56 protein-coding genes and 1 tRNA gene (2 of these 57 only partly in view) are annotated in these 55,408 nt (G+C 65.9%); 29 read left to right on the forward strand and 28 right to left on the reverse strand.

All coding sequences use genetic code 11. The features are described 5' to 3' along the window. From LRX75_RS14235 to LRX75_RS14245, 3 genes are all read left to right on the forward strand, one after another. On the forward strand, positions 1-449 hold the final stretch of the coding sequence (locus LRX75_RS14235) for an adenosine deaminase (protein WP_231815377.1). The gene continues 520 nt to the left of window position 1, outside the view; the window shows 449 of its 969 coding nt (coding positions 521-969); its start codon lies beyond the left edge, outside the window; its stop codon occupies positions 447-449. 110 nt (positions 450-559) lie between these two features. After that, a complete protein-coding gene (gene upp, locus LRX75_RS14240; RefSeq protein ID WP_092931268.1) occupies positions 560-1,189 on the forward strand; it encodes a uracil phosphoribosyltransferase in 630 nt (209 codons plus the stop codon). A gap of 116 nt (positions 1,190-1,305) precedes the next feature. After that, a complete protein-coding gene (locus LRX75_RS14245) occupies positions 1,306-1,836 on the forward strand; it encodes a TIGR02281 family clan AA aspartic protease (protein ID WP_231815378.1) in 531 nt (176 codons plus the stop codon). A gap of 16 nt (positions 1,837-1,852) precedes the next feature. Here LRX75_RS14245 and deoA read toward each other — a convergent pair whose 3' ends face one another. From deoA to LRX75_RS14275, 6 genes are all read right to left on the reverse strand, one after another. Beyond that, positions 1,853-3,166, reverse strand: a complete 1,314-nt coding sequence (gene deoA / locus LRX75_RS14250; protein WP_231815379.1) for a thymidine phosphorylase — start codon at positions 3,164-3,166, stop codon at positions 1,853-1,855. A gap of 4 nt (positions 3,167-3,170) precedes the next feature. Then, a complete protein-coding gene (deoC, locus tag LRX75_RS14255; RefSeq protein WP_231815381.1) occupies positions 3,171-3,947 on the reverse strand; it encodes a deoxyribose-phosphate aldolase in 777 nt (258 codons plus the stop codon). Positions 3,948-4,062: 115 nt separating this feature from the next. Beyond that, positions 4,063-4,455 carry a cytidine deaminase gene (locus LRX75_RS14260; protein WP_231815383.1) on the reverse strand — a complete coding sequence of 131 codons (393 nt, stop codon included), beginning with the start codon at positions 4,453-4,455 and terminating at the stop codon, positions 4,063-4,065. Between the two features lie 4 nt (positions 4,456-4,459). Continuing rightward, a complete protein-coding gene (locus LRX75_RS14265; RefSeq protein WP_231815384.1) occupies positions 4,460-5,431 on the reverse strand; it encodes an ABC transporter permease in 972 nt (323 codons plus the stop codon). A 3-nt stretch (positions 5,432-5,434) separates the two neighbouring features. Then, positions 5,435-6,568: an ABC transporter permease gene (locus tag LRX75_RS14270; RefSeq protein ID WP_231815386.1), complete on the reverse strand. Its 1,134-nt coding sequence runs from the start codon at positions 6,566-6,568 to the stop codon at positions 5,435-5,437. After that, positions 6,565-8,112: an ABC transporter ATP-binding protein gene (locus tag LRX75_RS14275; protein ID WP_231815388.1), complete on the reverse strand. Its 1,548-nt coding sequence runs from the start codon at positions 8,110-8,112 to the stop codon at positions 6,565-6,567. The genes LRX75_RS14270 and LRX75_RS14275 overlap by 4 nt, the downstream gene beginning before the upstream one ends. Before the next feature lie 233 nt (positions 8,113-8,345). Between LRX75_RS14275 and LRX75_RS14280 the strand changes: the two genes are divergently transcribed. Continuing rightward, positions 8,346-8,555: a SlyX family protein gene (locus tag LRX75_RS14280; protein ID WP_231815390.1), complete on the forward strand. Its 210-nt coding sequence runs from the start codon at positions 8,346-8,348 to the stop codon at positions 8,553-8,555. Between the two features lie 68 nt (positions 8,556-8,623). On the opposite strand, the gene LRX75_RS14285 is transcribed toward LRX75_RS14280, so the two are convergent. The 5 genes from LRX75_RS14285 to LRX75_RS14305 all read right to left on the reverse strand — a co-directional run bounded on the left by LRX75_RS14285 (position 8,624) and on the right by LRX75_RS14305 (position 14,483). Next, positions 8,624-9,616, reverse strand: a complete 993-nt coding sequence (locus LRX75_RS14285) for a BMP family lipoprotein (RefSeq protein ID WP_231815391.1) — start codon at positions 9,614-9,616, stop codon at positions 8,624-8,626. A gap of 269 nt (positions 9,617-9,885) precedes the next feature. Continuing rightward, a complete protein-coding gene (locus LRX75_RS14290) occupies positions 9,886-12,084 on the reverse strand; it encodes a TonB-dependent siderophore receptor (RefSeq protein ID WP_231815393.1) in 2,199 nt (732 codons plus the stop codon). Positions 12,085-12,311: 227 nt separating this feature from the next. Continuing rightward, the gene (locus tag LRX75_RS14295) at positions 12,312-13,211 is read right to left on the reverse strand and encodes a helix-turn-helix domain-containing protein (RefSeq protein WP_231815395.1); all 900 of its coding nucleotides are present in this window, start codon (positions 13,209-13,211) and stop codon (positions 12,312-12,314) included. Positions 13,212-13,350: 139 nt separating this feature from the next. Then, positions 13,351-14,007, reverse strand: coding sequence for a peptide-methionine (S)-S-oxide reductase MsrA (gene msrA, locus LRX75_RS14300; RefSeq protein ID WP_231815397.1), 657 nt, complete (start codon positions 14,005-14,007; stop codon positions 13,351-13,353). Positions 14,008-14,153: 146 nt separating this feature from the next. Then, positions 14,154-14,483, reverse strand: coding sequence for a hypothetical protein (locus LRX75_RS14305; RefSeq protein WP_231815399.1), 330 nt, complete (start codon positions 14,481-14,483; stop codon positions 14,154-14,156). Between the two features lie 341 nt (positions 14,484-14,824). Between LRX75_RS14305 and LRX75_RS14310 the strand changes: the two genes are divergently transcribed. The 3 genes from LRX75_RS14310 (at position 14,825) to LRX75_RS14320 (ending at position 16,123) form a co-directional block, all read left to right on the forward strand. Then, positions 14,825-14,914: transfer RNA gene (locus LRX75_RS14310), tRNA-Ser, on the forward strand. A 314-nt stretch (positions 14,915-15,228) separates the two neighbouring features. Beyond that, on the forward strand, positions 15,229-15,828 hold the full coding sequence (locus LRX75_RS14315; protein WP_231815400.1) for a TetR/AcrR family transcriptional regulator: 600 nt from the start codon (positions 15,229-15,231) through the stop codon (positions 15,826-15,828). A 10-nt stretch (positions 15,829-15,838) separates the two neighbouring features. Then, positions 15,839-16,123 (forward strand): YciI family protein, encoded by a 285-nt coding sequence (locus LRX75_RS14320; RefSeq protein ID WP_231815402.1) that lies wholly within the window; start codon positions 15,839-15,841, stop codon positions 16,121-16,123. A 375-nt stretch (positions 16,124-16,498) separates the two neighbouring features. Here the strand turns inward: LRX75_RS14320 and LRX75_RS14325 are convergent, their stop codons facing one another. Continuing rightward, positions 16,499-17,425: a manganese catalase family protein gene (locus LRX75_RS14325; protein ID WP_113149584.1), complete on the reverse strand. Its 927-nt coding sequence runs from the start codon at positions 17,423-17,425 to the stop codon at positions 16,499-16,501. Positions 17,426-17,616: 191 nt separating this feature from the next. Between LRX75_RS14325 and LRX75_RS14330 the strand changes: the two genes are divergently transcribed. Next, positions 17,617-17,850: a hypothetical protein gene (locus LRX75_RS14330; protein ID WP_231815482.1), complete on the forward strand. Its 234-nt coding sequence runs from the start codon at positions 17,617-17,619 to the stop codon at positions 17,848-17,850. An 81-nt stretch (positions 17,851-17,931) separates the two neighbouring features. Here the strand turns inward: LRX75_RS14330 and LRX75_RS14335 are convergent, their stop codons facing one another. Beyond that, entirely contained in the window at positions 17,932-18,474 is a 543-nt protein-coding gene (locus LRX75_RS14335) for an NUDIX hydrolase (protein WP_231815404.1), read from the reverse strand. A 91-nt stretch (positions 18,475-18,565) separates the two neighbouring features. Here LRX75_RS14335 and LRX75_RS14340 point away from each other — a divergent pair, with 91 nt between their 5' ends. Together LRX75_RS14340 and LRX75_RS14345 are read left to right on the forward strand one after the other, a co-directional pair. Continuing rightward, on the forward strand, positions 18,566-19,210 hold the full coding sequence (locus tag LRX75_RS14340; protein ID WP_231815405.1) for a DUF47 domain-containing protein: 645 nt from the start codon (positions 18,566-18,568) through the stop codon (positions 19,208-19,210). Continuing rightward, positions 19,210-20,214, forward strand: a complete 1,005-nt coding sequence (locus LRX75_RS14345) for an inorganic phosphate transporter (RefSeq protein WP_113149587.1) — start codon at positions 19,210-19,212, stop codon at positions 20,212-20,214. The genes LRX75_RS14340 and LRX75_RS14345 overlap by 1 nt, the downstream gene beginning before the upstream one ends. Positions 20,215-20,238: 24 nt before the next feature. Here the strand turns inward: LRX75_RS14345 and LRX75_RS14350 are convergent, their stop codons facing one another. Continuing rightward, positions 20,239-21,165 carry a GGDEF domain-containing protein gene (locus tag LRX75_RS14350; RefSeq protein WP_231815484.1) on the reverse strand — a complete coding sequence of 309 codons (927 nt, stop codon included), beginning with the start codon at positions 21,163-21,165 and terminating at the stop codon, positions 20,239-20,241. A gap of 254 nt (positions 21,166-21,419) precedes the next feature. On the opposite strand from LRX75_RS14350, the gene LRX75_RS14355 reads away from it, so the two are divergent. Beyond that, complete coding sequence (locus tag LRX75_RS14355; protein ID WP_231815406.1) at positions 21,420-21,662, forward strand: DUF6894 family protein; 243 nt, start codon at positions 21,420-21,422, stop codon at positions 21,660-21,662. A 148-nt stretch (positions 21,663-21,810) separates the two neighbouring features. Further along, positions 21,811-22,494 carry a Crp/Fnr family transcriptional regulator gene (locus LRX75_RS14360; protein WP_231815408.1) on the forward strand — a complete coding sequence of 228 codons (684 nt, stop codon included), beginning with the start codon at positions 21,811-21,813 and terminating at the stop codon, positions 22,492-22,494. A 36-nt stretch (positions 22,495-22,530) separates the two neighbouring features. Here LRX75_RS14360 and LRX75_RS14365 read toward each other — a convergent pair whose 3' ends face one another. Then, entirely contained in the window at positions 22,531-23,292 is a 762-nt protein-coding gene (locus LRX75_RS14365; protein ID WP_231815410.1) for an EAL domain-containing protein, read from the reverse strand. Positions 23,293-23,488: 196 nt separating this feature from the next. Between LRX75_RS14365 and LRX75_RS14370 the strand changes: the two genes are divergently transcribed. Beyond that, positions 23,489-23,653, forward strand: coding sequence for a hypothetical protein (locus LRX75_RS14370; RefSeq protein WP_231815411.1), 165 nt, complete (start codon positions 23,489-23,491; stop codon positions 23,651-23,653). Positions 23,654-23,671: 18 nt separating this feature from the next. On the opposite strand, the gene rhaI is transcribed toward LRX75_RS14370, so the two are convergent. Together rhaI and LRX75_RS14380 are read right to left on the reverse strand one after the other, a co-directional pair. Continuing rightward, on the reverse strand, positions 23,672-24,964 hold the full coding sequence (rhaI, locus tag LRX75_RS14375) for an L-rhamnose catabolism isomerase (protein ID WP_231815412.1): 1,293 nt from the start codon (positions 24,962-24,964) through the stop codon (positions 23,672-23,674). A 23-nt stretch (positions 24,965-24,987) separates the two neighbouring features. Continuing rightward, positions 24,988-27,087, reverse strand: a complete 2,100-nt coding sequence (locus tag LRX75_RS14380) for a bifunctional rhamnulose-1-phosphate aldolase/short-chain dehydrogenase (RefSeq protein ID WP_231815413.1) — start codon at positions 27,085-27,087, stop codon at positions 24,988-24,990. A 200-nt stretch (positions 27,088-27,287) separates the two neighbouring features. Between LRX75_RS14380 and LRX75_RS14385 the strand changes: the two genes are divergently transcribed. From LRX75_RS14385 to LRX75_RS14415, 7 genes are all read left to right on the forward strand, one after another. Then, entirely contained in the window at positions 27,288-28,100 is an 813-nt protein-coding gene (locus LRX75_RS14385; RefSeq protein WP_231815414.1) for a DeoR/GlpR family DNA-binding transcription regulator, read from the forward strand. A 38-nt stretch (positions 28,101-28,138) separates the two neighbouring features. After that, positions 28,139-29,134 carry a rhamnose ABC transporter substrate-binding protein gene (gene rhaS, locus LRX75_RS14390; RefSeq protein WP_231815415.1) on the forward strand — a complete coding sequence of 332 codons (996 nt, stop codon included), beginning with the start codon at positions 28,139-28,141 and terminating at the stop codon, positions 29,132-29,134. A gap of 66 nt (positions 29,135-29,200) precedes the next feature. Then, positions 29,201-30,730, forward strand: a complete 1,530-nt coding sequence (locus tag LRX75_RS14395) for a sugar ABC transporter ATP-binding protein (protein WP_231815416.1) — start codon at positions 29,201-29,203, stop codon at positions 30,728-30,730. Between the two features lie 10 nt (positions 30,731-30,740). Next, positions 30,741-31,763 carry an ABC transporter permease gene (locus LRX75_RS14400; protein WP_231815417.1) on the forward strand — a complete coding sequence of 341 codons (1,023 nt, stop codon included), beginning with the start codon at positions 30,741-30,743 and terminating at the stop codon, positions 31,761-31,763. Further along, entirely contained in the window at positions 31,760-32,788 is a 1,029-nt protein-coding gene (locus LRX75_RS14405) for an ABC transporter permease (protein ID WP_231815418.1), read from the forward strand. Before LRX75_RS14400 ends, LRX75_RS14405 begins: the two co-directional genes overlap by 4 nt. Beyond that, positions 32,788-33,129, forward strand: coding sequence for an L-rhamnose mutarotase (rhaM, locus tag LRX75_RS14410; protein ID WP_231815419.1), 342 nt, complete (start codon positions 32,788-32,790; stop codon positions 33,127-33,129). Before LRX75_RS14405 ends, rhaM begins: the two co-directional genes overlap by 1 nt. Further along, on the forward strand, positions 33,126-34,526 hold the full coding sequence (locus LRX75_RS14415; protein WP_231815420.1) for an FGGY-family carbohydrate kinase: 1,401 nt from the start codon (positions 33,126-33,128) through the stop codon (positions 34,524-34,526). Before rhaM ends, LRX75_RS14415 begins: the two co-directional genes overlap by 4 nt. Positions 34,527-34,531: 5 nt before the next feature. Here LRX75_RS14415 and cysK read toward each other — a convergent pair whose 3' ends face one another. The 3 genes from cysK to LRX75_RS14430 form a co-directional block, all read right to left on the reverse strand. After that, entirely contained in the window at positions 34,532-35,497 is a 966-nt protein-coding gene (gene cysK, locus LRX75_RS14420) for a cysteine synthase A (RefSeq protein ID WP_231815421.1), read from the reverse strand. Between the two features lie 153 nt (positions 35,498-35,650). Beyond that, positions 35,651-36,271 (reverse strand): LysE family translocator, encoded by a 621-nt coding sequence (locus LRX75_RS14425; RefSeq protein ID WP_231815423.1) that lies wholly within the window; start codon positions 36,269-36,271, stop codon positions 35,651-35,653. A 40-nt stretch (positions 36,272-36,311) separates the two neighbouring features. Then, on the reverse strand, positions 36,312-37,214 hold the full coding sequence (locus LRX75_RS14430; RefSeq protein WP_231815424.1) for an N-acetylmuramic acid 6-phosphate etherase: 903 nt from the start codon (positions 37,212-37,214) through the stop codon (positions 36,312-36,314). A 200-nt stretch (positions 37,215-37,414) separates the two neighbouring features. Between LRX75_RS14430 and LRX75_RS14435 the strand changes: the two genes are divergently transcribed. Genes LRX75_RS14435 through nagA form a run of 4 tightly spaced genes read left to right on the forward strand, consistent with a single transcriptional unit; the run spans position 37,415 to position 41,321 of the window. Continuing rightward, on the forward strand, positions 37,415-38,314 hold the full coding sequence (locus tag LRX75_RS14435) for a glucosamine kinase nucleotide-binding domain-containing protein (RefSeq protein WP_231815425.1): 900 nt from the start codon (positions 37,415-37,417) through the stop codon (positions 38,312-38,314). Then, positions 38,311-39,075, forward strand: coding sequence for a GntR family transcriptional regulator (locus LRX75_RS14440; protein WP_231815426.1), 765 nt, complete (start codon positions 38,311-38,313; stop codon positions 39,073-39,075). The genes LRX75_RS14435 and LRX75_RS14440 overlap by 4 nt, the downstream gene beginning before the upstream one ends. A gap of 42 nt (positions 39,076-39,117) precedes the next feature. Further along, positions 39,118-40,149 carry an SIS domain-containing protein gene (locus LRX75_RS14445; RefSeq protein WP_231815428.1) on the forward strand — a complete coding sequence of 344 codons (1,032 nt, stop codon included), beginning with the start codon at positions 39,118-39,120 and terminating at the stop codon, positions 40,147-40,149. Then, the gene (gene nagA, locus LRX75_RS14450; RefSeq protein WP_231815430.1) at positions 40,146-41,321 is read left to right on the forward strand and encodes an N-acetylglucosamine-6-phosphate deacetylase; all 1,176 of its coding nucleotides are present in this window, start codon (positions 40,146-40,148) and stop codon (positions 41,319-41,321) included. The genes LRX75_RS14445 and nagA overlap by 4 nt, the downstream gene beginning before the upstream one ends. A gap of 25 nt (positions 41,322-41,346) precedes the next feature. On the opposite strand, the gene LRX75_RS14455 is transcribed toward nagA, so the two are convergent. Genes LRX75_RS14455 through LRX75_RS14465 form a run of 3 tightly spaced genes read right to left on the reverse strand, consistent with a single transcriptional unit; the run spans position 41,347 to position 44,329 of the window. Then, the gene (locus LRX75_RS14455; protein WP_231815431.1) at positions 41,347-42,060 is read right to left on the reverse strand and encodes a copper homeostasis protein CutC; all 714 of its coding nucleotides are present in this window, start codon (positions 42,058-42,060) and stop codon (positions 41,347-41,349) included. Beyond that, entirely contained in the window at positions 42,057-42,968 is a 912-nt protein-coding gene (locus tag LRX75_RS14460) for an ROK family protein (protein WP_231815432.1), read from the reverse strand. Before LRX75_RS14460 ends, LRX75_RS14455 begins: the two co-directional genes overlap by 4 nt. Beyond that, positions 42,965-44,329 (reverse strand): amidase, encoded by a 1,365-nt coding sequence (locus LRX75_RS14465; RefSeq protein WP_231815433.1) that lies wholly within the window; start codon positions 44,327-44,329, stop codon positions 42,965-42,967. The genes LRX75_RS14460 and LRX75_RS14465 overlap by 4 nt, the downstream gene beginning before the upstream one ends. Positions 44,330-44,516: 187 nt before the next feature. Here LRX75_RS14465 and LRX75_RS14470 point away from each other — a divergent pair, with 187 nt between their 5' ends. From LRX75_RS14470 to nhaA, 4 genes are all read left to right on the forward strand, one after another. Further along, positions 44,517-45,278 (forward strand): sulfate transporter family protein, encoded by a 762-nt coding sequence (locus tag LRX75_RS14470; protein WP_231815487.1) that lies wholly within the window; start codon positions 44,517-44,519, stop codon positions 45,276-45,278. A gap of 423 nt (positions 45,279-45,701) precedes the next feature. Continuing rightward, complete coding sequence (locus tag LRX75_RS14475) at positions 45,702-46,667, forward strand: HD-GYP domain-containing protein (protein WP_231815435.1); 966 nt, start codon at positions 45,702-45,704, stop codon at positions 46,665-46,667. Between the two features lie 96 nt (positions 46,668-46,763). Further along, the gene (locus tag LRX75_RS14480; RefSeq protein ID WP_231815436.1) at positions 46,764-47,585 is read left to right on the forward strand and encodes a bifunctional allantoicase/(S)-ureidoglycine aminohydrolase; all 822 of its coding nucleotides are present in this window, start codon (positions 46,764-46,766) and stop codon (positions 47,583-47,585) included. Between the two features lie 195 nt (positions 47,586-47,780). After that, positions 47,781-49,004, forward strand: a complete 1,224-nt coding sequence (gene nhaA, locus LRX75_RS14485) for a Na+/H+ antiporter NhaA (RefSeq protein ID WP_231815437.1) — start codon at positions 47,781-47,783, stop codon at positions 49,002-49,004. Positions 49,005-49,034: 30 nt separating this feature from the next. Here nhaA and LRX75_RS14490 read toward each other — a convergent pair whose 3' ends face one another. From LRX75_RS14490 to LRX75_RS14510, 5 genes are all read right to left on the reverse strand, one after another. Beyond that, a complete protein-coding gene (locus LRX75_RS14490; protein WP_231815438.1) occupies positions 49,035-49,628 on the reverse strand; it encodes a hypothetical protein in 594 nt (197 codons plus the stop codon). Beyond that, complete coding sequence (gene gspM / locus LRX75_RS14495) at positions 49,625-50,218, reverse strand: type II secretion system protein GspM (protein WP_231815439.1); 594 nt, start codon at positions 50,216-50,218, stop codon at positions 49,625-49,627. Before gspM ends, LRX75_RS14490 begins: the two co-directional genes overlap by 4 nt. Beyond that, positions 50,215-51,324 carry a PilN domain-containing protein gene (locus LRX75_RS14500; RefSeq protein ID WP_231815440.1) on the reverse strand — a complete coding sequence of 370 codons (1,110 nt, stop codon included), beginning with the start codon at positions 51,322-51,324 and terminating at the stop codon, positions 50,215-50,217. The genes gspM and LRX75_RS14500 overlap by 4 nt, the downstream gene beginning before the upstream one ends. Positions 51,325-51,361: 37 nt before the next feature. Then, a complete protein-coding gene (locus tag LRX75_RS14505; protein ID WP_231815441.1) occupies positions 51,362-53,089 on the reverse strand; it encodes a GspE/PulE family protein in 1,728 nt (575 codons plus the stop codon). A gap of 199 nt (positions 53,090-53,288) precedes the next feature. Then, positions 53,289-54,188 carry a ferritin-like domain-containing protein gene (locus tag LRX75_RS14510; RefSeq protein ID WP_231815442.1) on the reverse strand — a complete coding sequence of 300 codons (900 nt, stop codon included), beginning with the start codon at positions 54,186-54,188 and terminating at the stop codon, positions 53,289-53,291. Positions 54,189-54,542: 354 nt separating this feature from the next. Here LRX75_RS14510 and gspD point away from each other — a divergent pair, with 354 nt between their 5' ends. Further along, on the forward strand, positions 54,543-55,408 hold the 5' portion of the coding sequence (gspD, locus tag LRX75_RS14515; RefSeq protein WP_231815443.1) for a type II secretion system secretin GspD. The gene runs 1,282 nt beyond the window's last position; only the first 866 of its 2,148 coding nucleotides appear in the window; it begins with the start codon at positions 54,543-54,545; its stop codon lies beyond the right edge, outside the window.

Below are 55,408 nucleotides of genomic sequence, written 5' to 3' on the forward strand. Positions count from 1 at the left end.
GCGCCTACGACATCGCGCGCGATGCGGGGCTCGGCCTCACCATCCATGCCGGCGAGATGGCGGGCGCCGACAGCGTGCGCGATGCACTCGATATCGTCAGGCCGTCGCGCATCAGCCATGGCGTGCGCGCCATCGAGGATGCCGACCTCGTCCGGCGGATCGCGGCGGAAGGCGTGGTGCTGGAAACCTGCCCCGGCTCCAACATCGCGCTCGGCGTCTTTCCCGGCTTCCATGCCCACCCGCTGCGGGCGCTGCGCGATGCGGGATGCCGGGTCACGCTGAATGCGGACGATCCGCCGTTCTTCCACACGTCGCTCGCCCAGGAATACGACATCGCCTCCGAGGTGATGGGGTTCGCCGACGCGGAGATCGATGCCATGACCCGCACCGCCATCGAGGCCGCCTTCGTCGACGAGGATACGCGGGCCATGCTGCTTTCGAAGCTCTGACCTTCGGCAGACGCCTGATGGCTGGGGACGGCGCCGCGGCGGACTTGCGGCGGCGGGTCTTTCCGTGGAAAAGGAAAGGGTTCCATCCGTCGCGGCAAGAGGCTTCCAGCATGACCAGCGTTACCGTCATCGACCACCCGCTCGTCCAGCACAAGCTGACGATCATGCGCAAGAAGGAAACCTCGACCGCGGGCTTCCGCCGGCTGCTGCGCGAGATCTCCACGCTGCTCTGCTACGAGGTGACGCGCGATCTGGAGCTGACGATGGAGACCATCGAGACGCCCATGCAGCAGATCCAGGCACCGGTGCTCGAGGGCAAGAAGCTGGTGTTCGCCTCGATCCTGCGGGCCGGCAACGGCCTTCTCGAAGGCATGCTGGAACTGGTGCCCTCCGCGCGCGTCTCGCATGTCGGCGTCTATCGCGACCATGAAACGCTCGAAGCGGTCGAGTATTACTTCAAGGCGCCGGAGAACATGGCGGAGCGGCTGGTGATCGTCGTCGATCCGATGCTGGCGACCGGCAATTCCTCGATCGCCGCCATCGACAAGCTGAAAGAGCGCGGCGCCGTGAACCTGCGGTTCCTCTGCCTGCTCGCGGCCCCCGAAGGCATTGCCAATTTCCACGCCGTCCACCCCGACGTGCCGATCTTCACCGCCGCCATCGACAGCCATCTCAACGAGAAGGGCTACATCATGCCCGGTCTCGGCGACGCCGGCGACCGGATGTACGGAACGAAGTAAGATCCGTTAACCCTCAAACCCTGAGGGAACGGGACGGCCGCGCCGTGTTGGCGTCTTCTTAAAGACCCTGCGCGATAGAAAGGGACGAACGTCCTTTCGCTGCGGAGTTGCGGGCAATGATGAGCCGCGTGCTGATGATCGCAGGCCTTGCCGGTCTCTGCGCCTACACCCTGCCGACCCTCACCGGCCGGTATCTCGACCGGACGCCCGCACGGACCTCGGCCCTGCCGGCCAAACCGGCTGCTGCCGATCCGGCGATGCGGGCGGCCGCGGGCGCGCGTGAGGTGGTGCTGCCGGCCGGACCGGGCGGGCATTTTAGCACGACGCTCGACATCAACGGCCGCAGCGTTCGCGGCTTGATCGACACGGGCGCGACCGTGGTCGCGCTGAACGAGAGCACCGCACGACGGATCGGCCTCTCGCTCTCCACGCTCGACTATTCCATCTCCGTTTCCACCGCGAACGGCCTGGCGAAGGCGGCCTCCGTGACGTTGAAGCGGATCAAGGTCGGCAACATCGCCGTCGAGAATGTCGCGGCCATGGTGCTGCCGGATACGGCCCTGTCCGACACGCTGGTCGGCATGAGCTTCCTCAACCGTCTCTCATCCTTTGCCGTCGAAGACGGAGCCTTGCGCCTCAGGCGCTAAGCCCCCGGCGCTGACCTCAGGCGGTGAGGCGCGACAGGATGATGGGCCGCGTGGCAGGCGCGCCCTCCTCGATCGTGTAGGCTGGGATGAACGCCTTCGCCGCGTCTTCTGCAGCGGCGTCATTTGCGGCGTGGACGCGGGCAAGGGCCTGTCCGGCCTCCACACGCGTGCCGAGCGGCAGAATATCGGAAAAGCCGACGCTGTGATCGATCGACTGATCGGCGCGGGTGCGTCCGCCACCAAGCGCGATAACCGAGAGGCCGATGGCACGGGCGTCGCATGTGCCGAGAACGCCCGCACGGTCGGCCGCAATCGGCCGGATGACCGGTGCTGCGGCCAGATAGGCGTCCGGACGCTCCACGAAATCCACAGGCCCGCCCAGCGCCGAGACCATGCGGCCGAAGATGTCGAGGGCCGCGCCGCTTTCCAGCGCCCGCCGCGCCGCATCCTGGCTTTCGACCGGGCCCGAGGTGACGCCGGCCACCAGCAGCATTTCGGACGCCAGCGCCATGACGACCTGTTCCAGGCGCGTGCCCTGTTTCTCGCCGCGCAGGAAAGCGAGGCAATTGAGGATTTCCAGCGCATTGCCGACGGCATCGGCCAGCGGCTCGCTCATGTCGGTGATGAGAGCCGTGGTGCGCAGCCCCGCGCCGTTGGCGACATCCACCAGCGAGCGGGCGAGGATCTCGGCCTCCGACAGGGAGGCCATGAAGGCGCCGCTGCCGACCTTGACGTCGAGCACGAGGGAGCCGAGGCCGGCCGCGAGCTTCTTGGACAGGATGGAGGCCGTGATCAACGGCACGGAATCCACGGTCGCGGTGATGTCGCGGATCGCGTAGAGCCTGCGGTCGGCCGGTGCGAGATCCGCGGTCTGCCCGATGATGGCGCAACCCACGTTTTCCACGACGCGGCCCAGGGTCTCGGCGGACGGCGCGATATGATAGCCGGGAATGGATTCGAGCTTGTCGAGCGTGCCGCCGGTATGCCCGAGGCCGCGGCCGGAAATCATGGGGACGACGAGGCCGCAGGCGGCCAGGATCGGCGCGAGCATGAGCGAGACATTGTCGCCCACACCGCCGGTCGAATGCTTGTCGGCGACCGGGCGGCCGAGCGCGTGATAGTCGAGCACCGTGCCGCTGTCGCGCATGGCAACCGTCAGCGCCACCGTCTCGGCGCTGGTCATACCGGAAAACCATGTCGCCATGGCGAAGGCCGCCACCTGTGCGTCGCCAATGGAGCCGTCGGCCATGCCGGCGACGAAATCGGCGATCTCGCTCGGCGCAAGGGCGAGGCGATCGCGTTTGCGGCGGATGATTTCTTGCGGGATCATCGCCTCAATACGCCGCTGGTGCGGCAAGGGACTCACGCCCCTCGATGACCGACAGGATATCGCCGAGCAGGCCCGACGCCCCGAAGCGGAAGGTCGAGGGCATCAGCCAGTCGGGCCCGTGAATGGTGGCGGCGAGCGTCAGATAAAGCCGGGCGTCCGCCACGGTCCTGACGCCGCCGGCCGGCTTGAAGCCCACCCGGCGGCCCATCTCGCGGATGGCGGTCAGCATGATGTCGGCCGCTTCCAGCGTCGCGTTGACGGCGACCTTGCCGGTGGAGGTCTTGATGAAATCGGCACCCTCCTGAATGGCGAGGTGCGAGGCGTTGCGGATCAGCCCGCGCTCCCTCAGCTCGCCCGTCTCCAGAATCGTCTTGAGAACCACAGTTTCCCCGCAGGCCGCGCGGACGGCGCGGATCATCTCGCGCACCGCCTCTTCGTCGCCGGCCATCAAGGCGCGATAGGGAATGACGAGGTCGATCTCGTCGGCCCCGTCGGCGATCGCGCCGGTGGTCTCGGCCACAACGTCATCCACCGGCAGGTCGCCCGAGGGAAAATTGACGACGGTTGCGATGCGCACCGGGCTCGACGCCCCGAGAATGCCGCGGGCCTGTGCCACGAAGCGCGGCCAGATGCAGATGGCGGCAACGGGCCCATGCGGCGTGCGCGCCCGGGCGCACAGCGCCTCGATGGCCTCAGGCGTGCAGTCGTCACTCAGATCGGTCAGGTCGAGCAGGGACAGCGCGAGAGAGGCGAGCTGCCGGTTGCTGGCTTCCAGTGTCATAGGTGCCTCCCTTGGGCGGGTTCGGTCCTGATGCGGTAGAGGTTTTGGTGCCGTTTGGCAAAGCCAATCGCGGCCTCGCAAGCCGTGAGAGACTTGGGAACCTCGGAGAGGACGCTCAGCCGATGGTGTCGGTGGCGAAGGAATGCGGCAGGAGGTCCGACAGGGTCACCGTCTTCCTCACCCCGGTCTCGTCGCAGAGATAGATCGGCGTGCCGGCTTCGGCAAATTCCGACAGGCGCTGACGGCAGCCGCCGCAGGGCGGGCAGAGCGGCAGCTTTTCGGCGATGACGGCGACTTCTCGGATTTTGCGGGCGCCGCCCATGATCATGTGGCTGATCGCCGTGGTTTCGGCACACCAGCCCTCGGGAAAAGAGAGGTTCTCGATATTGGCGCCGGCATAGATCGTGCCGTCCTCGGCGCGGATGGCCGCGCCGACGGGGAACTTGGAATAGGGTGCATGGGCGAGCGCCATGGCCTTGCGGGCAGCTTCGAAGAGATCGGTCGCCATGGGATCAGCGCTCCTTGACATAGGGGACACCGCCGGCCTTGGGCGGCACGGCCTTGCCGATGAAGCCCGCGAGCAGGATGACGGTGAGAATATAGGGCAGCGCCTGCATGAGCTGCACCGGGACCTGGCCGATGAGCGGCAGCGGATTGCCCTGCAGGCGGATGGCCAGCGCATCGAGGAAGCCGAAGAGCAGGCAGGCGAGCATGACGTTGAGCGGCTTCCATTTGGCGAAGATCAGCGCGGCGAGCGCGATATAGCCCTTGCCGGCCGTCATGCCCTTGACGAAGCCGGCGGTCATGGCGAGCGACAGGTAGGCGCCGCCGAGGCCCGCGAGAATGCCGCAGCAGATGACGGCGCGATAGCGCATCCAGACGACCGAGATGCCGGCCGTATCCACCGCGCCCGGATTTTCGCCGACGGCGCGCAGGCGCAGGCCGAAGCGGGTGCGGTAGAGGATCCACCAGGTGATCGGCACCATGGCGAAGGCGAGGTAGGTGAGGAAGAAGTGGCCGGAGATGAGATCGGCATAGATCGGCCCGATGACGGGAACCGGGCGGATCTCCTCGGCGAAGGGGAAGGTGATGGTCGCGAACCGGGCGTCTCCGGCCAGCGCCGGGGTGCGGCCGCCCTGGCGGAACCAGGCTTCGCCCAGAATGACGGTGGAGCCGAAGACGATGAAGTTGATCGCCACGCCCGAGACGATCTGGCTGCCGCGCTGGGTGATGGAGGCATAGCCGTGCACGAGCGACAGGAGGACCGAGATGAGGATGGCGGCGAGAAGCCCGGCCCAGACCGAGCCGCTGACGGCCGCGACCGCACCGGCGGCGAAGGCGGCGCCCAGCATCTTGCCCTCGAGCCCGATGTCGAAGACACCGGCGCGCTCGGTGAAGAGGCCGCCGAGGGCTGCGAAGATCAGGGGTACGGAGACGCGGATGGTCGATTCCAGCACCGTCACCAGCATGTGAAAGACATCCATGGATCAGGCTCCCTTGGCGGCTGACGATGCAGATCCGCGGCTTGCGACAGAGGCGAAGATGCGGCCGATCGCCGGGCGGAACATGTTTTCGAGCGCACCGGCGAAGAGGATGACGAGGCCCTGGATGATGACGATCATGTCGCGCGAGATGGTGGGCATCTCGAAGGCGATTTCGGCGCCGCCCTGATAGAGCATGCCGAAGAGGATGGCGGCGGGAATGATGCCGGCCGGGTGCGAGCGCCCCATGAGGGCGACCGCGATGCCGACGAAGCCGGCGCCCTGCACGAAATCGAGCTGCATGCGGAACTGCTCGCCCATGATCGGGTTCAGCGCCATCATGCCGCAGAGCCCGCCCGAGATCATCATGGCGATGACGGTGATGCGCGCATCCTTGATGCCGGCATAGCGGGCGGCCGAGGGGCTATGACCCATGACGCGCATTTCGTAGCCGAGCCGGGTGCGCCAGATCAAAAGCCAGCAGCCGAAGGCCGCAAGCAAAGCCAGCAGAAACGAGATGTTGAACGGCGCATTGCCGATATCGAGCCCGAAAAGGCCGAGCAGCCAGTCGAGCTTCGGCAGCTGCCCGCCGGCCTCGAAGGTGCGCGTCTGCGGCGCCATGGAGCCGAGCGGCTTGAGCACCCGCGTCAGCAGATAGACCATCAGGCTCGAGGCGATGAAGTTGAACATGATGGTGGTGATGACGATGTGGCTGCCGCGTTTGGCCTGAAGCCAGCCGGGCAGGAACGCCCACAGCGCGCCGAAGGCGGCCGAACCGAGGATCGCCAGGGGAAAGACGACGTACCAGGGCGTGATGCGGTCGAGCCAGAGGCAGACGAGCGCGACGCCGATGCCGCCGACATAGGCCTGTCCCTCGCCGCCGATGTTGAAGAGGCCGGCATGCGAGGCGACCGCGACCGCAAGGCCGGTGAAGATGAAGGTCGTGGCGTAGTAGAGCGTGAAGCCGATATATTCGCCGCGGCCGAAAGCGCCGTTGATCAGGTGGTAGGCGGCCTCCAGCGGGCTTTCGCCAACGAGGAGCACCACGAGACCGGCCACAAGAAAGGCGACGACGAGATTGACGAGCGGGATGAGACCGTATTCGGCCCAGCCGGGCAGCGTGGCGTAAGGGTTGCTCACCGGGCGGCCTCCATGCGGTTTTCGACGCGGTTTTCGACACCGGCCATCAGCAGGCCGAGGTCGCCCTCGCCGGCGTCGGACGTCCGCTCGCCGACGACGCGGCCGGCGAACATCACGAGGATCCGGTCCGACAAAGCGCGGATCTCGTCGAGCTCGACCGAGACCAGGAGAACGGCCTTGCCCTGGTCGCGCATCTCGATGATCCGCTTGTGAATGAATTCGATGGCGCCGACATCGACGCCGCGGGTGGGCTGGCCGATGATCAGCACATCGGGATTGCGCTCCATCTCGCGCGCCAGCACGATCTTCTGCTGATTGCCGCCGGAAAAATTCGCCGTCTTCAGGCGCGGGTTCGGCGGACGAATATCGTATCTGGCGATATTCGCCTCCGCATCCGCCCGCATCGCGGCGATATCGAGCAGGGCGCCCTTCTTGTAGGCGGGATCGCGGTGATAGCCGAGAATGGCGTTCTCGCTCTCCTCGAACTTCAGCACGAGGCCGACATGATGGCGGTCTTCCGGAACGTGGGCGAGGCCGCGCGTGCGCAGCTCGGCCGGGTCGGCAAGGCCGGTGACATCGACCGTGGAGCCATTGAGTTCCACCGTGCCGCCGGTCGCGCGGCGGATGCCGGCAATGGCCTCGAGAAGCTCGGACTGGCCATTGCCTGCGACGCCGGCAATCCCGACGATCTCGCCGGCCCGGATGTCGAAGGAAACATCGTCGACCATGGTGACGCCGCGGCCGTCGCGAACCGTGAGGTTGCGCACCGAAAGCTTGACGTCGCCGGGGCGGGCCTCACCCTTTTCCACCCGCAGCAGAACGCGCCGTCCGACCATCAGCTCGGCCAGCTCCTCGACCGAGGTCCTGTCCGTCGCGCGCGTGGCGACCATCTCGCCGCGGCGCATGACGGAGACCTCGTCGGTGACGGCCATGATCTCGCGCAGCTTGTGGGTGATCAGGATGATCGTCTTGCCCTCGTTCTTCAGCTGCTCGAGAATGCGGAACAGGTGATCGGCCTCCGGCGGCGTCAGAACGCCCGTGGGCTCATCGAGAATGAGGATATCGGCCTTGCGGTAGAGGGCTTTGAGGATCTCGACGCGCTGCTGCAGGCCGACCGGCAGCTCCTCGATGATGGCATCGGGATTGACCTCCAGCGCATATTCCTTCTCCAGCCGCTTCAGCTCGATGCGGGCCTTGGAGATCGAGGCGTTGAGCACCGGGCTGTCCTCGGCACCGAGCATGACGTTTTCCAGCACGGTGAAGTTCTCGACCAGCATGAAATGCTGGTGCACCATGCCGATGCCGCTCGCGATCGCCGCGTTCGGGTCCCTGATCGTCAGCACCTTGCCATCGACGAGGATATCGCCGCGATCGGCCTGATAGAAGCCGTAGAGAATCGACATCAGGGTCGATTTCCCGGCACCGTTCTCGCCGATGATCCCGTGGATCGTGCCCTTCTTGACGACGAGGTTGATATTTTTGTTGGCGTGGACAGGGCCGAAGCTCTTGTCGATGCCCCGAAGCTCAATCGCGATATCGCTCATGGCAGCCGCATCCCGTTCCCGGCACCCGTTGTCGGCAGGCCGTGCCGCCGGGTGCTTGCTTGATTGTCCGACCGCCCGCTTTAAGGAAAGCGGGAAGCCTAAGGCTAACATCGATCATGGCGATCGGAAGCGCTAAATCAGCGGATCGGCTGTTTCGCGTTTGACCTTCCGCCGGGCGGACCCTCTATAGCGAGAGCAGACGATCCGCCAGTGACAAAGAGAGGATGACGATCATGACGAGCGACGAGACACGGATGACGGCCATCGAGGAAACGATCGCGCATCAGGCCCGCGTGATCGAGGACCTGTCGCAGCAGCTTGCCGAACAGTGGAAGATCGTGGACCAGGTCCGCTCGAAACTGGACCGGCTGACCGAACGGTTCCTGACACTGGAGGAGACCTCGCTCGAAGCCCCGGCCATCACGCGGCCGCCCCATTACTAGGACGCCATCAACGGGAACGGCGCTGCCGGCCGCACGGACCGACAGCGTTCCCCGTCTCGCGGATCGCCTCAATAGGCGCAGGCTTCGTCCGTCATGTAGTCATGGACCTGGAGCGTGCCGGCGATGATGTCAGCCTTCGCCTTGTCGACGGCCGCCTGCATCTCGGGCGTGATCAGCGCCTTGTTGTTGTCGTCGACGGCATAGCCGACGCCGTCTTCCTTGAGGCCGAGATTGGAGATGCCGGCCTTGAACGTGTCGTTCTTGACGCTCATGAAGCTGTCGTAGACGGCGACGTCGACGCGCTTGATCATGGAGGTCAGGACCTTGCCGGGCTGCATGGCGTTCTGGTTCGAGTCGACGCCGATCCCGAGCTTGCCGGCATCGGCTGCCGCCTGCAGGACGCCGACACCGGTGCCGCCAGCCGCGTGGTAGACGACGTCCGAACCCTGGTCGAACTGCGATTTGGCAATCTCGCCGCCCTTGACCGGGTCGTTCCAGGCTTCCGGCGTCGTGCCGGTATAGGCTTCAAGAACCTTGACGTCGGCGCCGGTGGACTTGGCACCGCCGATATAGCCGCAGGCGAACTTGTGGATCAGCGGAATGTCCATGCCGCCGACGAAGGAAACGGTCTTCGACTTGGAGGCGAGGCCGGCGAGGATGCCGACGAGATAGGACCCTTCCTGCTCCTTGAAGACCACGGACTTCACGTTCGGCTTGTCCACGACCATGTCGATGACGGCGAACTTGGTGTCGGGATATTCGGCGGCGACCTTTTCGAGCGCGGCGGCCCAGGAGAAGCCGGCCATGACGATGGGGCTGTTGCCGTCGCCGGCGAAGCGGCGAAGCGCCTGCTCGCGCTGCGCGTCATTGGCGATTTCGAACTCGCGATAGGCGATGCCGGTTTCGGCCTTGAACTTCTCGGCGCCGTTGAAGGCGGATTCGTTGAAGGATTTGTCGAACTTGCCGCCGAGGTCGTAGATGACCGCGGGCTTGATGTCGGCAGCCAGCGCCGTGGCCGACATCATCGAGAGAGCAAGGAGACCGAGGAGGGTTTTCTTCATTGTGCAGCCCTGTTTGTTACCATGTGTTTTCTGGGTCCTCCCGCACGCTTCTCTTGTATCGGAAGCATGTCTGCGGAACCGGCCGCGCTGTGTGGCGGGCTTGGTTGAGGTATATCCTTGCACGGGCTTTGGGAAAATACACCCGAAATTTTTCAACTGGTAAAACTTTCATCCTCCGATCCGCGAACGACGAGAACCGCGGCGATTCCTCTCCGGATGCGCCACGGTTCCTGTCGTTCACGGGTGATACGAGCCTTCGCAGGCGGGGATCAGAACGCCTTGCTGAGCTTCAGCGTGATCGTGCGGCCGGCCCCATAGCCGCAGGTGGAAACGCCCTGGCAGCTCTTGACGTAGTCCTTGTCGAAGAGGTTGGCGACGTTGAGGGCGGCACCCCAACCATCCTTCTCGTAGCGGATGGCGGCGTCGGCGAGCAGCGCATCCGGCACCTCTCGGGTGTTCTCGTTGTCGGCGAACGACGTGCCCTGATAGCGCAGGCCGCCGCCGATGCTCATGCCGTCCAGCGCGCCTTCGGTCAGCGTGTAATCGACCCAGACGGCCGCCTGGCTCTTCGGCACGAGATAGGGACGGTTGCCGACGAGGGCCGGATTGAGGTCCTCGGTGATCTCGAGATCCGTATAGGAATAGGAGCCGAGCAGCGACCAGTGCGCGTCGAGATTGACCTTGGCTTCCAGCTCGATGCCGGTGGAGGTCACCTCGCCCAGCTGCTCCTGCAGGAAGTCCGGCCGGGTCAGCGCCACGTTTTCCTTGACGATCTGGAACACCGACACCGTGAAGAGACCATCGATGGCGGTGGGCACGTATTTCAGCCCGGCTTCGACCTGGTACCCTTCTTCCGGCTTCAGCGCGCCGCCGAGATAGGAGGTGCCGATCAGCGGGTTGAAGAAGGTGGCGGCGCTGACATAGGGCGTCATGCCGTTGTCGAATTCGTAGGCAAGGCCGGCGCGACCGCTGAGCGCGCTGTCATGGTTGCGGTAGCTCGTGCCGATCCGCGCGTCGGACTGCGTGTCCACATAGTCGTAGCGGCCGTTGAGCGTGACGAGGAAGCCGTCGCCGAAACGCATCTGGTCCTGCGCATAGAGGCCCACCTGCTGCAGGGTGAGAACCTGATCGAGGTAGACGCCGCTCAGGCCCGGCTGCGGCAGGCCGTAGATCGGATCGACGGGATCGATCGGCGTGGCCGCCGCCGGCCATGCCGGGACGGCCTGGACCTGATCGAGGCGGTAATGCTTGTAGTCGAGGCCGGCGAGCAGGGTGTGCTCGACCGGGCCGGTGTCGAGCTTGATCTCGGCGCGGTTGTCGACGGCGAAGCTGTCCACCTTGCTCGTGTGCTCGAAGCCGACGCGGTAGAGGTCGTAATAGTTGGGCGCCGCGGGATCCGTCGTGTTGACGTAGCCGAACGGGTAGAACAGCACTTCGTGCTTGTCGAGATGGCTGTAGCGCAGGTTCTGCGAGAGCTTCAGCCCGTTGTCGAATGTGTGCTCGGCCTCGTAGCCGATCATCTGCTGGTCGTAGCGGCCGGTGTCGAGATCGGGCTCCGAGAAGAACGCGTCGCGGTCGATCTTGCCGAAGGGCGCGTTCACCACCGTGCCTTCGTAGGGCAGGAAGCCGTTGCCGGTGTGGCGCTGGTCGAGGCCGGAGAGCGTCGCATAGACGGTCAGGCTGGTCGCGTCGTCCGGCTGATAGCGGATCTGCGGCATGAGGACGCCGCGCAGGTCATGGGCGTAGTCGCTCTCCTCCTCGCCGCCCGCCACCTTGCCGGTGACGCGGTAGGTCACGGCATCGCTGACCTTCTGGTTGACGTCGAAGCCGAGGAAAGCATTGCCGAAATTGTTGATGCCGACCTCGACCTCGCGAACGGCCTCGTCCTGCGGGCGCTTGCGGATGAGATCGACGATGCCGCCGGGGGTCGCGCCGCCATAGAGCACCGATGCCGGGCCCTTCAGCACATCGACGCGCTCCAGCATGTAGGCATCCGTCTGGAAGCCGCCGAAGCCGTAGGAATAGAGATTGAGGCCATCGAGAAAGACGCCGGACTGCGTCGCGTCGAAGCCGCGGATGTAGAACCAGTCCGTATCCGGATCGGCGCCGAAGGGCTCGGTGGTGACGCCGGCGGTGTAGCGCAGCGCTTCGTCGATCTTGGTGACGACGCCGCGGTCGTCCAGTTCCTTGCGGCCGATGACGGAGACCGACTGCGGAACGGCGGTCACCGGCAGCGCCGATTTCGAGCCCGCCGTCGTGTCGCGCGCGACGTAACCTTCGACCGGGCCGGTTGCCGATCCCTCTGCCGCCTGCCCGCCGCGCACGACGATGGCTTCGAGCTGCGTCGGCTGCTGGGTCTGGCCCTGCGGCTCCTGCGCGAAGGATGCCGATGCGCCGGCCGCACAGGCTATGGCTGCGGCCCCGGCGCGCCAGGCCGCCTTGCGGTTCTTGTTTCGTGTCCCCGTCATATCGTCACCCCATCTCGGCCACCCGGGGGAACAGCCCCGACACCTGTTCCCTCCGGCCCTGTCGCCCCAAGAAGATGAGGCGTTTTCTCATGTTTCGCATAGCGCAAGGACGCGCGATCGGATTGATCCGTTTTGCGGATTTTGAACGATTCCGAGGCGATATTCTCGCCAGCCTCCTCTCCGGCGGGACTGCGGCAAATCCGCCACGCGGCAGAGGCGCTCCCACATCAGCGGCTGCGCAGCCACCGGCCCGGCGTGGTGCCCGACATCTTGCGGAAAGCCCGGGTGAAATGCGCCTGATCGGCAAAGCCGGTGACGGCGGCGACCTCGCTGAGGCTCGCCTTGCGGGCGGACAGCAGCGATTTTGCCTGCTCAATGCGCGCCTTCATCTGCCACTGGTGCGGCGGCATGCCGGTCGAGGCCTTGAAGGCCTGACTGAAATGCGACTGGGAAAGGCCGGTGAGGCCGGCTAGCTCCTCCAGTCTTATCCCGCGCAGGCAGTGCGCCTCGATGAACTCGGTGGCCCGCCGCAGCTGCCAGGGCGCGAGCGCGCCGCGCAAGCGCCGGCTGGGCGGGGGAAGACGCATCAGGGCGATGAAGAGGCCGAGGGCCAAGCCATCGCCATAGAGGTCGTGCAGCGGATCGGGATTGGCGCATTCGGCCGCCAGAAGGTCGGCCAGGGCGATGAGGCGGGGATCGGCAAACATCAGACGCGGCTGCTCGAGAACGAGGGGATCGAGCTCGCCGCCGATGCGCTGGCCGAGTGCGGCCATGTCGAAATGCAGATCGAGATGGCGGATCGCGCTGATGCCCTGAAGCTCGGCGCGCAGCTCCATGCCGGCGGGAATATAGGACAGGCGCCGGCAGGGCGCGCCGGGCAGGCCGTGGTCCTTGGCGCAGGCCGTGCCCGTCGACATCGGCGCCATGGACAGGCGCCGCGCAGGGTCTCCCAGCGTTTCGAGCACCACGAAAAGCCGGGGCGCGTCCGCCACGTAAAGCCCGCCCGCCAGCCGGGCGCACTGCACGTCCCAGAGGTCCGCAACGACGCCGGCATAGGTGCGCCGGTTCCAAGTTCCGATCACGTCGAAACCGGAAATCCTGTTGTTCATCCTGGGCTGGAAGGTCATCGGCGCTGTCGCGGCGTCCCGGCGGTTAAAACATGAAAGTGAATGTCATGTATTAGCCCGAAACGGTCACGGACGCAATGGCATGGCGATGGCAGGCTCTGCCGCCATCGCCTGGAGAAAGGCTTCCAGATGTCGTGCCTCAGAGGGCCGGAACCGGGCAGCTCACGCCCGTGCCCCGCAGGCCGCAATAGCCATTGGGGTTCTTGGCCAGATACTGCTGGTGCTCTGCTTCTGCGAAATAGAACGTGCCGGCCATCGCGATTTCCGTGGTAATCGGCTCGCGGTGGCCCGCCTTCTTCAGCTGGGCCTGATAGGCATCGCGGGCGGTCTTGGCTTCGGCAAGCTGCGCCTCGTCTTCGACATAGATGGCCGACCTGTAGGTCGTGCCCACATCGTTGCCCTGGCGCATGCCCTGGGTCGGGTCATGCTCCTCGAAGAAGACCTTGAGGATCTCGCCGAACCCGACAACCTTGGGGTCGTAGACCACGAGAACGACCTCCGTATGCCCGGTCTGCCCCGTCGTCGTTTCCTGATAGGTCGGGTTCTTGGTGTAGCCGCCGGCATAGCCGACCGCTGTGACGTAGACGCCGGGCAGCTGCCACATCAGGCGCTCGGCGCCCCAGAAGCAGCCCATGCCGAGCAGCACGGTCTTCATGCCCTCGGGATACGGGCCCTTGAGCGGCTGCCGGTTGACCGTGTGGTGCGTCGCGGTCGGCAAGGGCGCCTCGCGCCCGGGAAGCGCATTCTGCGGCTCGGGCATGGTGGTCTTCTTGCTGAAAAGCTCGGTCAGAAACATGTGATTCGTCTCCATTCCAGAATGGGTTGTTTACGTCGAAATACGTGTCGTCGGCGGAACGGCGGCGAAGACCGTGGGGATTGCGCCCTGCCGTCCCGCCGGCCTTCACAAAAGGCATCTGGCAAACGGCAGCCGATAAAACGGTTTCAGGCCAGTCGCCGCCTGCGCGCCGGGCGGTACCCGGCCATCCAGAACAACAGCGCCACGACCAGAAAGACTGCAAAGGCCGGCTGCTGCAGACACCAGCGCACGATGGGCTGCAACACGGCGAAACTGCCGCCCGGACGCTCCAGCGCCTCGATCATCTCGAGCCCGGAGATCATCTCGAGCCCGGACGCGCTGATCGAGGCGACCGCAATCCCGAGCGGCGTCATGACCACGGCCGTTTCGGACACCGAGCGCACGGCATCCACCGTACCGGCCAGAAGCGCTGCGAGAAGCGCGAGAACGCTGACGAGCCTGAAGAGAATTGCCATCACCCGCCCCCAGTCCCTGGTGCCCTCGGTACTCTTGCGGCCGTTGCCGGCGCCGGTTTTTCTCGGCACGCGGTGCCGACATTAAAGGATAAGATAGGTTGTCCGCGCCCAAGCGCAATGGCACCCCGGCGCAAGCCCTCCGCGGCATGAAGGGAAAGGCGTGTCGCCCCGTCGAAAAAACTGTCAGATTTCGGTTGATCGCTTTGAGATCATCGGTATATATCGCGCCGTTCGCAGGATTTTCCCGTCATAGGATTTTCGGCGAACCGTTGCACCCGATCGCGATCCCTCGCCATCCACGCAACAATCTCACCGCCCAAACCAGCGGTGACGAGATCTAAGGACAGGTGGCCGAGTGGTTTAAGGCGCACGCCTGGAACGCGTGTGTACGTGAAAGCGTACCGAGGGTTCGAATCCCTCCCTGTCCGCCATCCTTGTCCGGAATGCCCAATCTTGACCTGTTTGGTGCCGAACGGCGCCGATCGCTCTTCCTAGACCGATCCGAGCGTGCGAGATGCCTGCTGCCCGCCGTCCAGACACGGCAGAAGCCCGTTGACGATCGCATGGCATCGTCGCCGTTTACCTGCCTCGGCATGCGTTTTCATCTCGCCGGCTGCAACGTCGCGCAAATGCTCATCCGCGTCTCTTGACGCCGTAGGACATTCGACCTAATCAAGTTTAGGTCGAATGTCCTACGGCGTTGTCATGGCTTTTGCCGTCAGCGCCGTGTTCGTGGAGGTCAGATATGAGCGCCAGTGAAACCCGCCAGCGGATCGTGGATGTCGCCGACCAGCTTTTTTACGAACGGGGATTCGAAGCGACGTCCTTTGCGCGGATCGCCACGGATGTCGGCCTCTCGCGCGGCAATTTCTATTACCATTTCAAGACCAAGGACCAGATTCTCGATGCGGTGATCGCGCAGCGCATGGAACAGACGCGCGCCATGCTGGCGGCCTGGGAGCAGGACGCGGCGTCTCCCACGGACTGCATCCGCAACTTCGTCCACATCCTCATTACGAACCGGGCCGAGATCATGGCCTATGGCTGCCCGGTCGGTACGCTCTGCGACGAGCTGGCGAAGCTCGATCATCTGGCGAAAGACGATGCGACCGGTCTGTTCTCCCTGTTCCGCGACTGGCTTCGTCGCCAGTTCACCAGGCTCGGGCGCGAAGCGGATGCCGATGCGCTGGCCCTTCACGTTCTGATGCGCAGCCAGGGCGTCGCGACGCTTGCCACCGCCTTCCGCGACGAGGTGTTTATCCGCCGCGAAATCGCAAGCATCGAGGCGTGGCTGCTTGCCCAATGCCCGGTCGGATCCCCTGTCCATGTCTACCAACCTGCCTGATGGAGAGACCATGTTCGTCATCACCCTTCGCTTTGCTGACAAGACCAAAGCGCCACTGTTCATGGACGGGCACAATGCCTGGATCCAACGCGGCTTCGACGACGGCGTTTTCCTGCTGACCGGCAGCCTTCAACCGAGCGCAGGCGGCGCCATCCTCGCCCACAATGCGTCTTTCGAGGCGATCGAGGCGCGTGTGCAGGACGACCCCTTCGTCGCCGAGGGTGTCGTCAGCGTCGAAATTCTCTCCATCGCGCCCGGTCGGACAGACGAGAGGCTCGCCTTTCTGAAAGGCTGATCGATGACCGCGACCACCCTTGGTCGGGCTTGAGCCAGCGCCTTATTCTTGCGGAGCGAAAGAACTTCCGCACTGCCTTGTGCGGCCTCGAGGTCAAGCGCGTCGCAGATTCCACCGATATCGATCGAGAAGGTGGATGGATGCCGGCCATTCCCTTCGTCTCACCTCGCCCGCGACCAGACTTGCGACAGCATCCGCTTTATCGGGCAGGGGAGATCTGCGGCCCACGAGAGGGCCGCAGACTGTCGTTTCAAGCGTTAGGAAACAGATGCCTGAAGCATTACCGGTGAACGCGGGTTCACCGGTAATGCTGTCGTCCATTCTCCGTGCCGCATTACCCCGTGTCGAAGCGACTCCGCTTAGACGGGACATGTGCTAGCGCGACTTCTTGTAGAGTTTCTGGGCGATCTCGAACATTTCTTCGGGGGCGTAATCCGGGGTGAATGCCGAGGGGACGCCGACGAGCTGGTGGATCTTGCCGCCTTCCGGCATACCGTCGACGACTTCGAGTTCGCCTGGCGGGTCGGCCGGAAGGGCCATTTCGCCATTGCCCCAGATGCCCGCCATTTCCTTGTAGTCCTTTGGGCTGAACGTGTAGAGGCGGCGGTGGGAGCCTTCGTCCAGATATTTCTGGCATTCCGGGATCTTGCTCAGCGGAATGTTCGGCGTCGGCAGGAAGTCCTTGATCTTCACGCCGGTGATCTTTTCCAGCGCCAGGGCATAGGCATGCGCGTGGACGGAGCCGCGCACGAGGAGATAGCCGCAGACCTCGCGGCCGGTCGGATCCGTCAGGGTTTCATAGACGCGCAGCTTGTGCAGACGCGCGCCGCATTCCAGATGGAAATTGTGCAGGAGATCGACCACCACATTGCCGGTCGTCGTGATGAAGTCGTTGTTCCAGGATGCACCATTGCTGTTGACCGGCATGGCACCGCCGCCGCCCGACAGGAACGCGGCTGCAAGCCGGATATCCTTCATGTCCTCCCACGGCGCGCCGGAAATGTCGCCGCCATCGCCCGCGTCGCCATCCTTCTTGTCCGGACCGTTGGCGAGCATGGCGACGCCGTTGCTGACGAGCTCGACATGGCCGAGCTCCTCGGCCGTGATGCTGGCGACGAGGCTGTAGAAGGGCCGCAGCTTTTCCTTCGAGCGGAAGTTGAAGCTCTGGAACATATAGTTCCCCAGCGTCGACATCTCGCCGTATTTCCCGCCCAGCAGCTCCTGCAGGGCGGCCGCGGCATTCGGATCCGCCCGCTTGGGCGCAGGCAGTTCTGCCTGCAGTTGATCGACGCGCATGAACATTTCGGTCACCTTTCATTGGGAATGACACCTCCGCAACTGAACGCGTGCTTCTCCGTTCCGTCCGCCGCGGGATGTTCTTCCGAATGTCGGGCCTCATGTCGTCCGGGACCGCCGATCGACATCCGCAGTCTGCAGTTTGGCGATTCTCCAAATCGTGATATCCGACCGGCTTCGTGACAGAAGGGACAGATATCGTGAGCGAACAGACCGTGGCCGAGGTAACCGAGAAGATCTATGCATCGCTCCAGTCGGACAATGCCGACATCGACGACCATATTGCGAGCCTCAAGGCGGCGCTTGCCCGGGAAGGTGCGGCAGAGGCCGTGTTCGATCCCGCCAAGCTCGCGCAGAACAACCGTTCGGGCCGCAAGATGATGCAGGCCTATTTCCGCCAGCGCGGCGTGCGGGTCAGCTTCTCGGCCTGACGGGCGGCGGCGCGTCGCGCCCAACGGAACCGTGTCCCGGCATTGCGCCGGAAACAAGAGGACCGTTGCCGGCATGCGGCGTCAACCGCCGGGCCCATCGCCCGGCTGCCGCGCTCCCTGCGGCTTGAACTCCACGAGGATCGACTTCAGTTCGATTTCGCGCACCCGGCGGGCGGCCTCGTCGGGGGTGACCCAGGCGAGCACGCGCTCGCCGCGCTCCTTGAAATCGTTGCTGACGCTCTGCACCTCGATCTGGAAGAGATCGACGATGCAGGGTGCGACGTCGCCGTCGTCGAGCCATTTGAGATAGGTATAGCGGCCGATCGGCTTCTTGCGCGTGCGGCCGCGGACGCCGGCTTCCTGCCAGGCCTCAAGCGCGGCGGCGCGATAAGGTTTCTTCTTTTTCATCGGCCAGCCCTTGGGTATGGCCCAGCGCCGGCTTTCCCGCGTCGTGATCACCAGGATCTCGATCGCATTGCCGCTCCCGACATAACGAAAGCAGACGGCGCCATATTGCTGGCGAAACGTGCCCTGGAACAGCTTTGCCGGCATGGTTGCCAGCTGCTGCAACAGATGACCCGCCTGGTTCGTCTGCTTCTTCGTAACCTTTTTGCGAAGTTTCATGCCGTGACGTCGACGCTCTGCGTTGCTAGACGGTGCCGATACCATTTATGACAGTTTTGTGACACTTACATAATGGTGCAGGCCGACTGACATGATGAGCTTATTCCGAAAGCTGATGCCCCGTGAAGACCGGTTCTTCGATATGTTCGCCGCGCATTCGCGGCTCGTCGTGGAGGCCGCCGGGGCGCTGAACGACCTGCTCAACGGCATCGACCGCGAGAGGAACGGCGCGCGCATCATCGCGCTCGAGGACCAGGCGGATGCGATCACCCGCGAGGTGCTTCTCGCCGTGCGCCGCAGCTTCATCACCCCGTTCGATCGCAGCGATATCCAGGACCTGATCCAGTCGATGGACGATGCCATCGACATGATGCACAAGACGGTCAAGACCATCCGGCTGTTCGAGCAGACGGAATTCGACCCGGTGATGCGCGAGATGGGCGGCGAGATCGTCAAGGCGGCCAACCTGATCGCAGAGGCCATCCCGCTGCTCGACAAGGTCGGGGCCAATGCGCAGCGGCTGAGCACCATTGCCGAGGACGTGACCCGGGTGGAGGGACGCTCCGACGAACTGCACGAGATGGGCCTCAAGGACCTCTTCCGGCGCCATGGCGCGTCCGGCAATGCCATGGCCTATCTGGTCGGGGCCGAGATCTACGGCGAGCTGGAAAAGGTGGTCGACCGGTTCGAGGACGTGGCCGACGAGATCAGCGGCATCGTGATCGAGAACGTCTGATGGACGCGTCTCTGGCTTTTCCGCTGCTGGTCGGCCTCATAGCGATCGCCCTGTTCTTCGATTTCCTGAACGGGCTTCACGATGCCGCCAATTCGATTGCGACGATCGTCTCGACGCGCGTGCTGCGGCCGCAATATGCGGTCCTCTGGGCGGCCTTCTTCAATTTCATCGCCTTCCTGTTCTTCGGCCTGCATGTCGCGGAAACGCTCGGCACCGGCATCATCGATCCCGGCATCGTCTCGCCTCTGGTGATCTTCGCCGCGCTGATGGGAGCCATCGTCTGGAACATCGTCACCTGGATCTTCGGCATTCCCTCGAGTTCCTCGCATGCGCTGGTCGGCGGGCTGGTCGGGGCGGGGCTGAGCAAGGTCGGCTTCTCGTCGATCGTCTGGAGCGGGCTCGGAAAGACGGTCGGCGCCATCTTCCTTTCGCCGGCCATCGGGTTCTTTCTGGCGCTGGTGCTTGTTCTCGCAGTCTCCTGGATTTTCGTTCGCCAGACGCCGTTTGCCGTCGATCGCAGCTTTCGCGTCCTGCAGTTCATCTCCGCCTCGCTCTACTCGCTCGGTCACGGCGGCAACGACGCGCAGAAGACCATGGGCATCATCGCCGTCCTGCTTTTCAGCCAGGGCTATCTGGGATCGACCTTCTACGTGCCGTTCTGGGTGGTCATCACCTGCCAGTCGGCCATGGCCCTCGGCACGCTGTTCGGAGGCTGGCGCATCGTGCACACCATGGGCTCGAAGATCACGCGGCTGAACCCCATGCAGGGTTTCTGCGCGGAAACGGGCGGGGCGCTGACCTTGTTCGGGGCGACATGGCTCGGCATTCCCGTCTCCACCACGCACACCATCACGGGCGCGATCATCGGCGTCGGCGCCGCCCGCCGGGTCTCGGCGGTCCGCTGGGGCCTTGCCGGCAACATCGTGATCGCCTGGATCGTCACCATGCCGGCGGCAGCCCTCATCTCGGCGGCGTTCTACCATCTGGGCCTGTTGTTTGCATGAGGCCGACGACGTCGGTCGGGGGCGTCAGCTGCCGGCCGATCCGCTGGTCCGGTGGCCGTCGATATCGATGCCGATCTGGTCGCGGCCGCGCATCTTGGCGGCATAGAGGGCGAGATCGGCGCGCCGATAGAGATCGGCCGGATCGTCGCCTGCCCGGGCGCTGGCAAGCCCGGCGGAGAAGGTGTAGCGGAAGCTGACCTGCTCGCGCACCGGGCGGGACTGCCGCACCTCCACCAGCATGCGGCCGATGATCGCCTCCGCCTCCCATGTCGTGGTGTTCGGCAGGACGAGAACGAACTCTTCGCCGCCGACCCGCCCGAGAACGTCCGTCTTGCGCACGAGGCGCTGGATGGTCGCGGCAAAATCCATGAGCACGGCATCGCCGATGCTGTGGCCGAAGCGATCGTTGATATACTTGAAATTGTCGATGTCGAGAACGGCGACGCATCCGACCGCGGCCGTCTGACCGGCCGGCAGCGAAGCCTCGGCCGGCGCCGTCTTCACGAGGGCCTCGAGCTTCGACATGACGAAGCGCCGGCTGGCGATGCCGGTCAGCTCGTCGGTCTCGGCGGCTTTGATCGCCATGTCGCGGGCCTGGCGCAGCTCGCGCTCGTCCGGCCGGAGCGAGGTGATGTCGGATGCCACGCAGAGCATCCAGCCATCCGGCTGCATGGTTTCCGTCATCCAGAGCCAGCGGCCGTCGTGAAGATCGGTTTCGAAGGCACGGAAGCCGGTCTTGCCCCGCCGTCCGAGAACCGAGCGCAGCCAGGCATCGAAATCCTCGGCCGAAATGATCGTGCCGCGCCCGGCGGCGAAATTCCGGCGCATGAGGTCGGACCAGAGGGGACGCTCGCCGTCCTCAAGATGCCAGGCCGCACGAAAGGCGGAATTGGCAAAGCGCAACCGGTCGTCCTGATCATAGACGGCAACCATGACATCGGTGGCATCCATGAGCTGCGACAGATGCAGCGTTGCTTCTTTTTCGACCAAGGCTTTCGATCCTCACCAAAGGGAGACGACCGTGATTACAGGGCGCTCGTGAACAAAAGATCAAGCGCCTTTGCGATCCCGCGGGAATATGGCCGCATACTGATGGAGGAGGCCGACGATCGTTTCCGTGGAGCGACGGCATTTCGCCGGGAACTTTCGACGGCATCCCCGGTTGCGAGCCTATCGGCGACAGGCCGTTGGGAGTCCGCATTCGCATGGCAAGATACTACTTTCAGATCGTCGAGCGGAATGCGGTCCTGGACGATCTGGAGGGTGCCGAACTCCTATCGCTTCAGGATGCGAAGCGGGAAGCCGAGCGGGCGATCAGAGAGATCGCGGCCGAACATCTGCAGACCGAAAGCAAGCTCGAACTGACCTCGATCCAGATCCGGGACGAGACCGGGGAAATTCTGGCATCCGTGACCTATGACGAGGCGATGGAGGATATCTTGCCGTAATGCGCAGGCCGAAACGGGCTCCTTCCGCACGCTCCCTGCGGCTTCCGACCCACCACCGCATGTGGTCATCGACCGCCGCAGTTTCGGCTCCCGCCGTCCCCCATCATGCGCTGACCGACACTCTTATTTCAGAGCACCGCCCATCTTCATGAAGAACGGCCTTCTCGCGTCCCTTTCTCCGCCCGATCTCGACATCCTGCTCGCAGACCTCGAGCCGATCGACCTTGCGCATGGGCAGATCCTGCACCAGCCTTTCGAGACAATCTCCCACGCCTATTTCTTTCTTGGCGGTCTTTCCTCGGAGGTCATCCGGGATTCCGGCGGACAGCGGGTCGAAATCGGCTGCATCGGTCGGGAAGGCCTGTCGGGCCTGCCGCTGCTGCTGGGCGTCGGCGAGGCGCCGCACCAGGCCTTCATGCAAATCGGCGGGCCGGCACTGCGCATCCGCGCGGAGGCGTTCGAACGCATCCTGCAGGATCATCCCGCGATCCGCAGCGCCCTCCTGAAGTTCGTCCATACATTTATGATGCAAGTGGCCTCAACGGCGCTTGCGGATGCGCGCTATACGATCAACGAGCGGCTGGCACGCTGGATCCTGATGGCACATGATCGCACCGGCGACGACGACCTGCCGCTCACGCACGACTTCCTCGCCCTGATGCTCGGCGTTCGCCGGCCGAGCGTGACGACAGCGCTGCATATCCTGGAAGGCAAGGCGCTGATCCGCTCCAGCCGCGGCACGGTGACGCTTCGCGACCGCCAGGGTCTCGAGCGTCTTGCAGGCGGCTCCTACGGCTTTGCCGAGGCCGAGTACAGGCGCGTCATCGGCTGACGCGCCGGCGTCATCGGCTGACGCGCCTCCCGACGGTCAGTGCGGGACGGCCATCGGCCCGAGCGCCGGCTGGGCCAGAGCCTCGAAGCTCGGGCGCGCGAAGAAATAGCCCTGCATCAGGCGCACGCCGAGATCTTCGAGTGTCCGGGCCTCGCCCTCGGTCTCGATGCCTTCGCACAGCGGGGTGACGCCCAGATCGTGCAGCATGGAGACGGTGTGGCGCACGATCGTCCGGCGCACCTTGTCCGTGTCGATATCGCGGATGAGATCCATGTCGAGCTTGGCGATATCGGGCTGGAACTTCGCCAGCAGCGCCAGCCCCGCATGGCCGGCGCCGAAATCGTCGATCGCGGTGCGAAAGCCCATTTCGCGATAGGTCTTCAGAATGTTGAGAAGATGGGCCGTGTCGAGGATCTCGCCCTCGGTGAACTCGAAGATGATGTTCTTCGGCGGAAACTTCGTTCGCGCGGCGGCGGCCAGCGTCAGGCGGATACAGGCGCGCGGCTCGTAGACGGCATTGGGCAGGAAGTTGATCGACAGACCGACGTCGCTCTGCGCGCCGTAGAGCTGCGCGGCAAGCTCGATGGCCTTGACCCGGCACTGCTGGTCGAAGGCATAGCGGTTCTGGTCATCGACCGCCGACAGGACCGTGCCGGCGCCCTCGCCGGCGGTGCCGCGCACCAGCGCCTCATGCGCGAAGGTGGTCTTCGACACGACATCGACGATCGGCTGGAACGCCATGGAAAAGGGAATGTGGAAGTCGGCGCCGTCGCGACATCCCTGGCAGCTTGCTGGCATCGAACTCTCCAACTGTCTCTGCGCTGGATAAGACGCTACCCGTGTGAACGCGACCTTAAGATGTGCCCGCAAAGGGCGGATATCTGCCGGTCGGTCCGATTCCGGACGAAGCGTCGCGGCGGAAACCGGCCTTGCCCGGGAACCCTCCCGCCCTTTCGCGGGTTTGGCCTCCACCCCACAGGAGACGGACGACATCATGGCAGAACGACAGGCACCGGCCCTCAAGAAGATGATCACCTTCGTCATCACCATCCTGATCGCCGGGGCGGTGCTCGCCGGCGTCTATCTGTTCGTGTCCAGCCCGGGCGAAGTGCGCGACCAGCCGCCGGCCGGGGCGGCGACGGGTCAGCAGACGCCGTGAGGCGTCCGCGCTGACCGCTCAGACGATGCCGCCACCGCCGGCGCGGGCCGCAGGGCGCTCGGCGCCGATCCGCTTGCGGTAGCCGCTCGCACGATAGGCGCCGATCGGATCGATGGCGCCGCCGTCGCGCCGGCGGGCTTCGGCGAGGATTGTCTCGACATCGGTGCGGAAGGCCCGCTTCAGCGTGTCGGAGGCCATCAGCGCATCGTTGTCGTCCTGATAGCCGTCCAGAGCCTCGCGATCGACAAGCAGGGCCTGCGCGTAGGCGCGACGGATCTCGTTGGCGCTGGAGATCAGGCTCTCGATCGGGTCGGTGACATTGTGCGACTGGTCGATCATGTGGGCCGGATCGAAATCCTTGATGCCGTGGTGCTCGGCATCCACCAGTTCGTTGAAGACGAGGAAGAGCCGGTAGGGATCGACAGAGCCCGCATCGAGGTCGTCGTCGCCATATTTCGAATCGTTGAAGTGGAAGCCGCCGAGCTTGCCGAACTGGGTGAGCCGGGCGACGATCATCTCGATGTTGACGTTGGGCGCGTGGTGGCCGAGATCGACGAGGCACTGGGCCTTGGGCCCGAGCGTCGAGGCGATGAGGTAGCTCGTGCCCCAGTCCTGCACCACCGTGGAATAGAAGGCCGGCTCGTACATCTTGTGTTCGGAGAACAGTCGCCAGTCGTCCGGCAGGGCGGCGTAGATGTCGCCCATCGAGGCGAGGTAGCGCTCGAAGCTGCGGGTGAAATGGCTCTGGCCGGGGAAATTCGAGCCGTCGCCGACCCAGACCGTCAGCGCCTTCGAGCCAATGGCGTGGCCGATCTCGATGCAGTCGAGATTATGCTCCACCGCCTGCGCCCGCGTTCCCGCATCGGCATGGCTGAGCGAGCCGAACTTGTAGGAGAGCGCCTGCCCTTCCGCATCCGAAAAGGTGTTGGAGTTCATGGCGTCGAAATGCAGGCCATAGGCTTCCGCTGCTGCCAGAAGCTCGGCCGGGTCGGCCTTGTCCCAGGGAATGTGCAGGGAGACGCCGGGGGTGGCGCGCGTCAGCTCGTTGATGACGGCGCAGTCCGCCAGCTTGTCGAAGATGCCGCGCGGTTCGCCGATGCCCGGAAACCGGGCAAAGCGCGTGCCGCCGGTGCCGACCCCCCAGGAGGGAACGGCGACATGAAAGGCCGAGACCTTCCGCGTCACCGTTTCGATGTCGATGCCCCGGCGCGACAGGTGCTCGCCGAGGGCCTGATAATCCGCCGCCTGCGACGCGGCGCGGCTTTGATTGTGCGCGGCGACGAGGTCGGGCGCGATACGATGATCGGTCATGATGGTCTCCTCCCTCCTCAACTCTAGCGCGGAAAGCTCTGCGCGTTGCCGCCATCGACATTGATGATGTTGCCGGTGGATTTGGCCGACAGGTCGGAGGCGAGGAAGTAGATGGCTTCGGCCACGTCCTCGGGCAGGATGTTGACCTTCAGCAGGGAGCGCTTGCGGTAATGTTCTTCCAGATCGCTGACCTCGATCTTGGAGGACGCCGCGCGCTGCTCGCGCCACTCGCCGTCCCAGATCTTGGAGCCGCGCAGCACCGCATCGGGATTGACCGTGTTGACGCGGATGCCGCCTTCCGCGCCTTCGAGCGCCAGGCATCGGGCGAGATGGATCTCGGCGGCCTTGGCGGTGCAATAGGCGGACGCATTGGGCGAGGACGCAAGGCCGTTCTTGGAGGCGACGAAGACGATGTTGCCGCCGAGCTTCTGGCGACGGAACAGGCGAAAGGCCTCCCGCGAGACGAGGAAATAGCCGGTCGCGAGGATGTCGATGTTGCGGTTCCACATCGCGAGGTCCGTCTCCTCGACCGGTGCGGAGGATGCGATGCCGGCATTGGAGACGAGGATATCGATCCCGCCGAACGCGACCAGACCTTGCGTGAAGGCCTCGGCCACCTGCTGCTCATCGGTGACGTCGAGCTTGACGCTGCGCACCGCATCCGCACCGAAGCGCTTGGCGAAGTCGGCCTGCGCGCCATCGAGCGCGGCCTGATCGATATCGGCGAGCACGACGCACGCGCCCTCCGCGATCAGGCGGGTCGCGGTGGCCCGGCCGATGCCGCCGGCGCCGCCGGTGACGAAAGCGACGCGGCCGGCCAAGCTCTTCGGCTTCGGCATGCGCTGGAGCTTGGCCTCCTCGAGCAGCCAGTATTCGATGTCGAAGGCCTCCTGTTCGGGCAGGCCCTGATAGTCCGACACGGTGGAGGCGCCGCGCATGACGTTGATGGCGTTGACGTAGAACTCGCCGGCAATGCGGGCCGTCGCCTTGTCGCGCGCAAAGGAGAGCATGCCGACGCCGGGAATGAGGAAGATCACCGGATTGGGATCGCGCATATCCGGCGAATTGTCGTGGCGGCAGGCCTCGTAATAGCGGGCGTAGTCGGCGCGGTAGGCGTCGAGCGCCGCATCGAGACCGGCGACGACCGCGTCGAGGCTGCCGTCGGCGGCAGGGTCGAAATCGAGAATCAGCGGGCGGATCTTGGTGCGCAGGAAATGATCCGGGCACGAGGTGCCGAGCGCGCCGAGGCGCTTGAGATCGGCCGAATTGACGAATTCGAGCACGGCGACCTGATCGTCGAAATGACCGAGCTTGCGCTCCTCCCGGCCGATGCGGCCGCGGATTTCCGGCATGAGGCGCGCGGCGATCGCATGGCGTTGCGCGTCTTCCAGGCTGGTCGCGACCGCGCCGCCGAAGACGGTCTTCCCCTCGGTCTTCGGCGCGAGCCAGTCAATGGCGCGGTTGATGATGTCGAGCGTCAGCTCGTAGCAGGCCTTGGCATCGTCGCCCCAAGTAAAGAGGCCGTGGCTTTCGAGCACGACGCCCTTGGCGTTCGGGTTGGCGGCGACGAAGGCGGCGAGGTCGAGACCGAGCTGGAAGCCCGGACGGCGCCAGGGGAGCCAGCCGATCTCGTCGCCGAACACCTCTTTCGTCAGTTCACGCGAGTTCTTCGACGCGGCGATGGCGATGATCGCGTCGGGATGCATGTGATCGACATGGGTAAAGGGCACGAAGCCGTGCAACGGCGTGTCGATGGACGCGGCGCGCGGGTTGAGCGCGAAGGTGCAATGCGGCAGGAAGCCGACCATGCGATCCTCGTCCTCGATGCCCCTGTAGATCGTTTTCAGCGCCTCCAGCTTGTCGAGATAGAGCGTGGCGAAACCGTCGATCTTGATCGTGCCGACGTCGCCGCCGGAGCCCTTGACCCAGAGGACGCGCACGGGCGCGCCGGTCAGCGGATCGGTCTCGGTCACCTTGGCGGAGGTGTTGCCGCCGCCGTAATTGGTGATGCGCTTGTCGGCGCCCAACAGGTTGGAGCGATAAAGAAGCTTGCCCGGCTCATCGAGAGCGCTTGCGATCGCATCGTCCCAACGGCTTTCGAGACGGTGGCTCTGTTCCGACATGTCATCCTCCCATGGTATCGGAACCCTTGCGTCGAACGCAGGTCGGCCCCGTCTTGCCGACGATATCGCGCAGACGAACCGATCATGTCAATCATATTCGATCATAAATGTTCATGTTGCAGCGCACTCTTAAAATTTATGATCGTTATTGATTGACAGTCCCTGCTGAATTCGCATAACTCGCTGTCGAGGAGACACCCATGCACGAACGCGAACGTCACCGCATCATCTTGAGCGCCGTCCAGGAAAAGCCTGTGGTGACGGTGCAGGATATTGCGGAATTGACGGATGCTTCGGAGGCGACCATTCGCCGCGACATCGCCTCGCTGCATGTTCAGGGGAAACTCCGCAGGGTGCGCGGCGGGGCCGAAGCCGTGCATCCGCCGCAGATCGGCAATCTCGCAGCACGCCCCTTCAAGGTTTCCGAATCGATCAACTCCGATAAAAAGCGCGCAATCGCCCGCATGGCCGTCGATCTCTGCGAGGAGGGCGATGCCGTCATCATCAACGGGGGGACGACGACCTTCCAGATGGTGCATTTCATGGCGGCCCGGCGGCTGCAGGTCATGACCAATTCGTTCGCGATCGCCGAGCACCTCGTCAAGCATTCCAAATGCACGGTGACGGTGCCCGGCGGCACGATCTATCGCGACCAGAGCCTGATTCTCTCGCCGTTCGAAAACGACGCCATCCGCAATTTTTCCGCGCGCCGCATGTTCGTCGGCGCGCAAGGGGCCAGCGCGCTCGGCATCATGGAGTCCGACGCGCTGGTGATCCAGAGCGAGCAGCGCCTGATGCGACAGGCCGACGAGCTCGTCGTCATGATCGATTCGGGCAAGTTCGCCCGGCGGTCGAGCCTCATCCTCTGCCCGCTCGAAAACGTTTCCACCATCATCACCGACAGCGCCGTGTCTGAGGAGGCCGTGCGCATGGTGGAGGCCGCGGGGGTCAAGCTGATCACGGTTGCCGTGTCGGCGTCGGATACGAAGGATCACACCGCATCGGTCGCATGAGCGGCCGGGCACTTATCGTCAACTGGGAGGAAGACAGCATGAAACTCGCACAAAAGCTTGCCATCGGAGTGGTGTTCGCCATGGCCGCCTTCGGCTCGGCCGCGCACGCCGCCGAGGTCAAGATCGGCCTCGTCGTCAAGTCGCTCGGCAACGGCTTCTTCGAAGCCGCCAACAAGGGCGCGCAGGAAGCGGCCAAGGAACTCGGCGATGTCGAGATCATCTATACCGGCCCGACCTCGACGACGGCCGAAGGCCAGATCGAGGTGATCAACGCGCTGATCGCCCAGGGCGTCAACGCCATCGCCATTTCCGCCAACGACCCCGACGCCGTCGTCCCGGCGCTGAAGAAGGCCGCACAGCGCGGCATCAAGGTCATCTCGTGGGATTCGGGCGTGGCACCGGAAGGCCGCATCCTGCAGCTGAACCCGTCGTCCAACGATCTGATCGGCAAGATGTGCCTGACGCTCGTCAAGGACCATCTCGACGGCGGCAAGGGCGACTTCGCCATTCTTTCGGCCACGACGACTTCCACGAACCAGAACATCTGGATCGAGGAAATGAAGAAGCAGCTGAAGGACTTCCCCGGCCTGAACCTCGTCACCACCGTCTATGGCGACGACCTCTCGGACAAGAGCTACCGCGAAGCCCAGGGCCTCATGACCTCCAACCCGAACGTCAAGGTCATCGTCGCCCCGACCACGGTCGGCGTGCTTGCGGCGTCCCAGGCCGTCAAGGATGCCGGCAAGATCGGCCAGGTCTACGTGACCGGTCTCGGTCTTCCCTCCGAGATGGCCGGCGCCATCAAGTCGGGCGCGACAAAGGAATTCGCGATCTGGAACCCGATCGATCTCGGCTACTCCGCCGCCCAGATCGCCTACCACCTCGTCAAGGGCGACACGGACGGCGCGCCGGGCTCGGAGATCGAGGCTGGCCGCATGGGCAAGATCAAGGTCGGTGACAATGGCGAGGCCGCCATGGCCGATCCCTTCGTCTACAATGCGGAAAACATCGACCAGTTCTCCAAGGTCTTCTGATCTTCCAGACGATCCGGCGGCGCTCGACGAGCGCCGCCGGTCCTCTCTTTCCGACCGGACATGGACATGATGGCCCTTCAACACCCCGTCGCCGAGGATCGCACGCTTGCGCCCGCCATTCTGGAAATGCGCGGCATTTCCCAGATCTTTCCGGGCGTCAAGGCACTCGACGGCGTCGATATCGCGCTCTATCCCGGCACGGTGACCGCGCTGATCGGCGAGAACGGTGCCGGCAAATCGACGCTCGTGAAGATCCTCACCGGCATCTATCGCCCGAGCGAGGGCGAGATCCGGATCGACGGTTCGCCGATCGTCTTTGCCGATGCGCAGGCGGCCATCGACGCCGGCGTCACCGCCATCCACCAGGAAACCGTGCTGTTCGACGAGCTGACGGTCGCCGAAAACATCTTCCTCGGCCATGCGCCGCGCACGCGCTTTCGCACCATCGACTGGGCGACCATGAACCGGCGCGCGGGCGACCTGTTGCGCTCGCTCGAAAGCACGATCGAGCCGACCACCCGGCTGAAGGACCTGTCGATCGCGCAGCGCCATCTGGTCGCGATTTCGCGGGCGCTTTCCATCGAGGCCCGCATCGTCATCATGGACGAGCCGACGGCGGCGCTGTCGCGCAAGGAGATCGACGATCTCTTCCGCATCGTGCGCGACCTCAAGCGCCAGGGCAAAGCCATCCTTTTCATCAGCCACAAGTTCGACGAGGTCTACGAGATCGCCGAGAACTACGTGGTCTTCCGCGACGGCAAGGCCGTCGGGCACGGCGCGCTGGCGGCGACCCCGCAGGACGACATCGTCCGCCTGATGGTCGGGCGCACGGTGGCCGACGCCTTTCCAAAGATCGCGGTGACGCCGGGCGCACCGGTGCTCGAGGTGTCCGGCTACAGCCATCCGACCGAATTCCACGATATCTCGTTCACGCTTCGCCGCGGCGAGATCCTCGGCATCTACGGCCTCATCGGCGCCGGGCGCTCCGAGCTTTGCCAGTCGCTGTTCGGCATCACGGTGCCGACAAGTGGCACCATGCAGATCGAGGGCCGGCCGGTGACGATCCGCTCGCCGCGCGACGCCATCCGCGCCGGTATCGTCTATGTGCCGGAGGAGCGCGGCCGTCACGGGCTGGCGCTGCCGATGCCGATCTTCCAGAACATGACGCTGCCATCGCTCGCCCGGACGTCGCGCGCGGGTTTCCTGCGGCTTGCCGACGAGTTCGCGCTGGCCCGCAAATATGCCGAGCGGCTGGACCTGCGCGCCGCCGCCCTGTCCGTGCCCGTCGGCACGCTGTCGGGCGGCAACCAGCAGAAGGTCGTCATCGGCAAGTGGCTCGCGACCCAGCCGAAGGTGATCCTTCTCGACGAGCCCACCAAAGGCATCGACATCGGCTCCAAGGCCGCCGTCCACGCCTTCATCAGCGAGCTTGCCGCCGAGGGCCTGTCGATCGTGATGATCTCGTCGGAACTGCCGGAGATCCTCGGCATGGCGGACCGGGTCATGGTCATGAAGGAAGGCCTGTCGGCGGGCATCTATCCGCGCACCGGGCTGACGCCGGAAATGCTGGTGCGCGCCGCCACCGGCAACGCGTGAGGAGGAGCCCATGACCTTTCTGAAAAAGCGCGAAACCCTGCTCTTCCTCATCATCGCCCTAATGGTGATCGCGTTCTCGACACGCGCGCCCGGTTTCGGGAATCCGCGCAACCTCGGCGTCATCTTCAACGATACGGCGATCCTGATCATCCTCGCGCTGGCGCAGATGACGGTCATCCTGACGAAGTCGATCGACCTTTCGGTCGCCGCCAACCTCGCGTTCAGCGGCATGGCGGTGGCGATGCTGAACGCGGCCGTGCCGGGCCTGCCGCTCGTCCTCCTCATCCTGCTTGCCATCGGCATCGGGGCGGCTCTTGGCGCCATCAACGGTTTCCTCGTCTGGCGGCTCGAAATGCCGCCGATCGTGGTCACGCTCGGCACGCTCACCATCTATCGCGGCATGGCCTTCGTCCTCTCGGGCGGCGCCTGGGTCAACGCGCACCAGATGACGCCGGACTTTCTCAACGTGCCCCGGCTTGGCATCGCCGGGCTCCCGGTTCTCTCCTGGGTCGCGGTGCTCGTCGTCGTGCTCGTCACTCTCATGGCGCGCTACACGCCCTTCGGCCGCTCGGCCTATGCGGCGGGCGGCAATCCCGTTGCCGCCGTCTATGCGGGGATCGATGTCGGCTATACGCGCTTTCTCGCCTTCACGCTGTCCGGCGCGCTTGCCGGTCTCAGCGGCTATCTCTGGGTGTCACGCTATGCGGTAGCCTATGTCGATATCGCCATCGGCTTCGAACTCGACAGCGTCGCGGCCTGCGTCATCGGCGGCATCTCGATTGCCGGCGGGGTGGGCACCGTCATCGGGACCGTGCTCGGGGCTCTGTTCCTCGGCGTCATCAAGAATGCGCTGCCCGTGATCGGCATCTCGCCCTTCACGCAGATGGCGATCTCCGGCTCGGTCATCATTCTCGCGGTCGTCTTCAATGCGCGGCGCGAGCGCCATCGCGGGCGGATCATCCTGCGCAACCGGGCAGCCGAGGACATCAATCCCGAAAAGACCGGAACCACCGGCAAGGAGGCCCTGGCATGAGCGCGATCCTCTCGACATCTCCCGAACCAGACCCGTCGCAGCCGACGCGACGCGCCATTCCCGACCGGCTCGGCACACCGTTCCGCCGGCTGCTGGCCAGCTGGGAGGTGCTGCTGCTCGGCGTCGCGGTGGCGATCTTCGTGTTCAATTCGCTGGCCTCGCCCTATTTTCTCGATGCCTGGAACCTCTCCGACGCGACCTTCAACTTCACCGAAAAGGCGATGATCGCCTTTGCCATGGCGCTGCTCGTCATCGCCGGGGAGATCGACCTCTCGGTCGCCGCCATCATCGCGCTGGCCTCGACCGCCATGGGCGCGGCCGCCCAGGCGGGCGTGGGCGCGGCCGGGCTGGTGGGCATCGGCCTCTGCGTCGGGCTGGCTTGCGGCACCGTCAACGGCGTCCTCGTCTCCGGCATGAAGCTGCCCTCGATCGTCGTCACCATCGGCACGATGAGCCTGTTTCGCGGCCTTTCCTACATCGTGCTCGGCGACAAGGCCTATGGCGGCTATCCCGCCGACTTCGCCTTCTTCGGGCAGGGCTACGTGGTCTGGGTGTTCTCGTTCGAATTCGTGCTGTTTCTCGTGCTGGCCTGCCTTTTCGCCCTGCTGCTGCATGCGACGAATTTCGGGCGGCAGGTGAAAGTCATCGGCAACAACGAATTTGCCGCGCGCTTTTCCGGCATTCCGGTCGAACGGGTCAAATTCATCCTGTTTCTGCTGACGGGCCTGATGAGCGGGATTGCCGCCATCTGCCTCACCTCGCGCCTCGGCTCGACGCGGCCCTCGATCGCGCAAGGCTGGGAGCTGGAGGTCGTGACCATGGTGGTGCTCGGCGGCGTTTCCATTCTCGGCGGCTCCGGCACGATCGGCGGTGTCGTCATCGCGGCCTTCGTCATGGGTCTCGTCACCTTCGGGCTCGGGCTTCTCAACGTGCCGGGCATCGTCATGTCGATCTTCATCGGCCTGCTTCTCATCATCACCATCGCGCTGCCGATTCTCGCGCGCCGCATCAAGGCGAGGTCCTGATGACATCCGACGCGACGCTAGAACGCCACGCCTTCGTCATGAAACTGCATGCGGGGCAGGAGGCCGAGTATCGCCGCCGTCACGACGCGATCTGGCCGGAGCTCGGCGCGCTGCTCGCTGAGGCCGGTGTCCGCGACTATTCGATCTTTCTCGATCCGGAGACGCTGACCCTCTTCGGCGTGCTCTCGCGCCCGCGCGACCACGGCATGGCCGCCCTGCCGGAGCATCCCGTGATGAAACGCTGGTGGGCGCATATGGCCGATATCATGGAGACCCATCCCGACAACGCGCCGGTGTCGCGCGATCTCGTGCCCGTCTTCCACCTGCCGGCGCAGCCATGAGGCAAGGTGCTGGCAACGTCGCCGTCTTCGACGTCGGCAAGACCAATGCCAAGCTCGTGGTCCTCGATACCGCCAGCGGCCGCGAACTCGTGTCCCACCGGATGACCAACCGCGTGGTGCGCCAGGATCCCTATCCGCATTACGACACCGACGCGCTCTGGGCCTTCCTGATCGCCTCCCTCACGGCCGTGGCCATCACGCCGGGGTTCGATGCGATCTCGGTCACCACCCATGGGGCGGCGGCCGCTCTGCTCGATGGAGACGGGGAACTGGCGCTGCCGGTGCTCGACTACGAGCACGACTATCCGCAGGCGATCAAGGCTGCCTACGACCGCATCCGCCCCGATTTCGCCGAGACGTTCTCGCCGCGACTGTCGATGGGGCTCAATCTGGGCGCCCAGCTGCATTATCAGAAGACGGTCTTTCCCGACGACTTCGCCCGGGTGCGCACCATCGTCACCTATGCGCAGTACTGGTCGGGCCGGCTCAGCGGACAGTTTGTGACGGAGGTGACGTCGCTCGGGTGCCACACGGATCTCTGGAATCCCGCGCTCGGCCGGTTTTCGACGCTGGTCGATACGCTCGATCTTTCCGGGCTCCTGGCGCCCGTGCAGTCCGCCTTCGCGGCGCTGGGACCTTTGCTTGCACCGCTCGCGACGGAGATCGGGATCGAGGCTGGACGGGACATCCCGGTCCATTGCGGCATTCATGACAGCAATGCCTCGCTCCTGCCCCATCTGATCGGGCGGGAGGCGCCGTTCTCGGTGGTCTCCACCGGCACCTGGGTGGTTTCCTTCGGCGTCGGCGGCGATCTCGGGCGGCTCGACCCTGCGCGCGATACGCTTGCGAATGTCGATGCCTATGGCCGGGCGGTGCCGTCCGCGCGCTTCATGGGCGGGCGGGAATATGAGATGCTGACATCCGGTCTGGAGCCTGCGCAAGCCGGGGCCGCAGACGCCGCATGCGTCCGGGCCGTCATCGCGCGCGGCATGATGCTGCTGCCCTCGGCCGTGCCGGGCTGCGGCCCCATTCCGGAAAGGACGGCAGCGTGGGTTTCGGCAGAGGGCGCGTCGGATGCCGAGCGTCACGTGGCGATCTGCCTGTATCTCGCGCTGATGACGCAGGAGAGCCTGCGGCTCCTGAATGCCGGGGGTCCCATATTGGTCGAAGGACCGTTTGCGAGGAACGGGCTCTATCTCTCCGCACTGTCGGCCTTTTCCGGCCGGAGCGTGCGTGCGCTGGAGGGCTCGACGGGAACGAGCCTCGGGGCAGCACGGCTCGCCGGCGGCACCGCGCCGTCGACATCCGCACAGGCCGCGGCCGTGACGCCCCTCGGTGCTGCGGCCGAGACGGAAGCCTATCGAACGCTCTGGCGGGAGCGGATCGCGACCCGCTGAGAGCGTCAGCCGAGCCCTTCGAAGAGCACCGTCGAGAGATACCGCTCGGCGAAAGAGGGGATGATAACGACGATGGTCTTGCCCGCGTTCTCAGGGCGCTGGCCGACCTGAAGGGCCGCTTCGAGGGCCGCGCCGGAGGAGATGCCGACCGGCACGCCTTCCACCCGCGCGACCTCCCGCGCCCGCTCGACCGCCGTGCCTGAGGAGACCGTGACGACCTCGTCATAGATGCCGGTGTCGAGGATGGCAGGCGCGAAGCCCGCGCCGATGCCCTGGATCTTGTGGGAACCCGGCGCACCGCCCGAGAGCACGGGCGACTCCGCCGGCTCGACCGCGACGATGTGCAGGGACGGCTTTCTGTCCTTCAGCACCTGCCCCGCACCGGTGATGGTTCCGCCGGTGCCGATACCGGCAATCAGAATGTCGATCGCGCCTTGCGTGTCGTTCCAGATCTCTTCGGCCGTCGTGCGGCGGTGGATGTCCGGGTTGGCGGCGTTTTCGAACTGCTGCGGCATCACGGCGCCGGGAATGGTCTCCAGAAGCGCGCGCGCCCGGGCGATGGCGCCGCGCATGCCCTGGCCGCCCTCGGTCAGCACCAGTTCCGCGCCCAGAAGCGTCAGCATCTTGCGCCGCTCGACGGACATGGTTTCCGGCATCGTCAGGATCAGCCGATAGCCCTTGGCGGCGGCGACGAAGGCGAGCGCGATGCCCGTATTGCCGGATGTCGGCTCGATCAGCGTGCTGCGCTCGGGCGAGATCCGGCCCTCCGCCTCCAGCGCCTCGATCATCGCGACGCCGATGCGGTCCTTGACCGAGCTGATGGGGTTGAAGAATTCGAGCTTGGCCATGAGATGCGCCGTGACGCCATGAGCGGCGGCCAGCCTGTCGAGGCGGACGATGGGCGTGTCGCCGATGGTCTCGGTGATCGAACCGTAGATGCGCCCGCGCCCGGGCCTGTGCTCACCTGCCATGCGTGTCTCCGCAGATCCTGTTGCGCGCCTTCCGCCTGCCGCAGGCGGTCGGCAGACTTTACAATGCGGCGCTTCCATCAACGAGAACCGCCTTTCAGCGGTTCCCGTGTCCAGGAGCAAAGATCTGCGCGAAACGCGCGTTTTGCAGAAGGATCATGCGGTGCGCAGCGCGATATAGGCGGCCGTGGCGCCCAGCATGCTGGCCGCCGCGCGGTTGAGAACCTTCAGCGCCCTCGGCCGGCGCAGGAACCGGCGGGCCCGCGAGGCAAGCACGATGTAGGGAAGGAGCACCGAGAGCAGGACGGCGAACGTGGTCAGCACCAGAAACAGGTAGTCGCGCGGGCCGATGGCGCCGAGATCGATCAGTGTCGGCACGAGCGCGACGTAGAACAGCATCGTCTTCGGATTGCCGAGCGTGACCAGAAGACCCGAGAGAAAGGCGAGCCCCGGCGCGGTGCGCACCCGGTTTTCCTCCACGTCCTGCGCCATCAGGCCGGACGTCCAGAGCTTCCAGGCGATGAAGCCGAGATAGAGGGCGCCGAGGATCTTGATGACGAGAAAGGCCGTGGTAAAGGTTTGCGCGACATAGGCGAGCCCCAGGACCACGCCCGTGAGGTAGACGAGATCTCCGAGCACGAGGCCGAGGCCCATCAGGAACGTATCGCGAAAACCGGAGCCGAGCGCCCGCGCGACGATCGCCGTCATGCCCGGGCCGGGAATGGCCGCGGCGATGAAGAGGGCGGCGGCATAGGCAAGGAGACTGGCAAGGGTCACGGGAGGAAGGCCTTCGAGCGGGCGAACGGGAAGCCTGACGCTAGCCCTTTTCCGGTGCGTCGCCAAGGGCGAGCGCACGCCGGAGGCTCTGGCCGGCCGCATCGAGACGCTGCTGCGCTACATCGCGGCGGACGCCCGATGCCAGGAGAACGGCGAGCTTGACCGAGCCATCGGCCGCTTCGAGATACCGCTCCGCTGCGGCATGGTCGATCCCGGCGATATCGGCGACCATGCCGGCGGCGCGCTGGCGCAGCTTGATGTTGTCGGGCCGCAGATTGACCATATGCCCGTCATGGACATGACCGAGCCCGATGCCGACCATGGTGGACAGCATGTTGAGCGCGATCTTCTGCGCGGTTCCCGCGCCCATACGGGTCGAGCCGGAGATCACCTCGGGCGGGGTTTCCAGGAGAATGGCGACATCCGCCGTATCGAACAGGCGCGCGCCGGGATTGTTGGCGATCGCCACCACGCCGGCGCCGGCGGCACGCGCCGCGGCCGCGCAGCCGAGCGCATAGGGCGTGGAGCCGCTGGCGGAGACGACCACGATGCAATCGCGAGAACCGAGGCCCGCCTGTTCCACGTCGCGAATGCCAAGATCGCGATCGTCCTCATAGCCGCCGGCCAGGTCGGAAAGGCTGGCTGCGCCGCCGGCGAGGAGAACGACGACCGCATGCGGCGCAAGGCCGTAGGTTCCGGGCAGTTCGAGCGCGTCGACCATCGCCATCAGCCCCGAACTGCCGGCGCCGGCATAGACCAACCGGCCACCGCCCCGCAACGCCTGCGTGGCGCGCCCGGCCGCAGCCGCCAGCGGCCCCAGCGCCCCGTCGACCGCGCGCGCCGCGGCCTGCTGGCTTTCCGCCAGCAGCTTCAGGACCGAGGCCGGATCCCTGACGTCGAGGTCCCGTGCCTGCGCATGGCGCTCTTCCGTCCTGTCCGCCACGCGAACCTCCTCAAAAACAAGTCCAAATAAATACCAATAGAATGGGCAGAACGAAGACGGCACGCGCCGCGACACTGAGAACCATGGATGGACCGGCCTTACCGTTCTGTAAAGACAGAATAAAATCACGTTTCCATATTTTGTTGATTTTCACCTTGGTAAATGGTCCTTTTTTGGTATTATCGCGCCGGAGGTTATCCATGGATCATTATCGTGTCGGAATCGATGGCGGGGGTACGCGGTGCCGGGCGGCAGTGGCCGGCGCGGACGGTCGTATTCTCGGCCGCGGCATCAGCGGCGCTGCCAATATCCTGACCGATCCGGAAACCGCACTGGCCCATATCCGCCTGGCGACGGAGGCTGCCTTTCAAGAGGCGGGCCTTCCCGCGTCCGGGCTTTCCGCGGCCACCGCCGTTCTCGGTCTCGCCGGCAACAATGTGGCGGACGCCGTCTCCTTCATCGCCGCACGCCTGCCCTTTGCCCGAGCGCAGATCGTGTCTGACGTGCTGGTCGCGCTGCAGGGCGCGCTGGGCGACCGCGATGGCGCGGTGGCAAGCCTCGGAACGGGTACCGTCTACAGCATTCGGCAACAGGGCACGGTCTCCATGCTCGGCGGTCACGGCTTCAAGGTGGGTGATCTTGGCAGCGGCGCCCGGCTTGGGCAAGGCCTTCTTCAGGAGGCGCTGCTTGCCCATGACGGCATTCGCCCGACAACGCCGCTGACCGAAGCGGTGCTCGCAGAGTTCGGCCGCTCGCCCGAAGCCATCATCGCCTTTGCCCATACCGCGCACCCCGCCGATTACGGCCGCTACGCCGGCCGCGTCTTTTCGGCGGCCGCCGCCGGCGACGCCGTGGGCGTCCAACTCGTGCGCATGGCCGCAGGGCACATCGACCAGACGCTCGACGCGATCGTCGCCCGCGGGGTTCGCACCCTCTGCCTCGTCGGCGGCCTCGCGCCGCTCTACAGGCCGTGGCTCGCCGACCGGCCCGGCATCGCGATCGCGGAACCGGCCGCCGATGCCCTGACGGGGGCCGTGGCGCTCGCGGTCCAAGCGTCTGCATCCGACCCATTCCCGAACCACAGGGAGGCGGCGCAATGAGCGATCATCTGGCGCATCTGCTGCCGCTCGACGGCCTGCAGGGCGCGGGCGCGGGTCCGCTGTACCTCAAGCTGCGCCAGTCGCTGGAAGAGGCGATCCAGTCGGGCCGTCTCAACCATGGCGACGCGCTGCCGCCGGAGCGCGACCTTGCCGAATATGCCAATATCAGCCGGGTGACCGTACGCAAGGCGGTGGACGATCTCGTGCGCGACGGGCTGCTTGTGCGCCGCCACGGCTCGGGCACCTTCGTCGTCAAGCCGCTGGCGCGCGTGCAGCAATCCCTCTCCCGCCTCACCTCCTTTACCGAGGACATGGCGCGCCGGGGACTGACCACGCGGGCCCAGTGGATCGAGCGGGGCCTGTTCGCCGCCTCGCCGGACGAGATGATGACGCTCGGCCTGCCGGCCGATGCGCTCGTCGCCCGCCTCGGTCGCCTGCGCATCGCCGACGACATGCCGCTGGCCATCGAGCGGGCGAGCATTTCTGCCGAATTCCTGCCGGATCCGATGCGGGTCGCGACGTCGCTCTATGCGGAACTCGACAAGACGCGCGCCCGGCCGGTACGCGCGGTGCAGCGAATCTCGGCCTGCGGGCTGAGGGATTCGGACGCCGCCATGCTGGGCGTGCCCAGCGGATCGGCGAGCCTGTCGATCGAGCGCATCTCCTATCTCGCATCCGGCCGCGTGGTGGAGTTCACCCGCTCGCTCTATCGCGGCGATGCCTATGATTTCGTGGCTGAACTCAGCCTTTCCGACACCTGAAGACGGCCCGGCACAAAGACGGCCTTGAAGGACATGCACGACATGACGACCGACCAGACCCATATGCGCCGCGAGATCAACGAGATCCCGGAAGCGGCCGCCCGGCTTCTCGAGGGGTCGCGCACAGCGCTCGATGCCGCAGGCGCGGCGCTTGCCGCACACGATCCGGCCTTTCTCGTGACGATCGCCCGCGGCTCCTCCGACCACGCCGCGCTGTTTCTGAAATATGCGATCGAGCTGACCACCGGTCGCCCGGTCGCCTCGCTCGGGCCGTCGCTCGCCTCGATCTACGGCGCGAAGATGGCGCTGGCGGGGGCTGGCTCCATCGCCATCTCGCAGTCCGGCAAGAGCCCGGACATCGTTGCCATGGCGGAGGCCGCAACCAGGGCCGGCGCCGTCACCATCGCGCTGACCAACACGCTGCCATCGCCGATCGCCGAGGCAAGCACGCATCCGGTGCACATCATGGCCGGCCCGGAAATTGCCGTTGCCGCGACGAAGTCCTACGTGAACTCGATCATCGCCGGCCTCGCCGTGCTCGCGGCCTGGACGCAGGACGCGGCGCTCGAACGCGCGGTGCGCGACCTGCCCATGCATCTCGCCCGCGCCGTGACGCTCGACTGGAGCGCGCTGTTCGACGGCATCGGAACATCCGACTCGCTCTACGTGCTCGGTCGCGGCCCGGCGCTCGCCATTGCCAGCGAAGCGGCGCTGAAGTTCAAGGAGACATCCGGCCTGCACGCCGAGGCCTATTCCGCAGCCGAGGTGCTGCACGGGCCGGTGGCGCTGGTCGAAAAGCGCTTTCCCGTTCTCGGCCTTGCCGCGCGCGATGCGGCCGAGGCTTCCGTCACCGGCATTCTCGACGATCTCGCAGGCAAGGGCGCCCGCGCGTTCCTGACGGCAGACGCCCATGGACGCGCAGCACCCCTGCCCTTCGTCGCGACCGGCCATCCGCTCACCGACGCGCTCTGCCTGATCCTGCCCTTCTACGGCTTCGTGGAGGCATGGTCGCGCGCCAAGGGCTTCAACCCGGATCAGCCGGCAGCGCTGAAGAAAGTGACGGAAACGCGATGAACGCACAGCGCGACGACACGGCTTTCGCCGTCATCGGTGCCCGGATCTTCGACGGGCAGGACTGGCACGCCGGACAGGCGCTTCTGGTCGGCAGCGGCGTCGTCACCGGCATCGTCGCGCTGGAGGCTCTGCCTGAAGGGATCGAGACGGTGTCTGCCGACGGACACCTGCTCGTGCCCGGTTTCATCGACCTGCAGGTCAATGGCGGCGGCGGCGCGCTGCTGAACGATGCGCCGAGCGCGGAGGCGATCCGCACGATCTGCGCGGCGCATGCGCGCTTCGGCACGACCGCCCTCCTCCCGACGCTGATCACCGACACGCCGGATGTCCGCACGCTTGCCATCACGGCCGCGCGGGAAGCGCGGGCCGAGGGCGTTCCCGGCTTCATCGGCCTGCATCTGGAGGGCCCGCATCTGTCGGTCGCGCGCAAGGGCGTGCACGATCCGGACCTGATCCGGCCGATGGAGGCCGACGATCTCGACGTGATCCTCGCCTGCGCCTCTCTGTTCGATGCGGTCATGGTCACGGTCGCGCCGGAAAATGCGACGCTTGCGCAGGTCGCCGCCATGAGCAAGGCCGGCATTACCGTCAGCCTCGGCCATACCGCGGCCGACTACGAGACGGTGGCGACCTATGCGCTGGCCGGCGCCCGCACCGTCACCCATCTTTTCAACGCCATGAGCCCGCTCGGGCATCGCGAGCCCGGCTGTGTCGGCGCGGCGCTCGATCTCGGCACGCTGCACGCCGGCATCATCGCCGACGGGTTTCACGTCGATCCGGTGTCCATGAGCATTGCGCTGCGCGCAAAAGCCGGACCCGGCCGGATCTTCCTCGTCACCGACGCCATGTCGACCATCGGCTCGGACCAGACGGGATTTCTGCTCAACGGACGCGAAATCTTCCGCCGCGACGGGCGGCTGACGCTTGCCGACGGAACGCTTGCCGGTGCCGACATCGACATGCTGTCCTCCGTGCGCTTCGTCCACCAGACGCTCGATCTGCCGCTCGGCGAGGCGATCCGGATGGCGTCGGCCTATCCGGCGGACGCCATCGGCCTCTCGGCCACCAAGGGCCGGCTTCTGCCGGGGCTCGACGCGGATTTCGTCCTTCTGACGGACGATCTCGACATGGTCGCGACCTATATCGGCGGCCATGCCGTGTTTTCGGCCTGACAGCGATCGCTGCCGCCGATCCCGATCAGAGCGCTGCCTTGAGCGCCCTGACGACAGCGGCGTCCGTGCGGCGCGCCGTTTCGGGCGCAAAGCCCAGTTCCACGAGACGGCGATCGTCCGTCGGGACGGTGACCGAGCACGAGGCGTGAACCTCCGACACGCCGGTGCCCAGCAGCGGCCCCACGGTCGCCAGCGTGACGCCGGAACCCGGCATGATCGAGAGGCGGCTCCCAGCCCTGCGGACGAGATCCGTGATGGCAGCGAGACCTTCAGCTGCCGTCTTCTCTCCACCCGAGGTCAGGATCCGCTCGAAGCCGAGATCGATCGCCGTGTCGAGCGCTGCCGCCTGATCCGGCACGAGGTCGAAGGCGCGGTGGAGCGTTCGGCCCATATGGACGGCGCGGTGCGTAAGACGGGCCAGGCAGGCGGCGTCGAGGCAGCGATCGGCAAGGCTCGCGCCCAGCACGACGCCCGCAAGGCCGGCCTGCCGCGCGGCATCGATCTCCGCCTCCATCATGGCGATCTCGGTGTCGCCGAAGATGAAATCGCCGGCGCGCGGGCGGATCATCGCATAGGCGGGCACGGGCATGCGGCCGGCAAGCTGCATCAGCCCCGCGGTCGGCGTCAGGCCGCCGAGCGACAGGGCGGAGCAAAGCTCGATCCGGTCGGCGCCCCCCTCCACCGCGGCGCGGAGGCCGGCCGCGTCATCGACACAGACTTCGAGCAGGACACGGGTCATCGGTCGTCTCCCGTCAGGGCGAGGAGGGCGGCGCCGATCAGGCCGGGCTCGATGCGGCATTCCCCCGGCACGACCAGCGGCCGGTCGAATTTGCGCAGGATGCGGGCGCGGACCGCCTGATCGATGGCCGCAATCAGCGGCGCGACACCGGACAGGCCGCCGCCGACGGGCACGATGGTCGCGCCGGTGATGTTGATGGCGAGCGCCAGAGGCGAGGATACGAGGTCGACCAGAACCTCGATCGTGCGGGCGGCCCCCGCATCGCCGGCCTGCCAGCGCGCGGTGATCTCGTGGCTCGGCAGCGCTTCGCCGTGCAGCAGCTGGTGAAGGCGCTCCATGCCGCGCGCGGCACCGATCGTATCGACGCAGCCGCTCTGGCCGCAGCCGCAGGGAAAGGCGGGAATGGCGACCGGCGGGCTTCCGGCCGTGGCGGCGACGGCGGGCCCGTGCCCCCACTCTCCGGCAAAGCCGCCATCGCCATTGATCAGTCGCCCGTTGGCGACCAGGCCGCCGCCGACGCCCGTGCCGAGGATGACGCCGAAGACGATGCGGTGTCCGCGTCCGGCGCCAAGACCGGCTTCCGCCAGCGCGAAGCAGTCGGCATCATTGGCGATCAGCACCGGCATGCGGAGGCGGTCGCCGAGATCGCGGGCGAGCGGGCGCTGGTGCAGGCAGGGAATGTTGGCGACGGTAATGGCTTGCGTGTCCGGATCGACCACGCCGGCAATCGACAGGGCGATGCGCTCGGGCCGGACGCCGGCCTCCTCGAAGGCGGCCTCCAGCGTCGCGACGAAGGCATCGAAGTCGTGGAGCGGCGTCGGCCGGCGCGTCAGCGGACGAATATCCTCCAGCGAGGTGGCGACGGCCCCCTTGATGGCGGAGCCGCCGATATCGAAACAGACGATCATGCATCACCCCGGATGACAGGTTCGGCTGCGAGCGCGGCCGACAGCAACCGGCGATCCTCGCCCCGCGGCGCGGAGAGAAGGAAGCCGACCGGCAGGCCGGCATCGCCGGTGCCGCAGGGAATGGAGATGCCGCAACCGTCGAGGAAGTTGCCCACCAGCGTGTTGCGCAGCGTGCGGAAATTGGTGTCCACGAACAGCGCATCATCGGCGAGAAGCGGTGCGATCGGCGGCGCGACATGGGGCAATGTCGGATGAGCCAGCAGTTCGCGCGGGCCGAGCATGGCGGAGAAGGCGGCGATCATCCTGCTGCGGGCGGAGGCCAGTGCGACATAATCGGTCATCGCGGTCTTCTCGCCCATCCGCGTGCGGGTGACGACGCGCGGGTCCATCCGTTCCGCGTCGGGACCGGCAAGCCGTTCGCGATGCAGCGCGAAGGCCTCGGCGGTCACGAGCGCGCCGTGGCGGGCGAAAAGCTCGAAGACCTCGGCAAAGAGCGGCACCGCCCGGCGCTCGATACGGGCTCCGGCATCGGCAAGACGCGAAAGCGCCGCCTCGAAGGCGGCGACGACAGCGGGTTCGGCGCCATCGAACATCACGGTCTGCGGCACGACGAGCGTCAGCCCGTCGATCTCGCCGCGACCGGCTTCGGGCCTGCCGAGGCCGCGCATCGCGGCATCCACCCAGACGGCATCCTGCACCGTCCGGCAGAGGGGCCCGAGCGAATCGAGGCTGGCGGCAAGGTGAAAGACGCCGTCCATGGCGTAGCGGCCGCGCGTCGCCTTGTAGCCGACGATGCCGTTCAGGGCCGTGGGAATGCGGATCGAGCCGCCGGTGTCGGTGCCGATCGCGACCGGCACGAGACCGGCCGCCACGGCGACGGCCGAGCCGGACGAGGAGCCGCCGGGAATGCGCGGCACGTCGGTAGAGGCGGCATTGGCCGGCGTTCCGTAATGCGGATTGATGCCGAGGCCGGAAAAAGCGAACTCGCTCATATTGGTCCGGCCGACCGCCACCATGCCGGCGGCTGCGAGTGCCGCGACGACGGCGGCATCCTTTTTCGCCGGGCCCTCGTCGAGGACGACCGAGCCTGCCCGGGTCACCGCACCCTTGGTATCGAACAGGTCCTTCCAGGCGACGGGAATGCCGTCGAGCAGGCCGAGCGACCGGCCGGCCTTCAGGCGCGCACCGGCGGACGCGGCTTCGCTCAAGGCCCGCGTCTCCAGAACCTCCGTGAAGATCGCCGGATCGGCGGCCGCGATGCCGGCGAGCACCGTTTCCACTAAATCGACCGGGTCGAGGGCGCCATTCTGGAGAAGGACGGCGAGGCTGGCGACGGAAAGGTCCGTCCTGATATCGTTCATGATGCGCTCCGGCGAGGTTGCCGTTCTCTCCTACTGCATTCTCGTGGAAACCAAAATCGGCCCCGGCGATTTCTGCACGGCGGAAACAGACCATCACGTCGCTTTGCCGGCGCCGTCTTGCGGGGATCGGGCGGGCGCTCTACATGAGTTTTCGCACTGCAACACGCACAAGCCCTGGAGCCGCCGGATGATCTTTCACGCTGCCCGCCTGTCGTTTGCCAATCTCTTCGCGCCGGAGACGCGCGCCGCGTTCTGGAAGACGCTCGGCCTGACGATCCTGGCGCTGGTGCTGCTCTGGCTGGCCTTGCGCGAGAGCTTCGTCTACTTCGTCGCCCCGCTCGTCACCGAGATGCTGCCGGGCACGCCGGAATGGGCGGGCTGGTTCACCTTCATCCTCATCATCCTCGCCAGTATCGGTCTGGCGCTCGGGCTTGCCCTGCTGCTTGCGCCCGTGACCGCCTTGATCGCCGGATTCTTTCTCGACGATGTCGCCGAGGTCATCGAGACGCGGGATTATCCGGACGAGCCGGCGGGGCGGGCGCTGCCGTTGGGCGAGGCGATCCGAGGCACGCTGAAATTCCTCGGCATCGTGCTGGTCGGCAACCTGATCGCGCTGTTCCTGCTGCTGGTGCCGGGCATCAACGTGGTCGCCTTCTTCCTCGTCAACGGCTACCTGCTCGGCCGGGAGTTCTTCGAATTCGCCGCCATGCGGTTCCGCTCGCCGGAAGAGGCCCGGGCCTTCCGCTCCAAGCATCGCACGACGATCTTCATGGCGGGCCTTCTGCTCGCCGCCTTCCTGGCCGTCCCGATCGTCAACCTTCTGACGCCGCTGTTTGCGGCCGGGCTGATGGTGCATCTGCACAAGGCGCTCTCGGCGCGCGACCCGGAATTCGGCTATCCCCGCATCCGCCCCTCGGCGCGGCCACCGCTGCAGAACGCGCCTCTCTGACCGAGGAAACCGGCGACGGGTCTCTGCCCTGGGGCACGCCGACAGCGCAGCGACAGACCGTATCGCTTCCTTGAAGGACAGCACGACAATCTCGCCGGCTTTCCCGGCGGGGGTCGACCGCGCTCGTAGGTAAGTCCCGACGAAGTTTCGTCTTTCGCCGATTGCGGCAAGCTAAACGTTTTCTCGCACATGCAAAACAACCAAAAATAGTGTTGCTTACTTTTGCGCCTTTCTACGATGCCGCGCCTTTTTACAGTGTTGGACAGTAGAAACACGATATTTGTGTATCCGGCTTAGTGATGTCTTAAAAACCTAAGCCTATAAAGCAGGGTGGTTCCTGGCTGCAGGCGGGGGGTAGGACAAGCGGTCGCCGACGTGCGGACGCCTGTCGGTGGACGCAGGGAGGCAACGGGGAACGACATCATGGTGAAGCGTATCGAGAGGGATGAGGTCCGGGTTGGCATGTTCATCGAGTCGCTCGAGGGTGCCTGGCAGGACAATCCCTTCGGCCAGCGCCGTTTCCTGTTGCGGTCGGAGACGGAGGTCGACCTCATCAGGAACAGCCGGATCACGGGCATCTATATCAACCTTGCCAAAGGCGTCGATGTCGACGGGTCGAGCGGCCGTTTCGCCACCCCGACGCCCCCGCGCCGCAATCCTTCCCGAGAGGCGGTGGTGGACGAACGCCGCGCGACGGTCAGGGTCGTCCAGGCCTCGGTCAAGCGGCTGGAAACCGCTTTCAACCAGAGCCGCAGCGGCGAGCCGATCAACATCGAGAGCGTGTCCGAGATCGTGGGCGACATCTCGGCCCAGATCGGCGACAGTCCGGCCATCCTGCTCGATATCACCCGGCTGAAATCCAAGGACAAGGTGACCTTCGTCCATTCCGTCGCCGTGTCGGCCCTGCTCGTGCATTTCGCCCGTCACATGCAGTTCGAGGAGCCGCTGGTGCACGTGCTGGGCTTTGCAGGGCTGGTGCACGATATCGGCAAGCTGGCGATTCCCACCACCATCCTCAACAAGTCCAGCGCCCTGACCGCAGACGAACGCGATATCGTCATGCAGCATCCGGCCGTCGGCCACGATATTCTCAAGCGGCAGGCCAACCTGCCGGGTGTCGTGCTGGACATCTGCCGGCATCACCATGAGCGCATGAACGGCAAGGGCTATCCGGACGGTCTCCCCGCCGGGGACCTCTCGCTCTATGTGCGCATGAGCACGATCTGCGACGTCTACGAGGCGGTGACCTCGGTGCGCCCCTACAAGAAGCCGTGGTCGTCCGCGACCGCCCTGTCGTGGATGCTGCAGCATGGCGACCATTTCGATATCCCGCTGCTCTGGAAGTTCATTCTCAGCCTCGATTCGGAGCTGACCAGGGGCGTGGCCTGAGACGCAAAGCTTGGGTTTCCCGAAGAAACCTCTCTCTTTCCCCGTCAGTCCGCTTTATGGTGTCGCGTCACAATCAGGACGGATACCAGCGAGCCGATGAAGAATATGCGTCTTTTTTCCAGTATGGGCGGCCTGCCGGGCCAGAGCGAACTGCTGTCGAGCAAAGCGGTGTTCACAACCGCCTATGCGGTCATTCCCGGCAGCGTCATGCGCGACATCGTCACCAGCGTGCTGCCGCACTGGACGGGCACGCGCGCCTGGATCATCTCGCGGCCGCTGACCGGCTTTTCCGAGACCTTCTCGCAATACATCATGGAGGTGGCACCGGGCGGCGGCAGCGACAGGCCGGAACCCGATGCACGCGCCTCCGCCGCGATCTTCGTGGTCGATGGCGACATGGTCGTGACCTTCGAGGGCGAAGAGAAGGCCTTGCGGAGCGGGTCCTTCGCCTATCTCCCCGCCGGCCGGTACTGGACGCTGAAGAACACGGGCGACGGGCCCGTAAAATTCCACTGGGTCCGCAAGGCCTTCGAGGTTGTCGACGGGCTGGAGGCTCCGCCCGCCGTCTTTACCCATGAAGACGACTGCGAGATCAGCGCCATGCCCGATACGGACGGTCGCTGGGCGACGACGCGGTTTCTCGATCCGGACGACGTGCGCTACGACATGCATCTCAACATCGTCACCTTCGAGCCGGGCGCGGTCATTCCGTTTCTCGAGACGCATGTGATGGAGCATGGGCTCTACGTGCTGGAAGGCCGTGCCGTCTACCGGCTGAACGAGGACTGGGTGGAGGTGGAGGCCGGCGACTATATGTGGCTGCGCGCCTTCTGCCCGCAGGCCTGCTATGCCGGCGGACCCGGCCGCTTCCGCTATCTGCTCTACAAGGACGTCAACCGTCACACCAAGCTCTGGTAGACGCACGCGCATTGGCCTCGCGGCCCTGCCCAGCGAACGCATCGGCGCCCTGTACCGCAACCGGCACGACAACCCGAAAGGGCTGGCCCTGCGGACCGGCGGCCGGTATAGGACAGTGGGCGTGTGCTGCGTGCGCCCTCGGCTGCCCGAAAACCTACGGAGACTGTGTCCAACCTTTTCGAGGTGCCAAACACCATGACCGAACGCCACGCATCGTCCGCCAAATCCCAGGGCCGTATCCACTCGACCGTCCGCGCGTTTCTGGACAATGAAACATCGAGCGGCCTCCTGCTGATGGGCGTGGCGCTGCTTGCCATTCTGACCGCGAACTCGCCTCTGGCGGACAGCTATTTCGGTGCGCTGCACATTCATATCGGACCTTTGAGCCTGCAGCACTGGATCAACGACCTGCTGATGGCCGCCTTCTTTCTGGTCGTGGGGCTCGAAATCAAGCGCGAGCTTCTCGACGGGCAGCTCTCCACCTGGAGCCGGCGTATCCTTCCGGGGGCGGCGGCCGCCGGCGGCATGGCCGTTCCGGCGCTGATCTACATCGCCTTCAACTATCGCGATCCGGTCGCGGTGCATGGCTGGGCCGTGCCGTCCGCAACGGACATCGCCTTCGCGCTCGGCGTCCTCTCGCTGCTCGGGCCGCGCGTGCCGGCCTCGCTGAAGATCTTTCTTGCAGCACTTGCCATCATCGACGATCTCGGCGCCGTTGTGATCATCGCGCTCTTCTACACGTCCGACATGAACCTTCTGGCGCTGGGCGGCGCAGCGGTGGTGATCGGCGCGCTGGTGGCGCTCAACCGCTCCGGCGTGCAGCGCCTGCTGCCCTATCTCGCGCTCGGTGCGGTGCTCTGGGTGCTTGTCTTTTCCTCCGGCGTGCACGCCACGCTTGCGGGCGTCATTCTGGCGCTCACCATCCCGATCCGCCGCACGCCCGGCACGCCGGAGGCAACGCCCGAGACCTCGCCTCTGCACCGGCTGGAGCATGCCCTCCACAAGCCGGTCGCCTTCGTCATCGTGCCGATCTTCGGTTTTGCCAATGCCGGCGTGTCGTTCGCGCATGTCAGCCTGGCCGCCCTGGTGGAGCCGGTGACGCTCGGCGTCGCCACGGGGCTGGTGCTCGGCAAGTGCATCGGGGTGTTCGGCACCGTTCTGATCCTCGTCAAGACGGGCCTTGCGGACCTGCCGGCACGCGCGAGCTGGGGCCAGACCTTCGGCGTCTCGCTCGTCTGCGGCATCGGCTTCACGATGAGCCTGTTCATCGGCCTCCTCGCCTTTTCCGATCCCGACATGCAGGACCGCGTCAAGGTGGGCATCCTGATCGGCTCGCTGGTGGCAGGCCTGCTCGGCTACACCGTTCTGCGCCTCACGAACCGCCGGGCACCGGTGTCGGCCGGTCGCAAGGGCGCCTGACCGCCGTCGACCGGTAGAGGCCTATGCCGCTTACGGCGTCGTGCCGGAACCTTCGAGGTCCGGCATCAGCTCCGTCTCACCGTCCGGCCTGTCGCCTTCCGGCCCCTTCTCGGACGGCTTGAAGGTCGGCAAACGCATCGTCTCCCCGTCACTCTCGAGCACCATTGCCTGACCATCGACCGAGACGACGGACCAGCCGCGAAAGCTGTCTCCCGCGCGCAGCACATGCCGGGTGTCGTCGCTTTCGTCGCGCACGAGAGCGCTCACGCCATCCGGCGAGCCGATGACGCCGAGGAGTTGCAGGGTCACCGGTTCCGGCGGCTGTTCGGCCGGCGGCTCCACCACGTCGGGTGCGGGTTCGGTCACCGGATCGGGCGGCCGGGTCCGGCTCGGCGAGAACAGGGGCCGGTCGCGAAACCCGGTCAGGGATGCGGGATCGATCGCCGACAGCGGATTGGGATTGGGGCTTCCAGCCGCTTCGGATGCCGGCATCTCCTGTGCTGCCGCAAAGCCTGCCCATCCCATGACGAGAGCCGTGCGAAACGCCGCTGCAAGAACGGGCGAAACGGCGGGCAGACGAAGGCGGCGTCGCACGAGGGGGATCGGCCTGCGCGGAGACATCATGATCCGGTCTCCACAGGGGCTTCCGGCGCCGTCTCCAGCGTCCAGTGCGTCCCGATCGACATCTCCACCCGCAGCCGGATCTGCCCGTCATCCCCCGGACTTGCCCCGTCTGCAGGGGCAAGACGGCGGATCGAGAGGCTTTCGACCGTCATCAGCGGCACGCCGCTTTCCAGCCGGTAGAGCAGGCGAAGAAGGCCGTCATTGTCGATATCAAAGGTCGTGGTGACGGCGATCGCGTCGCTTTCCTCGCCGGCCGCCACCTCGCCTTCGCTCGCGGACGTCTCGATGATCCGGCCGGGAGCGGCCGTGATGGCGTCGAGGATCGCCTGTTGCAGTCCTGCGATGGCGGCCGTGCGCGAGGCACGTCGAAGGGTGAGGCTCGGCGTGGCGTCTGCGACCAAAGCCGGGGCACTCGCAAGACGGCGCTCCAGCATCGCGGCCTGCCGGGTCGCGTCCGCCACCGAAAGGCGCCCCTCGGCGATCTGGAGAGCATTGAGCACAGCCAGCGTCACGAAGAGCGCGGGCAGGCCGATGAAGACGAGGATGGCCGAGAGGCGCAGCGCCTGCCAGCGTGGCGGAGACGCGGTCATGGCGGCGGCGCTCCCTCCGCACCCGCGCGGATGACCGAAATGTCGAAACGATCGCGCCCGTCTTCCTGCCGCGTCACGGGCGCTGCAAAGCTGGCCCTGGAGAGGGCGGGTTCCGCCTCGAGGATCGAGACGAGCGACGATGCCTCGGTGGAGGTACCGGCAAGCCGCAGGCTCTGCGGCAGGATGTCGAGCTCGTCGAGGTAGGTTGTCTCGGGGAGAATGGTCGCGAGCCGGTCGATCAGCACGAAGCTCGTGCGCTCCGGGGTCTTGCCCTCCAGCATCGCTGCCTCGCGCTCGCGAAGGCCGCTGCCCGACGCTCCCACCATCTTGCGGCGGGTCGCATCCAGCGCGGCCTGCGCCTCCGTCACGTCGCTCGCGCTCATCGACAGCGCGACCGTCGAGGCGAGAAAGCCTGCAAAGGTCAGGACGAGGACGGCAAGCGTGGCCGCGGCGATACGGCTGCGGCGGGTTTTGCGCAACGTATCGTTCTCGCCTCGGAGGAGATCGATGCGCAGGCGCTCCTCGACCGGCTGGCCGGCCGACCCGACGCGCGCGGGCACCAGGCCGAAGGCGGCGAGCCGGGCGATGCCGGCCGCCACGATCTCGCGCGCGGTCGCGACGACATCGACCGTGACCTGACCGTCGCCGCCCGGTTTCGCGGCGACATGAAAGCCGTGCAGCAGCTTTTCCGGCTGCCAGGGCGTCAGCCTGTCGAGGCGACTGGCCACGATCTCGGCGGCAAAGCCGGACGCCTCCGCCGGCACGATCAACCGGGTCGTCACGACGCGATCCGCCCGAAGACGCAGCTCCGCCTCCGCCGGTCTGCGGCTTTGCACATCACGGCGCACAGCGTCGGACAGGCTGCTGCCATGGCCGAGAAACACCGTGCCGCGCCGCGAGACGCGGTAGAAGGCCAGATCGTCGGGCGATGGCGGCGCGTTCCCTGTTTCGGCACCCATCGGCGGATCGCCGGGCTCGCCCGAGACCTCGACGACCACCCATCGCTGGCCCGGCGAAATCGCCATGACGACGGGCTCCACGGCATCCACGAAGGCGGAGAGCAGCGGCCTTGCCGGCCGGAGGAGGCGGGAGAGGACGCCGCTCATGCGCGCGCCGCCTTCGGGTGGGACAGGACCGCGTGGCTCATCCGGTCGCCCTGATCACTTCGTCGAGGGTGGTGACGCCCTCGGCACATTTCGCCAGCCCGTCCTCCAGCATCGAGGTCATGCCCCGTTCCTCGGCCCGGCGGGCGATCGCGGCGGGATCGGGATCTTTCCGAATGGCGGCGCGGATGTCATCATCGACCGGGAGGACCTCGAAAATACCGATCCGGCCGCGATAGCCGCTCTGGCCGCAGGCCTCGCATCCCACGGCGCGGTGAACGTCCAGCGCGGCGGGCAGACGGATGCCGCGCCGGGCGGCAAGCGTCACGAGGCCGTCCCGCGCGCCGTCGTCCCCCACCTTGCAGCGGTCACAGAGCCGGCGCACGAGGCGCTGCCCGAGGACCCCGCGCAGGCTTGCGCCCAGCAGGTAGGGCTCGACGCCCATATCGATCAGGCGCACGACCGCATCGGAGGCGGAATTGGTGTGCAGGGTCGTCAGCACCAGATGCCCCGTCAGCGCAGCCTGGATGCCGATGCCGGCCGTCTCGCGGTCGCGCATTTCGCCGATCATGATGACGTCGGGATCGTGACGCAGGAACGCGCGGAGCGCGGAGGCAAAGGTCAGCCCGATCGACGGCTTGATCTGCGTCTGGTGGATGCCGGGGATCTGGTACTCGACCGGATCCTCCACCGTGACGATCTTGCGACCGGGATCGTTGAGCATCGAGATGGCGGTTGCCAGCGTCGTCGTCTTACCGCTGCCGGTGGGGCCAGTGACGACGACGACGCCGTGCGGCTCGGCAAGCAGCGTTTCGAACATGCGCTGGTCGCGCGTGCTCATGCCGATACGGCCGAGATCGAGCAGCCGGCTATCGCGCAAGAGAATGCGCAGCACCGCGGTTTCGCCATGCAGCGTCGGCATAACGGCGACGCGCAGATCGGCTTCGGCCGTGCCGATGCGGATATTGGCGCGCCCGTCCTGCGGCAGGCGGCGATCGGCAATATCGAGACCGGCGAGGATCTTGATGCGCGAGAGGACGGCGGGCGCAAGGCCGAGCGGCAGCCGCTGGTCACGCCGCAGGAAGCCATCGACCCGAAGCCGCACCCGCAGGTGATCCCGCTCGGTCTCCAGATGAATATCGGTCGCACCGACGCCGACGGCGCGCTCCAGAATCTCGTCGATCAGCCGCACGACAGGGGCGCCCCGCGCCAGATCCTGGATCGCCTGAAGGCTGTCGCCGGTCTCCTGCGGCATTTCGATCGCGGCAACGCCGGTCTCAGGCACCGTCTCCTCCGACGCCCGCTCGAACAGAAGCGCGATGTCCTCGAAGGAGACGACGCGGAGCGCCGGCCTTGCGCCGAGGGCCAGCTGCACGGCCCGCACGGCATCGTCGCGGGCGGGATCGGCCAGCGCCAGCATGGGCGCGCCGGCCTCCTCATAGGGAAAGAGATAGGCCTCGCGCAGATATCGCCGCGACAGATCGTTCATCAGATGCGGGCATCGGGCGATCGCCTCCAGCCGCCCGCGCGGCAAGGCGTGAAATGCGGCGAGCGCATCGGCGATCTCGCTCGCCGTCGCCCGTCCGCCGCGCCACATCTCCTCGGGCGAAAGCGGCTTTGCGCCCTTCGGCAGAGAAGGTTGGAGCCCGCCGGCGCGCGCGGCCATGAAGGTCTCGAAGGCCTCGACGGATTGCGCCGCCGACGTCCCCTGGGACGGCGCACCCTTGGATGACGCGCCCGGGACAGATGCGTCAGTCTGCTGCTGCATGGCACACCCTCCTCTTCACGCTTGCGATCCTTGCATCCGACTTTCTCTCTTTTGAGCACCGCACACGGTCCGGTTCAAGAACCGATTGACGGCTGCGGTGCACCATCGGAAAAACAAGGCGGCCGGATGGAGGTATCCCGGCAAAGAAACAGCCCGCACGGAGGCGGGCTGCCTGTCCTTGTCGGAGATTCGTCTCCGATCAGGCGATGTTGCCGTTCAGCTTCCGCGGGAAGAAGCTCGCCTCGCTGGCGCCGGAGCCGAGATAGACGATGTTGAGGACCTGCTGCGGCGTGCGGCTGAAGGCCAGACCATTGGCGTCGGTCGGCACGATGTTGACGCTCTTCTCGCTGCCGATGCCCATGTCGAGATCGGTTGTGCCGTCGAGCGAGTCCCGCGCGTCGGAGATCGCGTTCGCCTGTGCGAAGAGGCCGCGCGACGCCAGCAGCGTGCGGATTTCGCCGGCGTGATAGGCCTCGACGGCGAGAAGCCCGGCTGCCGCCTCCAGAAAGTCCTTGTTCTGGATGAAGCGGGCAGCGCCCTTATAGGCGGTGACGCCGACATCCTCGAAGATGAAGGCTGCAAGCAGGAAGTTGTTTTCGTTGGCAAAGGCGTCGAACGTTTCCTTCGCGCCGACAAGGCCTGCGGCACGCGCCGCCGCCGTGAAGCTGGTCGCCAGATTGATGCCCGGCCGAGCGACCTTGGCATCGCCGAGCGCCTTGCGCAGGAAGCGGACATGGGCCTGCTCGTCGCGCGCGATCTCTTCCGCGTAGCTGCGCACGAGCGCCGACTTGAACGGGACCTTGCGGCCACCGAGAACGCCGCCCAGACGGCCGTTTCCGGTCGTGTCGCCATCCAGAAGTCGCCGGCCGAAGGCGGCGATGAGGTAGAACTCCGCTTCGAGATATTCGAGGTTCAGCGCGAAGTTCAGGATGGTCGCGTCGTCCAGTTCCTGGGCCTCGGCCTGCTGCGGCAGGCCGGTGAGGCCGAGGGTCGCAGCCCCTGCGGCCATCAGGCCCGCGGAGCGCAGGAAAGCTCTGCGGCCGGCCTGAAGATCGATCGTCCGTGCGGGCACAAGGCCCTCGTCTTGCATCTGTGTCATATGCTCGTCCCTTCCCCATTCGCTCGAAAGCGCGCACCGGCACATGATCACCGGCACACACACGACGAAACCGGAGCGCAGGAAGTTTCACCGCCGGGATCTCTCGTTTTCGACGCCTGTCAAAGATGTGAAACTTCGCGCCCCTATTCCTCGTCTCTTCGGACAGGGCAACCGACGAGCCTGCGTAAGACAGGCGGCTCTAACGAAAGATCTGTGGTGTACCTGCGCCCGGCCGGTTTGGTGCTTGCGCAGGCAGGTGTTTTCGTTTGAGGTGATACGATGGCGAGCGGGGCTCGTTTTTCTCTTGGGGGTGTGGAGAGCGTGCCGGCATTCATGCAATTTGGCCGCACTGTTTTGTGTTGCGTTCTTGTTTGTCTCGCCGGAGGGTCTCTCACCGGGTGCCAGACCAGCGACGGCGACGGGGAATCCGCATTCGCAGGCGGCGTCTTCAGCGATCTTCAGGCACGCAACCCGCGCGAACATCCCGACCCGACCTCGACATCGCCCGCACGACGCACCGGCAGCACGCAGACCTTCGGTCCGGACCGGGGCCTGACGCCGGTCGGCTCATCGGATACGAGCTCTGCCGGACAGTACACGCTGAATTTCGACCGGACCGACATCAAGGACGTGGCCCGCGCGATCCTCAACGACGCGCTGCATCTGAACTACTCGATCAGCGGCGACCTGTCCGGCCCGGTCACGCTGTCCTCCGCCCGCCCCGTCACGCGCGAGCAGCTTCTGGCAACGCTCGAAACCTCGCTCTCCTCCTTCGGCTTCTCGCTCATCCGCTCGGGCGGCGCGTATCGCATCGCCGCCAGCGGCCTGTCCGGCGGCACGGTGGATTTCGGCAGCCGCACGCGGGCGGGCTTCGGCGTTTCGGTCATTCCTCTCAGCTTCGTCTCGGCCTCCACCATGATGGAGCTTCTCTCCGGCTTCGTCGCCGAGGCCGACGGATTGCGGGTCAACGCCGCCGGCAACAGCATCATCGTGCGCGGCTCGGGCCCGCAGCGCGCCGAAGTCGCAGAGGCCGTGATCTCGTTCGATTCCGATTTCATGCAGAACCAGTCGGTCTCGATCTTCCGCCTGGCCGAGGCGCGGCCGGAGCAGATCGTTCCGGAACTGGAGCGCATCTTCAACAGCCAGGGACAGAGCGGTGCCATCCAGTTTCGCGCGGTCAACCGGCTGAAGGGCGTCATGGCGATCTCGCGCAACGCCGG

Source organism: Rhizobium quercicola (assembly GCF_021168455.1).
Taxonomy (GTDB): Bacteria; Pseudomonadota; Alphaproteobacteria; order Rhizobiales; family Rhizobiaceae; genus Ferranicluibacter; species Ferranicluibacter quercicola.

Coding starts and splice junctions, on each gene's coding strand:
- upp (WP_092931268.1), top strand. CDS start 560: ATGACCAGCGTTACCGTCATCGACCACCCGCTCGTCCAGCACAAGCTG.
- LRX75_RS14245 (WP_231815378.1), top strand. CDS start 1,306: ATGATGAGCCGCGTGCTGATGATCGCAGGCCTTGCCGGTCTCTGCGCC.
- deoA (WP_231815379.1), bottom strand. CDS start 3,166: ATGATCCCGCAAGAAATCATCCGCCGCAAACGCGATCGCCTCGCCCTT.
- deoC (WP_231815381.1), bottom strand. CDS start 3,947: ATGACACTGGAAGCCAGCAACCGGCAGCTCGCCTCTCTCGCGCTGTCC.
- LRX75_RS14260 (WP_231815383.1), bottom strand. CDS start 4,455: ATGGCGACCGATCTCTTCGAAGCTGCCCGCAAGGCCATGGCGCTCGCC.
- LRX75_RS14265 (WP_231815384.1), bottom strand. CDS start 5,431: ATGGATGTCTTTCACATGCTGGTGACGGTGCTGGAATCGACCATCCGC.
- LRX75_RS14275 (WP_231815388.1), bottom strand. CDS start 8,112: ATGAGCGATATCGCGATTGAGCTTCGGGGCATCGACAAGAGCTTCGGC.
- LRX75_RS14280 (WP_231815390.1), top strand. CDS start 8,346: ATGACGAGCGACGAGACACGGATGACGGCCATCGAGGAAACGATCGCG.
- LRX75_RS14285 (WP_231815391.1), bottom strand. CDS start 9,616: ATGAAGAAAACCCTCCTCGGTCTCCTTGCTCTCTCGATGATGTCGGCC.
- LRX75_RS14290 (WP_231815393.1), bottom strand. CDS start 12,084: ATGACGGGGACACGAAACAAGAACCGCAAGGCGGCCTGGCGCGCCGGG.
- LRX75_RS14295 (WP_231815395.1), bottom strand. CDS start 13,211: ATGACCTTCCAGCCCAGGATGAACAACAGGATTTCCGGTTTCGACGTG.
- msrA (WP_231815397.1), bottom strand. CDS start 14,007: ATGTTTCTGACCGAGCTTTTCAGCAAGAAGACCACCATGCCCGAGCCG.
- LRX75_RS14305 (WP_231815399.1), bottom strand. CDS start 14,483: ATGGCAATTCTCTTCAGGCTCGTCAGCGTTCTCGCGCTTCTCGCAGCG.
- LRX75_RS14315 (WP_231815400.1), top strand. CDS start 15,229: ATGAGCGCCAGTGAAACCCGCCAGCGGATCGTGGATGTCGCCGACCAG.
- LRX75_RS14320 (WP_231815402.1), top strand. CDS start 15,839: ATGTTCGTCATCACCCTTCGCTTTGCTGACAAGACCAAAGCGCCACTG.
- LRX75_RS14325 (WP_113149584.1), bottom strand. CDS start 17,425: ATGTTCATGCGCGTCGATCAACTGCAGGCAGAACTGCCTGCGCCCAAG.
- LRX75_RS14335 (WP_231815404.1), bottom strand. CDS start 18,474: ATGAAACTTCGCAAAAAGGTTACGAAGAAGCAGACGAACCAGGCGGGT.
- LRX75_RS14340 (WP_231815405.1), top strand. CDS start 18,566: ATGATGAGCTTATTCCGAAAGCTGATGCCCCGTGAAGACCGGTTCTTC.
- LRX75_RS14345 (WP_113149587.1), top strand. CDS start 19,210: ATGGACGCGTCTCTGGCTTTTCCGCTGCTGGTCGGCCTCATAGCGATC.
- LRX75_RS14350 (WP_231815484.1), bottom strand. CDS start 21,165: ATGGATGCCACCGATGTCATGGTTGCCGTCTATGATCAGGACGACCGG.
- LRX75_RS14355 (WP_231815406.1), top strand. CDS start 21,420: ATGGCAAGATACTACTTTCAGATCGTCGAGCGGAATGCGGTCCTGGAC.
- LRX75_RS14360 (WP_231815408.1), top strand. CDS start 21,811: ATGAAGAACGGCCTTCTCGCGTCCCTTTCTCCGCCCGATCTCGACATC.
- LRX75_RS14365 (WP_231815410.1), bottom strand. CDS start 23,292: ATGCCAGCAAGCTGCCAGGGATGTCGCGACGGCGCCGACTTCCACATT.
- LRX75_RS14370 (WP_231815411.1), top strand. CDS start 23,489: ATGGCAGAACGACAGGCACCGGCCCTCAAGAAGATGATCACCTTCGTC.
- rhaI (WP_231815412.1), bottom strand. CDS start 24,964: ATGACCGATCATCGTATCGCGCCCGACCTCGTCGCCGCGCACAATCAA.
- LRX75_RS14380 (WP_231815413.1), bottom strand. CDS start 27,087: ATGTCGGAACAGAGCCACCGTCTCGAAAGCCGTTGGGACGATGCGATC.
- LRX75_RS14385 (WP_231815414.1), top strand. CDS start 27,288: ATGCACGAACGCGAACGTCACCGCATCATCTTGAGCGCCGTCCAGGAA.
- rhaS (WP_231815415.1), top strand. CDS start 28,139: ATGAAACTCGCACAAAAGCTTGCCATCGGAGTGGTGTTCGCCATGGCC.
- LRX75_RS14395 (WP_231815416.1), top strand. CDS start 29,201: ATGATGGCCCTTCAACACCCCGTCGCCGAGGATCGCACGCTTGCGCCC.
- LRX75_RS14400 (WP_231815417.1), top strand. CDS start 30,741: ATGACCTTTCTGAAAAAGCGCGAAACCCTGCTCTTCCTCATCATCGCC.
- LRX75_RS14405 (WP_231815418.1), top strand. CDS start 31,760: ATGAGCGCGATCCTCTCGACATCTCCCGAACCAGACCCGTCGCAGCCG.
- rhaM (WP_231815419.1), top strand. CDS start 32,788: ATGACATCCGACGCGACGCTAGAACGCCACGCCTTCGTCATGAAACTG.
- LRX75_RS14415 (WP_231815420.1), top strand. CDS start 33,126: ATGAGGCAAGGTGCTGGCAACGTCGCCGTCTTCGACGTCGGCAAGACC.
- cysK (WP_231815421.1), bottom strand. CDS start 35,497: ATGGCAGGTGAGCACAGGCCCGGGCGCGGGCGCATCTACGGTTCGATC.
- LRX75_RS14435 (WP_231815425.1), top strand. CDS start 37,415: ATGGATCATTATCGTGTCGGAATCGATGGCGGGGGTACGCGGTGCCGG.
- LRX75_RS14440 (WP_231815426.1), top strand. CDS start 38,311: ATGAGCGATCATCTGGCGCATCTGCTGCCGCTCGACGGCCTGCAGGGC.
- LRX75_RS14445 (WP_231815428.1), top strand. CDS start 39,118: ATGACGACCGACCAGACCCATATGCGCCGCGAGATCAACGAGATCCCG.
- nagA (WP_231815430.1), top strand. CDS start 40,146: ATGAACGCACAGCGCGACGACACGGCTTTCGCCGTCATCGGTGCCCGG.
- LRX75_RS14455 (WP_231815431.1), bottom strand. CDS start 42,060: ATGACCCGTGTCCTGCTCGAAGTCTGTGTCGATGACGCGGCCGGCCTC.
- LRX75_RS14460 (WP_231815432.1), bottom strand. CDS start 42,968: ATGATCGTCTGTTTCGATATCGGCGGCTCCGCCATCAAGGGGGCCGTC.
- LRX75_RS14465 (WP_231815433.1), bottom strand. CDS start 44,329: ATGAACGATATCAGGACGGACCTTTCCGTCGCCAGCCTCGCCGTCCTT.
- LRX75_RS14470 (WP_231815487.1), top strand. CDS start 44,517: ATGATCTTTCACGCTGCCCGCCTGTCGTTTGCCAATCTCTTCGCGCCG.
- LRX75_RS14475 (WP_231815435.1), top strand. CDS start 45,702: ATGGTGAAGCGTATCGAGAGGGATGAGGTCCGGGTTGGCATGTTCATC.
- LRX75_RS14480 (WP_231815436.1), top strand. CDS start 46,764: ATGAAGAATATGCGTCTTTTTTCCAGTATGGGCGGCCTGCCGGGCCAG.
- nhaA (WP_231815437.1), top strand. CDS start 47,781: ATGACCGAACGCCACGCATCGTCCGCCAAATCCCAGGGCCGTATCCAC.
- LRX75_RS14490 (WP_231815438.1), bottom strand. CDS start 49,628: ATGATGTCTCCGCGCAGGCCGATCCCCCTCGTGCGACGCCGCCTTCGT.
- gspM (WP_231815439.1), bottom strand. CDS start 50,218: ATGACCGCGTCTCCGCCACGCTGGCAGGCGCTGCGCCTCTCGGCCATC.
- LRX75_RS14500 (WP_231815440.1), bottom strand. CDS start 51,324: ATGAGCGGCGTCCTCTCCCGCCTCCTCCGGCCGGCAAGGCCGCTGCTC.
- LRX75_RS14505 (WP_231815441.1), bottom strand. CDS start 53,089: ATGCAGCAGCAGACTGACGCATCTGTCCCGGGCGCGTCATCCAAGGGT.
- LRX75_RS14510 (WP_231815442.1), bottom strand. CDS start 54,188: ATGACACAGATGCAAGACGAGGGCCTTGTGCCCGCACGGACGATCGAT.